The following is a 54,018-nucleotide window of genomic DNA, read 5'->3' as shown; positions in this document are numbered from 1 at the left end:
GCCGTAGCCAGCAGCGATGCGGAAGCGCGCGCCCTGGACGAACTGCAAAACGGATTCGGCGACGGCCCCTGCCTCACCGCGCTGCGCAGCAAGACGTGGCTGCTGGTTCCGGACCTGGGCGTCGAACAACGCTGGCCCGCCTACACCAAGGTTGCCAGGGCCCAGGGGGTAGCCTCGATCCTTGCCATGCCGCTGGATCTTGCCGGTGAGGCAGAAGCTGTCCTGAACCTCTACGCCGGCCGAAGCCACGGCTTTTCAACGGATGACATCGCCACCGTGGAAGCGTTCACAAACCAGGCTGCCAGTGCAATTCGGCTGGTCCTCCGGATCACCCAACTCAGCGAGGTGCGCAGCGACCTCTCCTCCGCCCTAAGGTCCAGGACTGTCATTGACATGGCTGTGGGAGCGATCATGGCCGAGAACCGGTGCACCAGGGACACCGCATTCGGCATCCTCACCAAGGCTTCGAGCACCCGCAACGTCAAGCTCCGCGAAGTGGCGGCGTCCGTGATCGCCTCCATCTCCGGCGAGAAGGAGATCGACACCTACTTCGACGAGTAGGGTCCGATGGGCCGTGGAGCAAAGGTCCGTCCGGGAAGGACGTGATCAGACTCACGCGCAACATTCTTGAGGCAGCCCAGTCCTGCTGGGCACTATGGAAGGGATCGGCAGGCAACGCCTCCCCAGCGGAGCACGGGACTGCCGATGGCCGGTGTGCTTGGTCACATCGGGCTTGATCCGGTTGCCAACCCCTTAGGCAACCTGCACCATTGAAGTACGGGAACGCGCTTTCCCATGCAGTACCGCCTCATAGACGAGGCCACGGCCCGGTCAAAGAAGATTCCAGGCCGCCAACCGCAAGAAATGGAAGTTGAATAATGACGTTCGATGCCACTGACTCCGTGACCCTGAAAATCTGGGACCGCTCCGCCCTGCACCACACCCTTGACTCCGCCGTCAGCGAGCTGTCCGCGCGGCACAACACCACTACCTGCCGTGTCGCCGTTACCTGCAGCGGACCCAACACCTTCACCCTGAGCCTGCGCGGCGAAGGCAAGGCTCTGGCCTCCGCCTAGGGTGCCACCGCTGAAAGGCAAGCGGACGACGCCGGTACCTCCCGGCGTCGTCCGCTTCCGTTAAGCGGGGCGGGCTTCCTTGCCCCGCCCCGGCACGTGGCAAAGTAAAATGTGAGGAATCCAGGCAGAAGCGCCGTCCGAGCATCAAAGGTAACCATGAGGCAGCAACCACGTGCGCACGCCGAACCCGGCGCGCCGGGCACACCACAGACAGACCCAGGACACCAGGGCACCAGCCAGCAAGGCACCAATCCGCCGGGCACCGCGTCACTTTCACTGGTTCCCGCGGCCCTTGTCTCGGCGTCGGGCTTCCTGCTGTTCGCATGGCAGGACCGCCTGTCCGGGTTCCTGCTCCTGGCCGCCGCCCTGGTTGTGGCCGGATTCATCAGCCGCACGCTCCTGATCGACCTGGCGCTGATCGCCGTGGGCCTGACGGCCATGAGCCTGGTCCCCATCACCACGGACATCAGCACCGAGCACATGATGGTGATGGGAACCGCCATGATCCTCGCCGTCGGAATTCCCTATTCCGTCTCGAGGTTTGTCACCAGGGACCACGCCATCCGCTTCCCCATCCGGACGGGCCAGCCCTGGACGCGCGCGGAAAAGTGGTACCTTCCTGCCGTCCTGGTGATCGGATATGCGCTGATGCCGGTCTATATGATCCGGACGGGCGTGTACACCAACTGGCCGGCTGTGAGCGATCCGGACGGCATCGCCCGGCTGTTCCTCGGCACCAACGTGCTGGGCATCTGGGACGAACTCTTCTTTATCTGCACGGCGTTCACCCTGCTGCGGCGGCACCTCCCGGACTGGCAGGCCAACCTGTTGCAGGCGGTGCTGTTCACGTCCTTCCTCTGGGAGCTGGGCTTCCACTCCTGGGCACCGTTCTTCATCTTCCCCTTCGCCCTGTTGCAGGCCCGGCTCTTCACGGTGACCAAGTCGCTGTCCTATATCGTCAGCGTCCACCTCTTGTTCGATTTCGTGCTGTTCCTTGTCCTGATCCACTCCCACAACCGCGAGTGGATAGACATCTTCCTGTACTGAAATCCTCCAGCCTGAAAGCGAACCACCACCTTGGATACTCCGGCCCGCGGCAACACCCGTTTTGAGATTTCCTCCCTGCCGTTGCCGGTGATCCAGGCGCCCATGGCGGGCGGGCCGTCCACTCCGGAACTGGCCGCGGCCGTGAGCTCCCGGGGAGGAATGGGCTTCCTGGCCGCCGGCTATAAGACCGCGGCGGCGGTGAAGGCGGAGATCGAGGCAACGCGGAAGCTGACCGGCGCCCCCGTGGGCGTCAATGTCTTCGTCCCGCAACCCTCAATGATCAGCGCCCGCGCGCTGGAAGAGTACGCCCTGTCCCTGGCTCCCGATGCACGGCGTTTCGGCGTCACCCTGGGAGATCCGCGCCATGACGACGACGACTGGGACAACAAGATCGATGTCCTGATGGAGCAGGTCCCCGAGGCGGTCTCCTTCACCTTCGACCTGCCGGACCCCGCCGTCATCGCCGCCCTGCAGCAACGGGGCGTGTGCGTCATTGCGACGGTAACGTCGCGGCCCGAAGCCGTGCGCGCTCTGGAAGCAGGCGTTGATGCGCTGTGCGTCCAGGGACCGGAAGCCGGCGGCCACCGCGGCACCTTTGACACAGCGCCGCGCCCGGAGGGGGAATCCCTGCACGGCCTGCTTGAAGAGCTGGCGGACCTCGGTGTGCCGCTGATAGCTGCCGGCGGGATTGCCACCGGCGCCGATACCCGTCAAGCCCTCTCCCGCGGAGCTGCGGCGGTCCAGGCCGGCACGGCATTCCTCCGCGCGGACGAGGCCGGCACCAAGGCGGCCCACCGGCTTGCCATGTCCTCGGGACGCTTCACCACCACGGGGGTCACGCGGGCCTTCTCGGGACGGAACGCGCGGGGGCTCCTCAACGAATTCATGCGCCGCCATGACGGCGGGGCTCCCGATGGCTATCCGGAGGTCCACCACCTCACCACTCCCCTGCGTGCTGCAGCGGCCGCTGCAGGGGATGCGGACTGGCTGAACCTGTGGGCCGGAACCGGTTTTCAAAGGACGACGGCGGGCCCCGCCTCGGCCATCCTGGCTTCCCTTAAGCCGTAGCCCGCGGGAGTTTTAGGCTGGCCTATTCCTCGCCCGTGTCCTGCGCTTCCAGGAACCTGTCCATGGCTTCGCAGGCCCGTTTCCAGCGGGCGTTCAGGGCGTGCCGGCTCAACGGTTCGGACATTCCGTTGAGCACTTTCTCGATGGCATCAGATGCGGCGTCCCTGGCCCGGTCCTGCGCCGCCGGGGTGTAGTAGTTCATGCCGGTTATTCGTTACGCAAGCAGCAGCGGATGGCGGGCCCATCCGTCCACGCACGACGGCGGCCGGCCCCTTCACGGGACCGGCCGCCGTCGAACGCGTTGTGCTGCTAGAGGGTGGAGGTGTCGATCACGAAGCGGTAGCGGACGTCCGAGGCGAGGACGCGCTCGTAGGCCTCGTTGATCTTCTCGGCCGGGATGACCTCGATCTCGGCACCGATGCCGTGCTCGGCGCAGAAGTCCAGCATCTCCTGCGTTTCGCGGATGCCGCCGATCATGGAGCCGGCGAAGGACCGGCGGCCGCCGATCAGTGCGAACGCGTTGACGGGGAGCGGCTCAGCGGGGGCGCCAACGTTCACCAGTGCACCGTCGAGTTTCAGCAGCTGCAGGTAGGAGCTGATGTCGATCGAGGCGCTGACCGTGTTGATGATGAGATCGAACGTGCCGGCGAGGTCGCTGAAGGTGCTCTCGTCGCTGGTGGCGTAGTAGTGGTCGGCGCCCAGCTTCAGGCCGTCTTCCTGCTTCTTGAGCGACTGGGACAGCACGGTGACCTCGGCGCCCATGGCGTGGGCGATCTTGACGGCCATGTGGCCGAGTCCGCCCAGGCCGACGACGGCGACCTTCTTGCCGGGTCCGGCGCCCCAGTGGTGCAGCGGGGAGAAGGTGGTGATTCCGGCGCACAGCAGCGGAGCGGCGACGTCGAGCTCGAGTGCTTCGGGGATCCGCACCACGAAGTCTTCGGTCACCACAACGTGGGTGGAGTAGCCGCCCTGGGTGATGGTGCCGTCGCGGTCAACGGCACCGTAGGTGCCCACGTTGCCCTTGAGGCAGTACTGCTCTTCGCCCTTCAGGCAGTTCTCGCAGTCCTTGCAGGAGTTGACCATGCAGCCGACGCCGACGCGGTCGCCCACGGCGTGCCTGGTCACCTCGGAGCCCACCTGGGTGACGACGCCGGCGATCTCGTGGCCGGGAACCAGCGGGTACTGCTGCGGGCCCCAGTCGCCGCGGACCGTGTGGATGTCCGAGTGGCAGATGCCGGCGAACTTGATGTCGATCAGGACGTCGTGGGGTCCCACTTCGCGCCGTTCGATGGTGGTGGGAATGAGGTCCTCAGTGGAGGACGGGGATGCATAGGCCTTGACGGTAGTCATGGATCTCCTGGGGTTCTGTTGGGGGTTATTAAAATGCTACAGGGGCCGGTCGCCATCAAACCGGATACGGGGGCCCGTAGCGGTGGCCCTGCTGTAACTGGTTCTGGCAGTCCTACCCTTGCCGGCCCTCGTACTCAGCATCGGTGATGTGCTCAGCCCAGGCCGTGGTGGCTGCCGGGTCTTCATCGTTTTCGAGGATTGCCAGGTGTTCCATGAAGGTTCCGTTGGCTGAGGCATGCCAGTGCTCTTCGCCCGGCGGAGTGTAGAGGGTCTGGCCGGGGTGGACGTCGATGATGTTTCCGTCCCGGGTGCCGAAGCGTGCCACGCCGGAAGTCACATGCAGGTACTGTCCGCGGGCGTGCGAGTGCCACGCCGTGCGGGCTCCCGGCGCGAAGCGCACCTTGGCAGCAACGGCGCGCTGCTCCGGCCCGTGAGGGAGCACGATCATGTCAACCCAGACATCGCCGGAGAACTGTTCGGGCGGGTTCTTGAGGGTCTCGCGGACAGGTTCGAGGTTCATGGTGTTTCCTTCCAGGCTGGACGTGCCTCCATCAAACCGGCTGCCTGGAAACGTAGCGAGGGCCCTGCTGAACCGGGTTTTGGCAGACCCTCCTTTGGGCGCCGGGATTCGTCGTAACGTGTCCTGTATGGATAACCGAGCCGAAGTACGGCAGTTCCTCTCCACGCGCCGGGGGCGCATCACTCCGGAACAGGCGGGCATTGAACCGTACGGCGGGCGGCGGCGCGTGCCCGGACTGCGCCGGGAGGAAGTGGCCCGGCTCGCCGGAGTCAGCGTGGACTACTACACGCGGCTGGAACGCGGGAACCTCTCTGGCGTTTCGGAAAGCGTCCTGGACGCAATCGCCGGGGCGCTGGAGCTGGACCGCGCCGAACATGACCACCTTTACGACCTCGCCAGGACCGCCAACATGTCCGGCCGGAAACGTGCCGCCGCCCCCGCACCGTCAGGCGTGCGGCCCGAACTGCGGTACCTCCTGGACACCATCACCGGGGCACCGGCCTTCATCGGCAACAACCGAATGGACATCGTGGCCGCGAACACCCTCGGCTACGCCTTGTACTCGGACATGTATCGGGGGCCCGGCCGGCCCGCCAACCATTCACGGTTTATCTTCCTGGACCCCAGGGCGCACAACTTCTACACGGACTGGGAGCGGGCGGCGAGCACCAACGTGGCCATCCTGCGGCGCGAGGCAGGCCGGAATCCGCATGACAAGGGCATTGCGGAACTCATTGGCGAGCTGTCCATGCGCAGCGACGAGTTCCGCACCCGTTGGGCAGCCCATAACGTCCGCCGGCACTATGCCGGCACGAAGTTTTTCCAGCACCCCGTAGTGGGGCTGCTGGAGCTGAACTACCAGGTGCTGGGGCTGGAAGAGGATCCAGGGCACTCGCTCACGGTCTATCCAGCCACGCCCGGCAGCCCGTCCGAGGAGGCCCTGAAGCTCCTCGCCTCCTGGGCGGTGACGGAGAACATCGCGGATCTGGCCCAGGCGAACGCCCGAGGCTAGGCACCATACGGGCTAGGCGGGCGTGCCCTCTTGGGCCGGTTCCGCCGGTTCCAGCCCGGATTCGTAGCCAATGAGCCAGTGGAGGCCGTGCTGGTCGATAACCTGGCCGTCCGATGCGCCCCAGGGCTTGGGGCCGAGCGGGTCCACCACCCGTCCGTCCACGGCAAGCTTGTCGAACCACTCGTGGAGGACTTCCGGTTCGGCTGTCCCCAGCAGCGACAGCATGACCCCTTCAAGGCGGACGCTGTTCTGCCCTTCCGCCGCGTCCGATCCCGCCACGGCAACCACGCCCTTGAGCACTCCGTGGGCTATGGCGTCCGGCGGCCCGTCCTTGCGCCCGAAGTCCTCATAGCTGTGCAGGAAAAGCTCCCCGCCGAAGACCTCCGCGTAGAAACTCAAGGCTTCACGGGCTGTGCCGGGAAAGCTGACATAGATCTGGGGTGCCGTCATTCGCCCAGCATACAGACCGCGCGCGGAGCATCTGGAGAAGACTGCCGGCTGCAGGCCAGCCGGCTGGGTTGGCCCGCCGGTGGCGGTCAGCTGCCCTCGCGCCGCCAGCGGTAGGGAGTGGTGGTGGAGACCTTGACCAGTCCCGAGCGTTCCAGGATGGGCCGTGAGAATTCGGTCGAGTCGCTGTGGATGAGGGTCTTGCCCAAGCGGAGTGCCGACTGTGCCCGGCGCGCGGTCAGGGCCCGGTAGATCCCGCGGCCGCGCCATTCCGGGCGCGTGGCGCCGCCCCAGATCCCGGCGAAGGCGGTGCCTTCCACCGGTTCGAGGCGGCCGGCACTGACAATCCGGCCGTCCGCCTCGGCCACCCACAGCTCCATCCCGTCGTCGAGTGAGAGCCGGTGCAGCAGGGCATCGGCCATCGCGTCGGAGACCGGATCGCCAAAAACTGCATCCTGCATGGCGCTCATCGCCCGGACGTCCTGTTCATCCACCACCTGCCGCACCACCACCCCGTCGGGGACGGGTACGGGAACGCTGAGTGCCTGCGCGCTGCCGATCATGATGGATTCCGGCGGATCAGGAACAAAGCCGTGCTGCAGGAGCGCCCCCTGCAGCCCGGGAGCGTGGTCGTGGCCGCGTGTTTTCCATTCCACCCTGGTGACTCCGGAATCAGCCAGGAAGTGGTCCACCGCCTCACGGACCAGCCTGCTGATGGCGTCCTCGCCCGCATTCCCGAGGTCCCGGTACGTCACAAATCCGCGGCCGTCGCGGAATGTCCCGAGGTGCAACGGACCAAGCTTTGTCACCGAGGCGGCGCCGGGTGTCTCGGCATCCGTGCGCAACTGGTCATCGTAGGCAGCCAGGAACCGTGCGGATTCACTCATTCCGCGAGTTTACTGGTGGCCGCAGGGTTCGGGTGCTTGGCCGCATCGGACCCCTCCGGGGTTTCCTCCCCGGGCGGCTGAGGTTTGTAGACCCAGGCCACCAGGACCACTGAGATGATCATCAGCAGGAACCAGGCCACGAGTTTCTCCAACCCGACAGGCTCCCAGCCGTCCACCTGGCCGGGATACAGCCAGGCGCCGGACCAGGTGGCGATGTTCTCAGCCACCCAGATGAACAGCGCCACCAGCAGGAAGGCGACCAGCAGCGGCATCCTGTGATGCTTCCGGAAGACCCGGAAGTGCATCACGCACCGGCCAAAGACAACCACGACGGCGGCGAGCAGCACCCAGCGCGCGTCCCAGATGTAGTGGTGGCTGAAGAAGTTGGCGTAGATGGCCGCGGCCACGGCCGCCGTGATCCAGCGCCGCGGATAGTGGGCGAACTTCAGGTCGAACAGACGGTAGACGCGGACCATGTAGGAGCCAACGGCCGCGTACATAAAGCCGCTGAAGAGCGGAACAGCGCCGATCCGCAAGAAGCCCTCGGCCTCGTAGGACCAGGAGCCGGCGTCGGTCTTGAAAAGCTCCATGACCGTCCCCACCAGGTGGAACAGGATGATGACCCGCAACTCCTTCAGGGTCTCCAGCCTGAACGCGACCATGAGGATCTGGATTCCGACGGCGGCGATGGTCAGGAAGTCGTTCCTTGCCAGTCCGGCCCCATCCGGGTACCAGAGCCGCGCCGCCATAAGCACCGCGAGCAGGGCGGCACCAAAGATGCACGCCCAGGCCTGTTTCAGGCCGAACACCACGAATTCGGTGAGCTTGGGCCGGATGCGGCCGGCAGGTGCGCTGGCCAGGAAACGGCGCGCCCGTTCGTCAAGCCGCGCCTCCAGCGGCGTGGAGCTAAGCACTCAGGCGCCCTGCCCGGCGGGAGAAAGTGTCCAGCTCCGAGAGGCAGTAGTTCTTGAACCAGTGCCGGAGGCCCTGCGGCAGCTTGGGGTAGGCCACGGCGAGCGCTTTCATGGTGCGGTGGAACCGGCGCTCATGGCGTCCGCTCCACGGCAGGCCGAAGTCATTGCGCAGCTGGTCCGGGAGGAGGCCGGCCGTCAGGAACCTGGCGAACGGCATGATGGCGCGGTACCAGAGTGCGGCGTGCTGTGGGTACAGGAGACCCCGGCCCACCCGGATGGCGGCGTCGCTCGCCCGGAGGGCGGCCATGCGGCCGTCATAGTACCGGTAGAACGTTTCACGGTCCTTCGGCCACATGTCGGGCGGAAGCTGCAGGGCTGTCCCAAGCTTCGCGTAGTCCCGGTACATGGCATCGGCGGACTCGTCGTCGAGCGGGCCATAGATTTTCTCGATGATCACCAGGGCGGTGTCGTAAAGCGTCGCCGTTACCCACAGCTGCAGCTGAGGGTCGTAGGCGTTGTAGCCGGGCGTTTCGTGATCGCCATCCCGGCGCACGGGGACGTGGGCGCGGTTCACCCTGCGCCGGACCTCTTTGACCTGCTCGTCCGTCCCGTAGGTGACGGCATACACATAGGTCAGGGTGCCCTTGAGCCTGTTGATGGGGCGGTCCGTGAAGGTGCTGTGCTCCGCAACGCCGCGGCCCACGCCGGGGTCCGCGAGCTGCAGCAGAATGGCCCGTCCCGCTCCCGCGAGCAGGATGACCTCAGCGTTTAGGTCCGCAAGTTCCTGCGCCATTCCATCAGGGTACCGGAGGGTCCAAAGGATGGCGCCGGCCTGGGAAGCCTCCTTACCTGGCTAACCTGATCTGGAACGCGAGGGCCCCGGCGCTGAGGGCCACCTGCGCCAGAACCAGCCAGAGGTGCACTGTGCCCAGGTACAGCGCAAGCATCACGGGAACCATCACAAGGACTGTCAGGTCCGTACCGCGCAGAAGGGTGGACAGCTGGTCACGGGGAACCGGCCCGAACGGGGTTTCCACCGGTGGCCTGGACCAGTCCGCGGCAGGACGTGTGGCCGCGCGGAGGGTGCCGGCGCCCATCCCGGCGCCAGCTGCAACCCCCAGCGGGACAAGCAGCGGACCTGCAGCGCCCAACGCAGCGAGGATCCCGGTCAGTCCGCCCATCCACAACGCCGACGCAACGGCCGGCATCACAAGCCGGCTCAGCCGCACCAGCCACGGGGCCAGGGGTACCAGGGCGTCCAGTTCCGGGATAAGGGCGGTCCTCCGGATCACTCTCCCACTCCCCGCGGCCGTGGCGCAGCCTGCAATGACCATCACGGCGATCTGCAGCAGTGCAGGCAGTGCGGGGTGGATCAGGACCACACCGACGCAGGCGGCAAGCGACAGCAGCGGCCCGGCAAGCGGCGGCCGCAGCCGGAAGAAAGCCACCACATCCGCGCGGACCAAGGCGTGAAAGGCTCCGCGGACCGGCTTGGCGTGGAACCCCGCACCCCACCGGCGTTGCCTGGCACCCCGTGGTTCCACCGCAAGGGCACGGTGGAGCTCGTTGGCTTCGAGGAAGAACAGGGAGGCGTGCACATGCCCTGAGACCGCACCGCCGCGCGTCAGGTCGGCACCAGGAACCGTGCCGGCGCGGGGTGCAATGTAGGCGAGCAGGCCGATGGCAGCCGCGAGCGCGGCCAGCGGCGGCCAGATTGCAGGCGCCACGAACGGCAGGACCGATCCTGGCAGCAGGCATGCCAGGAGAAGGGCACAGCGTCCCGGCCGATGCTGTTGCGGCGTCAGCTGCAGAACGGCGGCGCCGGCGACGGCGATGATTGCCACCATTCCGAAGGTCGCCGCTGCCAGCAGGTGTCCGGCGGCCTGCCGGTCCAGGGCGGTGAGGACACTGAAGGGCAGGTAGGCGACGGCGGCGGCCAGCCCCGAGGCCAGGGTCCTGCGAACGAAAGCAGGCAGCACGAAGAGGCGCCGGTCCACAGGCAAGGGCAGCCACCATACGGCCTCGGCAGGGCTGGCCGTGACTGGCCCCAGTCTTCGCGCGAGTACGGCAAGGGAAACCAGGCCCGCGTAGGTCAGCAGGACCCAGAGAACCTCGGCAGGGAGGACCTGCCACCGGCCGTCCACTAGGCTGCGGTCCACCACGCCGCGTCCGGCAATTTGGTCCCGCAGCGCCAGGACGAAGGACACCGCGATGGCGGCAACGCATCCCAGGGCCAGGACAGTGGAGTACACATCGAGGAGGACGTCCCGCAGCGCTGAACGGGTCCGGTTGTACCGGCGCGCAGTCCCCCGGGTGAAGGCCACGATCTCCCGGGCGAGGCCCGGCCCCGGCGCGGAGCTGTGACCACGTAGCGCCGGATAGGCCGCCGTCTCAGGATCCCGCAATGGCTGACGCTCCCTGCATCGGGTCCACAAGTTCCACAAGATCGCCGACAACCAGGCATTGTGTGGCTGTCTGCACGAGCAGGCGTGGATCGTGCGTCACCAGGACCACAGCGGCGCCGGCTCCAGCGCTGCCACGGATCCGGCCGCCCAGGGCATCCCGCATGACGGGATCCAGGCGCTGCTCAGGTTCGTCCAGGATCAGCAGGGACGACGGCCGGATGAACCCCGACGCCAGGAGGAGCCGACGCCGCTGCCCTGACGACAGGGAGTCCGGCACGGCGTCCGCCCTGCCTTGGAGTCCAAAAAATTCCAACTCGGCGGCGACGGCCTTCTCAGGCGACGCCACCGAGTGCCCCCGCGCCACGAGCAGAAGGTGCTCGCGCACCGTAAGCGACGGGAAGAAAACATCCTCGTCAAAGACCGCAGCAACCTGCCGACGGAACGGCACGGCGTCGGGCATTACCGGAAGCCCGTGAACCAGCGCATCCCCTGCCAGCGGCAGTTGCCGCCCGGCCAGCGTCCGCACCACGGTGGACTTGCCGGCGCCGTTGACCCCAACTACCGCCAGGACCTCACCCGGTTCCACGGCAACCGTCACCCCGCCGCACACGGATGTATCCCCATAGCCCACCACTAATTCCCTGGCCTCCAGCACTGCCCCCACACCTGCCATTCCACCACCCTAAACCGGCGGGCAAGAGCCGGCCGCAATAGACAAGTTTACTTTACAGTCAAGTTCGCTTTACAGTGGAGGCATCGACTACCGAAGGCAACTGGGGGACTGACATGACGGAGAGTAACGGGAACACAAAGGGAAATGCGGTGCGGACCGCCTGGGGACGGGCCCGGTTTGGCGCCCGTGCAGTGCCGGCCATGGTGCCCGCCATCCCAGTGGGAATCGTCCTTGCCGCGCTGGTGGCGGCAGTTGCCGCCCTGGCTGGCTTTTCCCCCCAGCGGCCTTTGCTGGGTGCGGCCGTCGTGGCATCCCTCACCGCCCTGCCCCTGAGTGCACTCGCCTGGGCGTTCCTCGTTGACCGGGATTCCCTCAAGGGGGCGGCCGCCCGCCCGGAGGAATCCGTGGAGTCGCGCTGGTACGACGCTTCTGCAGCAGGCGCTTTCCATGACCTGCTGATCATTGCCGGCCTTGGAACAGCAGTGCTGTTCCTGACGCCCCTGGAAATCGACGGTTCAATAGCGCTGCTCGCTGTGACCGTCGCAGGAATGCTCTCCGTGGGTGTGCGGTACACCGTCAGCCGAAGCCGAGGTTAGCGGGTGGAGAACACCCTTCCGGAACTGCGCCGGGAGCATGGCTGGTCGCAGCAAAAGCTGGCCGATGCGCTGGGGGTCTCGCGGCAAACAGTCATCTCCATCGAAAAAGGCCGGTTTGACCCCTCGCTCCCCCTGGCCTTCCGCCTGGCAGCACTCTTTGGCTGCACCATTGAGGACATCTTCACGCCGGACAGCTAGCACGAGCAGCGCCCGGGAAAAATCGAGTACCCACCACTCGTGCCCTCCATCCCCGCTGCCCGTAGCGTCCTACGAAAGCCTGCGGGTATCACCGCGGGAATTCCGGCTGCGAGGGGGGTCATGGGCTGCATCGAGGCACCGACATGACCCAGCCCGACGGTAACGTCCCTCCCCTCCTGGACCCGGCAGTGCTGGAGCGGCTGCGTAACGAACTCGAGGATGATGAGGGCGTGTGGAAGGTCTTCGTGGAGGCCTTCATCGCGCAGATGCCGCAGCGGCTGCAAAAGGTGCGGCTCGCGCTGACCACCGGGGATTTGCCGGGGGCCATGGACGCGGTCCTGAGCCTCAAGACCGCGAGCCAGATGGTGGGGGCGGAGAGGCTCGCGGCCCTCGCCCTGGAGCTTGAAGCGTCACTGCGGGAGGAAGCCAGGACAGCAGACGCTGCCGTTGTCCTGCCCCGGCTGGCAGCCGAGCACCTGCGGCGGCTCAAGCAGTGCGCGCAGCGCACCATCTATGTCCTGCAGGACCACCTGCGGCACCGGCCCTGAACGAAGGCACCGAGTCCCCTGGACAAAGGCGGGGCAAGGAACAGCAAACGTACGACGGCGGCCCCGCCCGCCGTCGTACGTTTCCACATTGGGCCTAAAGACACCAGCAAGAAGTGCTGGGGACAGTGCATACTGGCGCCATGGCTGATGCAGCGCGAAAACCGGACCGGATCCTCCTCGTGCTGCTGGGGGTGGTCGGACTGCTGGTGGTAGTGGCCCTCGCAGTGGTTTTTTCCCGGGGGGACCCGGAACCCCTGGACGAGGCCAGCCCTGCAGGAGTTGTCCAGCGGTACAGCACGGCGGTCATTGACGGCGACCTCGAAACGGCCGAAACGTACCTCACGGAGTCTGCCCGCACCATCTGCCGCGGCTCGTACTACGGTGAGCCCCGGCCCGCCCGTGTGGTCCTGGTGTCCACATCGGAGCGGGACCAGTCGGCCACCGTGCGGGTCTCAATCGTCAATTCGTCCCAGGACGGGCCCTTCGGCCCCTCCGAGTACGAGTCGGAGGACATGTTCAGCCTGGTGAAATCGGATGGAGACTGGAAGATCAGCCAAGCGCCGTACCAGCTGATGGCGTGCACCGGAACCCTGGTCAAGCCATGAGCGCCCCGGCCGGAATGACAATTTCGACGGCGGGGCCTGCCCAGGTGACGCTGCGGCGGCTCATCCAGTACGCCCTGCTGTTTGCCCTGGTGGTGATTGCCGCCAGCGGCCTCAGCGGGCTGCTCGAGCGGCTGTTCACGTCCGGCGCTGTGCTGGCATCCACCGATGTCGCGGGGCTTGCCCGGTCCCTGGCCTTCACCCTGATCGGCGGACCGCTCGCCCTGCTTCTGTGGTGGTTTGTGTGGCGGAGGCTCGACGATGAGGCCGAGCGCACATCCGCAGGGTGGGGCCTTTACATCACCGCCATGTACGGCGTGTCCCTCATTATTTTCACCACCTCGCTGCTGGGGATGGCGGCCTCGCTCATAGGTCAGCGGGACGGTGACTGGGCACCGGCGCTTGCCAATGGCATTGCCTGGGCTGCCATCTGGGCGTGGCACCGGTGGATGTGGAAGCACCCCCGGAAGCCCACCGTCCACCTGGACGACGTGCGCGCCGTCGTCGGCTCTGTATTCGGCCTGCTGCTCGGCGCCGGTGCCGGCATCGCCGCGCTCAGCGGCCTGCTCGACGTCGCAATCCGGGGCTTTCCCCTGACAGTGACCGTTGAGCCCTGGTGGTACTCGGTGCTCCGTTCGCTGGTGTGGGCCGCGGGCGGAACCGTTGTCTGGTGGTGGCACTGGTTCAGGGAGGGCGGACGCCGCTTCCAGACCAGCCTGGTTGACAGCATCATGATCATCGTCGGCGTTTTCGCGGCCGGCATCACTGCCCTTGGCGGGGCCGGCGTGGTCCTGTTCGTGTTCCTGCGGCTGGCGTTCGACCGGAACGACCCCCTGAACGACCTGCTGGAGCCGCTGGCACCGGCTGTGGCCGCAACACTCGTGGGGGCGGTGGTGTGGCGCTACCACCGCACCGCCTCCATCCGCCGGTCCCCCGCCACCACGCGGGCAAGCCTCCTGGTGACGTCCGCCGTTGCCCTGGCGGCATCCGCTTCCGGGGTGGGCGTTGTGGTGAACGCGCTGCTGGCAGCCGCCGTGTCACCGCTGGCGGGAGGGGCCACGCGCACCCTGCTCCTTGGCGGCATCAGTTCCCTCCTGGTGGGCGGGCCGGTCTGGTGGCTGGCGTGGAAGCCCCGGAACCAGCCACAGGCCGCCGACGCCATCCCGCCCGGACGCCGCGTCTACCTCATAGCGTTCTTTGGCGTCAGCGCCGTGGTGGCACTCATTACGCTCCTGGTGATCGGCTACCGCGTCTTCGAGTTCCTGCTCGGGGACGTCACGGGCGGCAGCCTCCTTGACCGCATCCGTGCCCCGTTCGGGCTCCTGGTGGCAGCTGCCCTTGTGGCCGGGTACCACTTCGCCCTGTGGCGGCACGACCGCGGCCTCCTCGCGGCCGCCCAGCCGGCCAGGAAACGGACCATCGAACAGGTCACCCTGATCATCGGGCAGCACCCGGACCCCAGCGCCCTGGCGCAAGGCGTCGCCGAGGCCACGGGCGGTGCCAGGGTCACCGTCTGGCTGCGGGCGGACGACGGCGGCCAGGCCCTTCCGGCGCCGGGTACGGCTTCGCCGGGGGCAGCTTCACAAGCACAGGATGCAACGGTGAGCCAGGTGGCGGCCGCCCTGGACGGAGTCACGGCGCAGCACGTACTGGTGCTTGTGGGCCACGGCAGGCTGGAAGTCATACCCCTGCACAGCCCGCCAAAATAGCGGGAGTTTTTGTCCAGATATGCAGGCTTCAGCGGCACTTATCCCTGCATATCTGGACAAAAACTCTAGGCGGGCGGCGGCTTTAGCCGAAGCTCAGGAGCACTTTCCCTGACTCGGCCGAGTTGCGCGCCACGCTGAAGGCTTCCAGGGCCTCCCCCACTGGGTATTCGTGCGTGATAACGGGGTCGATCTGCAGTGAGCGGTCCGCCAGGGCGGCAATAACGTCGTCGATCTCGTCATTGAAGCGGAACGAACCCTTGAGCTCCAGCTCCCGGGTGATGGCCAGGGAGATCAGTACCGGCTGCGGGCCGGTGGGCAGCAGCCCCACCATCACCACGGTGCCGCCACGGGTTGCCCCCTGGATGGCGGAGGCGAGGCCGTGATGGTTGCCGGAGGATTCAATCACGACGTCGGCCTCCACGGCGGCGATCCCCTCGGCATCACCGGCGGCGAGTACCGAGTCCGCCCCCACGGCTTTCGCGATGTCCAGCGGCTTTTCATGCATGTCGACGGCGGTGATGCGGCTTGCGCCCGCCCGCTTCAGGACTGCGACGGCAAGGGCGCCGATGGGGCCGCTGCCGATCACCAGCGCGGTCTTGCCGGCAACATTCCCGGCCCTGGCCACAGCGTGCCACGCCACGGCGGCGGGTTCGATCAGGGCCGCGGTGCGCAAGCCGATGCCTGCCGGCAGCGTCCGGAGCATCCGGGTGGGGAGGTTTACGTAGCGGCTGAAGGCCCCGTCCTTGTGCGGGAACCGGGCAGCACTGCCCAGGTAGGTGCAGCCCGGCGAGAGATTGGGCCGGTCTGCCGGATACCGCGCGGCCCCCGGTCCGGGGGTTGCTGGGTGGACCGCAACTGGGGTGCCTGCTCCAGGTCCGGTACCGTCAGCAGCTGCGCGGACAACGGTCCCGGAAATTTCATGACCCAGCACCAAGGGCGCCTTCAGGATGGATTCGCCCGCGGCCCCGTGCAGCCAGTAGTGCAGGTCGGAGCCGCAGATCCCCCCGTAGTGCACTTCGATCACGGCCTCATCCGGGGCGGGAGCGGCGAGGGTGAGTTCGTCGATCCGCAGGTCTCCGGCCGCATGGGCCACCACGGCCGGGCCTGTGACGGGAAGGGCCGGGGAGGGAAGGTCTGTGTTGGTCAGCATCAGACCACCACCGTCATTCCGCCGTCGATAAAAATGGTCTGCCCGTTAACGAAGTCTGAACCGCTGGATGCCAGCCACACGGCAGGGCCGGCGAGATCCTGGACGGTTCCCCAACGGTTGGCCGGGGTCCGGCCCAGGATCCAGGAGTTGAACTGCTCGTCGTCCACCAGGTTCTGGGTCATTTCGGTGTGGATATACCCCGGCGCGATCCCGTTGATCTGCAGACCGGCGGTCGCCCACTCAGCAGTCATGGCACGGGTCAGGTTGCGCAGCCCGCCCTTCGCCGCGATGTAGGGCGCAATGGTGGGGCGGGCGAGGTCGGTTTGGACCGAGCAGATGTTGATGATCTTGCCGTGGCCGCGGGGAATCATAAAGCGTGCCGCCTCGCGGCCCACCAGGAAAGCACTGGTCAGGTCCGTGGAGATCACCCGTTCCCAGTCCTTCACATCCAGGTCCAGCATGGGCACCCGGTGCTGGATGCCCGCGTTGTTCACCAGGATCTCCAGCGGGCCCACGTGCTCTTCCACCCACGCGATGCCGCGCGCCGCCTCGGCGTCGCTCGTGACGTCGAAGGCGACGCTATGGATGCGCCCGGGCGCGAAGTCGGCAGCCATTGCTGCCGCGGCATCCTTGAGCCGCTCCCCGTTGATGCCGTTCAGCACAACTGTTGCCCCGGCGTCGGCCAATGCCCTGGCCAGCGCGTTGCCGATCCCCCGGCTGGAACCGGTGACCAGGGCTACCCGGCCCGTCAGGTCAAAAAGCGAACTCATGCGAAGGGACCTGCCTGTACCAGGTTGGCCGGGGCCTGGCCCGCGGCGAGCGCCTCGAGCTGCTTCCGCAGGAGTTTGAGGATCCGTGGCTGGAACGCTGAGGCGTTGCCGCCCACGTGGGGCGTAATCAGGGCGTTGGGCGTGGACCATAGCGGGTGGTCCTGTGGCAGCGGCTCGGGATCGACGACGTCGATGGCGCACTGCAGGCGGCCGGAGAGGACTTCCTTGGTCAGCGCAGCGGTGTCCACCACCGAGCCTCGGCCCACATTCACCACCAGGGCGCCGTCGGGCAGGGCAGCCAGGACCTCCTCGCCGATCAGCTGGTGCGTGTGATCATTCAAGGGCAGCACCGACACCAGGATGTCGTGCTTGGCGGCGAGCGCTGTCAGGTCCGAGGACGCGTGGACTTCGCCGTGCTCGTCCGTCCGGGCCGAGCTTCCCACCCGCGTGATGGTGACTTCGAACGGCTCAAGCCGGCGGGCGACCTCCTGCCCGATCCCGCCGACCCCCACCAGCAGCACCCGCCGGTCCGCCAGGGACTGGCGCCGCTCCGGCTTCCACAGCCCATACTGCTGGTCCCGGACGGCCTGGTCGATGCCGCGCAATTTGGCGAGAATGAGCCCGATGGCCAGTTCCGCCGTCGCCGCCGCATGGACTCCCGAGGCATTCGCGACGCCGGCCGCCGGGCCTGCAGCCTCAATGACTCCGTCGAACCCGGTGGACTGCGTCTGCACAAACTTCAGCCCGGGAACCTTGGCGAGGGACCCCAGGACAGCGCCGGCGTTGATGTACGGCAGGATGACGCCATCGATCCCAGCCAGCGTCCCGCCGTCAGGATCCGTCTCCAGGTCCCAGACCACTCCGCGCAGTCCTTCGGGCAGGGGTGAGAGATCGTCCAGGAGCTGCTGGTCGGGGAAGCTGACGGTGCGGACTGTTTGCATTGGGAAACCTATCAATCTGGTGCGGTTAGGACTGCGGCTAGCGCCGGTCGAACGTGAGGCCGCCGGGGACCTGGAACGTGGGCATAAGCTCCAGCATGCCAACATTCACGTGCCGGGGCGTTTCGATGGCGTAATCCATGGCGTTGACGATGTCATCGGTGGTAAGTGACTCGTAGCCCTCGTAGTACGTCTTCCACGCTTCCTCCATCGCCTCCGGGGTGCCGCCCATGTTCCGGCCGAAGATCTCAGTCTCCACGCGTCCGGGGCAGATTTCGGTGACCCGGATGCGCTTGCCCACGGTGTCGTTGCGGAGCTGGCGGGAGACCTGGTGCACCGCGGCCTTGGTGGCGTGGTAGACCGTGTGGCCGTAGAAGTTGTAGGTGCCTGCAATGGAGCTGACGTTGATGACGTGCCCCAGATCGCGCTCCACCATGCCCGGCAGGACCAGCCGGGTCAGCTGGAGCAGTCCGCGGAGGTTGACGTCCACGAGTTCGTCAATATCGCTTTCGCTGGAGTCCAGGATGTTGCCGGGCCGGGAGACACCGGCACAGTTGACGAGGACATCCACCTGGAGGTTTCCGACGGCGGCGGTCAGCGCTGCGGTGTCCGTCAGGTCAACCACGTGGGGCACCGCGCCGGTCTTGTCCGCGAGTTCCTTCAGGCGGTCCTCGTTCCGGGCCAGGGCGTGGACGGTGAGTCCGCGCTTGGCCAGGCGTTCGGCGATCGCGGCGCCCATGCCGGTGGAGGCACCGGTGACGAGGGCCGTTGAGTAATCGGAAAAGGACATGGAAGTCTCCTAGGAAGGTGCAGCGGCGTGCTGCGCAGGTGGTGGAAATTCGGTGAAATGAAGTGGAGAGTCAGGCGTCGCGAAGGGGCAGGTGCGCCCTGTCCTTGACCGTGCTGACGGCGGCCAGCGTGCCCAAGGCTGTGATGACCGCGTAGAAGGCTGGCATGTAGATGTTGCCGGTGGACGAGATCAGCCAGGTCATCAGCAGCGGCGCGGTGCCGCCAAAGAGTGCGGAGGAGATGTTGTAGCCCAGGCCGTATGCGGAGTACCGGACGCGGGTGGGGAAGAGCTCCACGATCAGGATGTGGATCACCGCGGTGTGCCCGGCGAAGACCACAGCCATGATGGAGGCGCCCAGGATGGCCAGTGCCATCTCGCCGGTGGCAATCAGCGCGTACGAAGGGATGCCCAGGACAGCCATGGCGATGGCGGAGCCGGCGATGACCTTCTTGCGGCCGATGCGGTCCGAGAGTGCGCCCATGAAGGGGATGGCGATGCAGATGACCACCAGGCTGCAGGCGGTGACCAGCAGCGCCTCGCCGATGGTGAAATTCAGCTGCTTGCCCTTGAGGAAGGTGGGCATGTAGGAGAACAGGACGTAGTAGCCGGAGCCGTTCATCAGCGGAATGAAGAGTGCCAGCAGCATGGCACGGCGGTGCTCGGCGGAGGCGAAGGCTTCCTTGAGCGGGTTGGCGGACAGCCCGCCCTCTTCCTTGAGCTTTTCGAAGTTGGGGGTGTCGCTGATGGCCTTGCGGATGTACCAGCCGATGATGCCCATGGGGATGGCCACCAGGAACGGGATACGCCACGCGAACGAGCCGAACCCGCCGCCGTCGATCGCTTCCTGCGTGAGCCAGGGGGACATGGAGTAGGCAACCAGGGTGCCGGTCAACAGTGCTGCGAAGGACGCGATCTGCGCGTAGGAGGTGATGACGCCGCGCTTGCCTTCGGGGGCGTGTTCAGCCAGGAACGTCATGGCACCGGCGGCTTCGCCGCCCACGGAGAAGCCCTGCAGCATGCGGAGCAGCACCAGCAGGATGGGGGCCGCGACGCCGATGGCGGCGTAAGGAGGCAGCAGGCCTATGCCTGCGGTGGCCACGCTGATGAGCAGGATGACGAAGACGAGCAGCTTTTGCCGCCCGATCCTGTCACCCAGGTACCCGCAGACGACGGCACCGAGCGGCCGCACGAAGAAGGAGACGGCGTAGCCGGCGAAGACGAAGAGCAGGGCGTTGTCCGGGTTCCCCGGCGCCAGGAAGACGAGGGCAAGCGTTCCGGCCATGAAGGCGAAGATGCCGTTGTCGTAGAGTTCCACGAAGATGCCGACGCAGCCGGCCGTGACGACCTTGCGGGTCTGCTTGCTGCTGAGCCGCTCTTGGTGCGGCTGGGCCGCATGCGTAGAGGTGGACATGGCTTTCCTTACTTAAGGGGATGGTAACAATGCTTTTCGGGGGAAGCGAGGGTCTTCAGCTTCCGGCGGCTGGTGCGAGCCGGGGCGGGCCCGGAGGTCCGGCCACGCCGAGGAGGGAGAACACGGTGCCCACCGTGGAGCGGAGGGTTTCCAGTTCCCTCAGCGCCGCGCGGTGTTTCGCTGTAGCTTCCGGGATTGAAGTTTTTTTGAACCGGATCTTGTGGCCCGGCCTGGCCTGGGCCAGGACATCGAGTGACCGGCTGGTGACCACCGCCAGGACAGGGTAGCCGGCGGTGACGCCGCGCCCCCGGTGCAGCACCAGGAGTTCCTCCCGGGAGGGCACCTCAATGGCTCCCACCGGAACGCCGCGGGAGAGCACCTCGGCGGTGGACTGGCGTTCCGGAAGCGCCCCGCCAAGCCGCAGCCCGATGTGGTTGCTCCGGCCACTGACGGTGTACTCGGTGCTGTAGAGCAGGTCCGCGGTATCCCCGAACTCTTCCACGTCGGGTCCATCGGTCACTTCCACCACTGCGGTGCTGTGGAACTCCGGCCGGGTCAGGCCCAGACGGAACAGTGGGAGGTCGAAGTACGGCTGCCGGATGGGCGGGACACTCTTGAATGTCCTAAGCTCAGTGCCTTCCGTGAGCCGCAGCCCGAATCCAACGACGGTGTCCGGCGCGCAGCTGCCCAGGAGGACCGGTGCGTGCACTGAGCCGTGGACCGCCACGTAGGCCCGGAGGCCGCCGTCGATCCGACGCAGTGCCACCGTCTCCCCCGCCCGCACGGACACCGGCTCCCACTGCTGGCACTCGCGCCCGCCCACCGTGAGGTGCAGTGGTGCGCCGGTGACGGCAATAAGGATGTCCCTCGTGGCCCTCATCCGGAAGTCCAGGGCTGTGATCTCCAGGAGCGGGGAGTTGTCCGCGTTCCCGGCGAGGATGTTCGCTGCACGGGCTGAAAACTGGTCCAGGGCGCCGTTGACGGGGAGCCCAAACCGTGGGCCGCGGAAGCGGCCAAGGTCCGTGACCACGGAGTTGCCGGGCTGCTGGATGACCAGGCTCATCGCGCTGCCTCCAGTTTTTGGCCGGCGTAGGTGGCGAAATCTTCCAGCTGGATCCGGTGGAACCGCAGCAGGTCGCCGGGAATGTAGGTAACCAGCGGCTCGGCCGTTGCGTCGAGGACGGTGAGCGGGGTCTGGCCGATGACGCACCAGCCGCCCGGCGCGGCAGCAGGGGCGATGACAGCCTGCCGGCCGGCCACCGAGACGGCACCTGCGGGGACGGACAGCCGGGGATCCTTCAGCCGCGGGACGGGGAAGGGGAAATCAGGCCCGTCCATCATGGGCGAACCGGCCGGAGCGCCCAGGCAGCGGATCACGTACGCCTTGGTGGTGTGCAGCCGGATGATCTCCTCCACCGGGAGCTGCTGCTGCTCAGCTACGCGCTCCAGGTCGGGTCCGAACTCGCCGCCGTAAACCACCGGGACGCTGAACTCGCGGGGTGCCCGGGTGCGGGCGCCGGTGAATTCGAGCTGGCGCAGGCCCAGCAGGACAAAGGCCCGGACCTGGCGGGCGGAGGTAACGCCGGGATCGAATTCCACGAGCAGGGAGTCGTATGTCGGCACCGCGCCATGCACGCCGTCGGCACCGGCAGCCTCCAACCACTCGGCGAGGGCGTGGACGGTGGCCCAGTTGGCCTCCCGGTCCGTTGACGAGGCGATGACTCGCAGGGCAGCGTCCCCGGATTCGAAGACCTCCACCGGAGGCAGCGCTGGTGTGGAAACGGCGGGCATGTCAGGCGGCTTCCACTTTGGCGGCCAGGACCTGGGCGAGCGGGGCGATGGTGACGCCGGCGCGCTCCAGTTCGCTGCGGACCTGGCGTGCCAGCTGGACCGCGCCCGGGGTGTCCCCGTGGAGCAGGACGGTGTCCGCGGTAATCGGCAGGTCGGTTCCGGCGACGGTTTGAATAACGCCTTCGCACACCATGCGGACAGTGCGGTCAACGATGGCCGAGGGGTCGTGGATAACGGCGCCCGGCTGGCCGCGCGGCACCAGGGTGCCGTCTGCCTGGTAGGCGCGGTCTGCGATGCCCACGATGCCCACGGGCAGCTGGCGGGCTTTTGCGGCGTCTGCGAGTTCGCCGTCCTGGGCCAGGACAATGAGGTCCGTGCTGACGCGAGCGGCGGCGTCGGCAACGGCCCGGGCGTAGTCCGGACGGGTGGCCACGAGGTTGCCGAGGCGCCCGTGCGGTGCGAGGTGTACGACGGCGGCGCCATGGTAGGCGGCGAAGGCGCCGAGGGCTCCGAGCTGGTACAGAACGTCGTTGCGGACTTCGTCAGCGGTGAGGTCCATGGCGCGCCGGCCGAAGCCGCGCAGGTCCGGGAAGCTGGGGTGCGCACCGATGCTGACGCCGCGGCGCACGCACTCGGCGACCGTGGCGTTCATGATGTCAGGGTCCCCGGCGTGGAAGCCGCAGGCGATGTTGGCGCTGGACACTACTTCCAGGAGGGCCGCGTCGTCGCCCATGGAGTACGTGCCAAAGCCTTCTCCAAGATCTGCAACGAGATCAACGATGGGTCCCATGAGAGCCCTCCTTGGGGGTGGTGGCGCGGCGCTGTCCAGGGAAAGCGGCAGCTGCCGGAAGCGGAAGTCTGTGGACCCGCCGGAGTCGGCCTGGGTCCCGGAGCCCGGATTACCGGGCTTGTAGAAAAAGTCTGACACCGGGACTTTGATCACACAAAGACGTAATCGGTGTCACGGGATAGGTGCCGGTTATGACCCGGCACTTATCTGGACGGCGTCCTGCCCGGCCCGCTTGTGCGGACCGGGCAGGACTGTTTCGTTGCGAGGGCAGAAGGGACGGCGAATCAGCGCAGGGCTTTGCGCAGTCCCATCACCCGCTCCACGACCACCACCACGGCGAGCGATATGAGGATGAGGATCACGGAGAGGGCGGCGACGGCGGCATCCGCGGAGTTTTCCACGTACCTCAGCACCTGCACGGGGAGCGTTGGCAGGCCTGATTCGGCCACGAACAGCGAGATCACGGCTTCATCGAAGGAGACGATGAAGGCGATGACGCCGCCTGCGATCACCCCTGGCTGGATGATCGGCAGTGTCACGCGCCGGAACACGGTCCAGGAGTCGGCCCCCAGGATGCGGGCGGCCGCCTCGCAGGAAGTGTCGGTGGTGGCCAGGCTCATCAGGGTGGTCCTGATGACGAACGGGATGGTGATGGCCACGTGTCCGATGATGATGCCGGCGTAGGTGTTGTTGAGTTCCAGCGGACCGAAGAGCAGCACCATGCCCAGAGCCAGGACGATGCTGGGGATCAGCAGCGGCGAGAGGAAGAACGACTGCACAGCGGCCTTGGCCTTGAACTCGAAGCGGTCCAGCGCCAGCGCGGCCGGCACCCCCAGGACCAGGACAATGAGCGTGACAATGACGGCCACGATCAGGCTGACCTTCATGCCCTCCATGAACGTGCTTTCCTGGGGCAGCATCTCGTACCACTTCAGGGTGAGCCCCTCCGGCGGGAAGGACAGGTACTGGTTGGATGCGAAGGACACTACAAAGACAATGAGCAGCGGTGCCAGCAGGAACAGGTACAGAAGGAACACCAGCGCGCCGAAGGCGGGTTTGGCGGGATTGAAGCGCGGCTTGAAGAGTTTCGCGGCGCTTACGTTGGCACTGCTCACGGTCAGCCTCCGATTTTCTTGGTGAGGCGCTGGTAGACGGCGATGATCAGGCCGAAGAGCACCAGCAGGATGACGGACAAGGCGGCGGCGAACGGCCAGTTGAGCAGGCCGGTGGTCTGGTCGTAGATCTCCGTGGCCAGGACCTGCACGCTGCCGCCGCCCAGGAGCCGCGGGGTGATGAAGGTGCTGATGGAGAGGACGAATACTAGAAGGAACGCTGTCAGGAGGCCAGGAAGGCACAGCGGGAGCGTGACCCGGGTGAAGATCTTGAACTTGCTGGCTCCCAGGGAACCTGCGGCTTCCTCAAGTTGGGGGCTGAGCCTGCCGAACCCGGAGATCATGGCCAGGATGGCGTAGGGCATGAAGATCTCCACCAGGCCGATGGTCACGCCGGTCATGTTGTTGGTGAGCTTCAGGGGTGTGTCGATCAGGCCCAGGCCGCCGAGCGAGGAGTTGATCAGCCCGTTGGTTCCCAGGATGACCATCCACCCGTAGGTGCGGACCACCGCGGAGGTGAGCAGCGGGGCGATGGCGATGGCAATGAGCAGGCCGCGCCATTTGCTGGTGCTCCGTGCGAGGAAGAGGGCTACCGGGTAGGACACGATGACGCAGAGGATGCCGACGGTGACGCCCATCTGGAAGGTATCCAGCGTGACCCGCCAATAATACGGATCGGTGAGGGGCTGGATGTAGGTGTCCAGGGTGAACGTCTCAACGATGACACCGTCCGGCGCGCCCTGGTTGAAGGACATCCGGACCATGTAGGCCAGCGGGAAGACGAAGCTGACCAGCAGGCCGAGCAGGCCCGGCAGCAGCAGCGCCAGGTAGGTGCGCCGGTTGCGCCGTTCAGTGGCTCGTTCGAGCTGCCCGTCATCCCGGGCCCTTGGCCGTTCCGGCGCGGCGGGGGCTTCCAGGACCGTCATGCCGCCAGCCTCTCCGGCTGGGCGGCTGCCGGGAGGAGGTAGGCGTCGCCGGCTGCCCAGGAGAGGTAGGCGGCGTCTCCGATGCGGGGCAGGTCACCGCTGCTGGTCAGCATCTGCGCGTTGAGCTGCTGGTCCCCGACGCGGACCGCGACGGCCAGAGCGTCACCGGTGTAGCTCACCCGTTCGACGGTGCCTGCGAGGGGTTCTTGCGCCGTCCCGGGATGCAGGGACACGTTGAGCCGGTGCGGGCGGATAACCAGCTCGTGGCTGCTGCCTGACAGGCCGGTGGACCCGATGGCGCCGAACTGGCCCAGGCCGTCCACCTCCACCTTGTAGTAGCTTTCGCCTGCCAGGTTCGCCCGTCCCGTCTCCGCGCCGACGCGGGCGGCCAGGAAGTTGGCCTGGCCAATGAAGTTGGCGACGAAGTGCGTGCGGGGCCGCTCGTACACCTCGGTGGGCGAGCCGAACTGTTCAATCAGGCCGCCGTTCATCACGGCGATCCGGTCTGCCATGTCCAGGGCCTCATCCTGGTCATGCGTGACGAAGAGCGTGGTTGCCCGGGTGCGCTGCTGAATGGATCGGATTTCGGTGCGCATGGTTTCGCGGAGCTTGGCGTCGAGGTTGGACAGCGGCTCGTCGAGCAGCAGCAGGGTAGGCTCCACCACCAGGGCGCGGGCCAGGGCGATGCGCTGCTGCTGGCCGCCGGAAAGCTCCTTGGTCTGGCGCTTGCCCAAGTGGCCAAGCTGGACCATGTCCAGGGCGGCCGCAACGCGCGCCTTCTGCTCAGCCTTGGAAACCTGGCGCATTTCCAGGCCGAACGCCACGTTCTGTTCCACATTCATGTGGGGGAATAGAGCGTAGGACTGGAACACCATGCCCATCCCGCGCTTGTTCACAGGCGTGTGGGTGATTTCCTTGCCGTCCACCACGATGGAGCCGGCGGTTGGATCCATAAGGCCGGCAACCATCCGGAGGGTGGTGGTCTTGCCGCAGCCGGACGGACCAAGGAGTGCCACCAGGTGCCCCTCCTCAACTTCCATGTTCAGGCGGTCGACGGCGGGGTCCAGATCTGCTGCGTATCTTTTGGTCAGATCAACGATCGACAGTTTGGGTTCAGTCACGGTTTCAGTTCTCCTGAAGGGGAAGTTGGGGAGGGGGCGCCGGCAGGCGCTAGTTGGTGATGATCTGGCGCTTCCAGGTGTCGGTCCACTTGTCGCGGGCCGAGGACAGGAATTCGACGTCCAGCGGGACGATGTTGAGGGAGCCGTCGGTGGGAACCACGCGGTCCTTCACATCGGCGGGCAGTTCAGCATTGGTGACGGAGGGTGCGTAGAACAGTGCCTTGGCGAAGGCCGTCTGTGCCTCTGCGGACAGTGCGTAGTCAACGAAGGTCTTGGCAGCCTCGGAGTGCGGGGCGTCCTTCACCAGGTTGATGGTGTTGATCTGGTAGACGGTGCCTTCCTTGGGGAAGGTGACGCCCATCTTCTTGTTGCTCTGGTCGCTGTAGAACTGGCCGCGGGCGTTCTGGCCAAGGCCAAGGACGGTCTGGCCGGTGATGACGTTCTGGTATTCGTCCGGGTTGGGTGCGAACGTCTGGACGCCCGGCGCCATTTCCTTGAGGCGGGTCACGGCGGAGTCAATGCCCTGGGTGTAGTCCTCGCCTTCCATCTTGGAGGTGATGGCAGTGAGGGACAGTCCCAGCAGCGACGGCGGGGCGTTGACGTTGATCTTGCCGGCGTAGGCCGGGTCCCAGAGCACCTTCCAGCTGTCCGGGGCCTCGGGGAACGTGGCAGTGTCGTAAACCAGTCCTACGGCGTCGAGCATGGCTACGGGGCCGTACCCTTCCTTGTCCCGGAACTTTTCCGGGACGTTGGCAAGGTTCGGGACGCTTTCCTCGTCTACCTTCTCGAAGAGGCCCTGCTTGTTGCCGGTGGTGGACACGGAGTTGTCCATGATGGCGACGTCGGTGGCGGGGTTGTTCTTCTGGCCCTGGAGGGCACTAAGCATCTCGGCGGAGGACCGCTTGGAGGCGTAGCTGATCTTGATGTCCGGGTACTTGGCCTGGAAGGGCTCGATCACTGCAGCGGTGTACTGGTCCTGCCAGACGCCTGAGTAGGCAATGAGGTTCACTTTCCCCGAGGTGGCGCTGCCGCCGCTGCCGCCGCTGCCGGCCGCCTCGCTGCCGCCCCCGCAGCCGGAAAGGACCAGAACCGCTGCGGAAAGGGCGGCCACGGCCGCCATTTTGTCTTTGATAGTTGCTCGCATTTGCTGTCTCTTTCTCAAGAAGAATCCGGGATGGTGACGGATTCTTGGATGCCCTGAAGCTATTGAGTGCATATTTCGGATATGTAAAAGAAAACGCCTATCCCGGTAAACACCGCTTTTATGCAGAATGCGTCTGACGTCATCGTTAAATCGCATGCCTGGCCGGGGTAGAATGTATTGCTGATGAAATAGCGTTCCGGATTCAACCTAGTGTCAGAGATGTGCATCACACAAAGACCAGTTGCATATCCCTCCATAGCATCCGGTTATGGTTCAGGACGCGGCGAAGAGAGAAGGCGCCATGGATACGCGGAAGCTTGCGTACTTCGTGCAGATTGTGGATTCAGGCAGCATCACCAAGGCCGCGGCAGCGCTGCACGTGGCCCAGCCCGCCCTGAGCCAGCAGGTTTCAGCCCTTGAGAATGACCTCAAGCAGCGCCTGCTGATCCGCAGCAAGCAGGGCGTCAAGCCAACCGCCGCCGGACACACGCTGTACCGCCATGCCCAATCCATCCTGCGGCTGGTGGACCAGGCCCGGCAGGACGTCGCGAAGTCCGGGGCAGCACCGTCCGGGCGCGTGTCCATTGCGATTGCGCCCTACAGCATGGCCTCAAGCCTGACGCCTCGGATCATCAGCGAGGTGGCCAGCAGGTACCCGGACATCGTCCTGCACGTGACGGAAATCTACGGCGGAGTGCTCAGTGAAGCCATCAAGAACGGCCGCCTGGACATGGCCCTCATCTACGAGCCCGGCCCCATTCGCGGCGTGCAGTTCACCACGATGATCGTGGAGGACCTGCACTTCGTGGTCAACGCAAACCGGGCCGGGGTGCAGCAGGCCGCCGGCAGTATCACCCTTGAGGAGGTGGCCCGCCACGGGCTGTTCCTGCCCGAGCAGATCCACACCCTGCGCCAGGCAGTGGAGGCCGGCTTCGCCAGCAAGGGCCTGAAGCTCCGGCTGGTGGGGGAAGTGGAATCCGTGCCTTCCCTTGCCAGACTGCTGCGGGCTGATCTTGGTGCCACCATCATGCCCAAGTCGGCTGCTGACGCCCTGTTTCACGAGGAAGACTTACAGGTGCTGCGCATTGTGGATCCGGCGTTGCAGTGCAAGATTGCGCTGTGCACCCCCGATCATGATCCGCTGTCCGAGGCGGCCTCCGCGGTCCTGCTCGTTGTAAAGGAAATGCTGCAGGAAATGCTCAGCAGCACATATTCGCGGTAGCCGGTCCATAGGTTCCACTTATCGCGTCACTCATCATTGGTCTTAGTATTCCCACTCCCCCGATCCTAGAATCTAAGAAAAGCCGGGCAATTACGGCGAATTAATTCTTATGCGGATCAATGGGAGCACGCCGTGAAAAAGATCAACACCTTGGGCAGGAAATCGGGTCAAAGCCTTGGCTTGATGGCCAAAACCGGATTCCACTGCCCGGCCAATGGTTTTTGGCGGCCCGAGGACCGCTCCGTTGAACCCGTGTTCGTGTTCGAAGGCAGCATCATGCCAGCCGGCGGCCGGGGGTCCACCGCGTGGTACCTGGAGGATGCGTCATTCGGTCCGCCGGAGTATCCGTTGCCCGCACAGTAGGCCGCACGCTGCTTCCGCTCCTGACCGGACTAGAGGTGCCGGAGATACCGCTGGGGCCCATCAAGGAACGAGCGCCAACTGTCCACCAGGTCCAGCTCTTCCCAGCTTTGGGGCCGCAATCCCCATGGCCCAACCTCCAGGATCCGGGCTCCCGGAAGAGCCGCCAGAAGTGGCGAGTGCGTGGACATGATGACCTGGGATTCCCCGGACGCCAGCAGATCCTTCAGGACACCGAGGAGGCTCAGGCAACCGCTGAAGGACAACGCGGACTCCGGCTCATCGAGTACCCAAAGACCCCGCCCACGGAATCTGTTGACGGCAAGCTCCAGGAAGGACTCCCCGTGGGACATGTCGTGGAAGCGGACGTCGTCGCGGCCCGAGGTGCTGGGATTTTTTTCCAGGTACGTAAAGAATCCGTGCATTGTTTCCGCCCGCAGGAAGTACCCGCGCCTGGTGGTGCCCGCATTCCTGACAAGCTGCAGGTGATCGGCCAACAAAGATTCACTGGCCCTGGTGCTGTGTCGCGCACCGGTTGAGCCGCCTTCGGGAGACAAGCCGTACGCCAGGGCTATTGCTTCCACGATCGTTGATTTCCCTGACCCGTTCTCACCCACCAGGACGGTGGCTGGTGTCAGGTCGAGCCCGTCGTCCAGTACCTGCGCTACCGGCGGCAGGACTGCCGGCCACACCTGGCGGTCAAGGATGTTGGAAGGGTCCTCTTCCAGCCGGCGGATCGGATATCTGTCGAGGGGCATGCGCCCATTCTCGCAGCCGGCGCAGCGGGGAAGCGCGAGCCGCAGGCCTCAAACCCGGGCCGGCAGCTCGCGCTTGCGCGCCGCTCACACCGGGTTCTAGGACTGTTCCACCAGCAGTCCCTTGGCCTTCAGGACATCCGTGAGATTGCAGAGGTCGATGGTGGTGCCACCGGCTTTGTACAGGCCAATGAGCTCACGCTCAGCGTCATCCCGTTCCTGCGAGAGGCGGATGACCTCCTCGATTTCGTCCTTGCGGACCACCACCACGCCATCGGCGTCGCCGCGCAGGACGTCCCCGGGATAGATGATCTCATCGCCAAAGACCACCGGGTGGTTGATGGGGCCGATGGTCTCCTTGACCGTGCCCTTGATGGACACGCTGCCGGAAAAGACGGGCAGCCCCAGTTCAATAAGGTCCTGGGTGTCGCGCACGCCGGAGTCCGTCACCAGGCCAGCCAGGCCCTTGGCCTTCATGGCGTTGCCCAGGACGTCGCCGAAGGTCCCGGCTTCCTCGTACTCCCCCGCGGAAGCCAAGATGACGTCCCCAGGCTGCGCATAGTGGATGGCCACCTGCAGCATCAGGTTGTCCCTGGGGGCACAGCGGACAGTGGTGGCGGGCCCGCAGAAGGACATGGCCCTGTCGATGGGCTTGATTCGGGAGCTCAGTGCGCCCTTGCGGCCCTGCGCTTCATGGATGGTTGCTGATGAGAACTTCGCGAGCCGGCTGACGGCGTCGGCACTGGGGCGGTCGATGGTGGTTTTGACGTGGATCACGGCGTTGTTTCCTTCGGTGGGTTGGATCAGGTGAGGGCCCGGACGGCCTTGTCGATGGCAGCGATGGATTCCTCGATGATGTCCAGGCTGGTGGCGTAGGAGATCCGGAAGTACGGTCCCAGGCCGTAGGCAGAGCCCTGGATCACAGCCACGGAGGCCGCATCCAGCAGGTACAGGGTGAAGTCCTGGTCGTTGTGGATGGCCTGCCCCTCGGGCGTCGTCCTGCCGATGACCCCCGCACAGTTCACGTACGTGTAGAAGGCGCCCTCCGGCGTCGTGCATGACAGGCCGTCAACGGCGTTCAGGGCAGTGACTGCGGTGTCGCGCCGCTTGCGGTAGGTCTCCACGCTGTCCCGGACGAAGTCCTGGCTCCCCGTGAGGGCAGCGGCAGCGGCGGCCTGGCTCACGGAGGACGGGCAGGAGGAGATCTGCGACTGCAGCTTGTTGATGGCGGCAATCAGCGGCGCCGGCCCGGCAGCGTAGCCCAGCCGCCAGCCGGTCATGGCGTAGGCCTTGGACACGCCATTGACGGCCAGGACCCGGTCCTTGAGTTCCGGGGCCACCTCCACCAGGCTGGCCAGCTTGCCCTCGCCAAAATAGATCTGGTCATAGATTTCGTCCGCGAGGACAGAGACGTGCGGGTGACCGGCAAGGACGTCGGCGAGCGCCCGCAGCTCGGCCCGGGAGTAGACGGCGCCGGTGGGGTTGGACGGTGCGTTCAGGATGACCCACTTGGTCCGCCCGGTGATGGCACCGGCCAGCGCCTCGGGTGTGAGCTTGAATCCGGAGTCCTCGCCGCAGGGAACCAGGACGGGCGTGCCGTCGTTGGCAAGCACCATGTCCGGGTAGGAAACCCAGTAGGGGGCAGGGACAATCACTTCGTCGCCGGCGTTGAGGGAGGCCATGAAAGCGGTGAAGATGACCTGCTTCGCGCCCCCGCCGATGGTGATTTCGGCAGGGGTGTAGTGCAGGCCGGTGCGCAGTTCGAGGGTTTGGAGGATGGCCTGCTGCAGTGCAGGTGTTCCGGTGACGGACGTGTACTTGGTTTCGCCGCGGGTGATGGCCTCCACGGCGGCCGCCTTGATGTGTTCCGGGGTGTCGAAGTCCGGCTCGCCGACTGTCAGGTCAAGGATGCGGCGTCCTTCCGCCTTCAGCTCACGCACCCGGGCCGCAGCGGCCACGCTGGCCGAGGACTTGATGCGGGAAACCCGCGAGGCAGGTACAAATTCAGACATGGTCTCTTCCTAGGGAGTCAGGAGCGAGCGGTACTCGTTTCCTTCGACACTAGGGAAATCCCGCTGCCATGGATAAGACCTAAAGTGCGTGGACGGATAAGCGTCCCTTATGGCTGGCCCACCCACAATTTCCGGTTATGGGTCCACTCACTATTGGTATTTCCGCCGTGGACGCCTGGCTGCCTAGCCTTCTAGGTACGCGCCCATTCAACGGGAAACCGAACCGAGGAGTGATCTTGAGCGTTAAGCACCAAGGCGAAGCCGGTTACTACCGCTACCGCGGAACAGCGAAACCTGACCAGGCCGCCCCGCAGGCAGAGGAGTTCCGCAGGCTGCTCAGGACGAACCGGCAGCGGATCGCCTTCAACGCCAGCAGCAGCCGCCCCCTGTCTGTGCGCCTGAACCAGCACATCGCCCAGGCCCTCCGCGACGGGATGAAGGTGACGCGCCTGGCCGAGGCAACCGGACTTTCCCGCTGGACCATCCGCACCATCGGCCTGTCCTTTGATGACCTGCTGCCCTCCGGGACGCACCCGGAGCAGCAGCTGGCTGTCATCGCAGGGCTGAAGTCCGAGCTCGCTGAACTGGAGGAAGCGAAAGCTGCCCTGGAGGAGCGGCGGCTTAGCCTCCTGGTGGCTGCGCGCCGCCCCGGCGTCATGGATGACTTCGAGCTCGCTGCACTCACAGCACTACAAAGTGGGGACATCCGCAAAATGACGTGGGGTCTTCAGCCCGGACTTCTCTAGACTGGCCAGTGGACGTTGAACCACGGACACAGAGCGAAGGAGCACAGCATGAGCGGAGTAGTTGTTGTAGGTGTGGACGGCAGCCCGTCGGCACGGAAGGCTGCGGAAGTGGCGCTGGGCCTTGCCAAGGCGCTGGGAGGTTCCCTCCACATCGTGACCGCGTTCGACGTGGACCGGTCCGAAACCTTCGGCGTCGGCTCGGATGAAGTGAAGGTCTGGAACTCCGAAGCCGCCGAAACGGTTGCAAAGTCACTTGGCGAGTCACGGCCTGGAGTGGAGATCAGCTACTTCGCCGCCCGCGGGAAGCCCGCTGACGCCCTCATCAAGGAAGCAATGCGCCTCGACGCCCGGCTGATCGTCGTCGGCAACCGGCGCATGCGCGGCATCGGCCGGCTCCTCGGCAGCGTAGCCAACAGCGTGGCGCACAACGCGCCCTGCGATGTCTACATCGCCAACACCTACGACGACTAATTCCCCCGCCGCCGCCCTCAGAGTTTTTGTCCAGATACGCAGGGTTGTAAGGCCTTATAGCCTGCATATCTGGACAAAAACTCCTGCAGCGGGGCAAAAGGAAAGCGGCGACGGCGGGACCTCCCGCCGTCGCCCCTTGCTTTATGCGCCTCTTGATCAAGATTTGCCAAGTTTATCCCGTCGGTAGATAAACCCTCTTCCGTTGCCGCCCCGGCCTGCCTACCGTTAGCTTCACAAGCACGCCAAGGGGGATTTATGGAACGCTCGGACGACGGTACGCAGACGGTCCGCGAGGATGTTCAGCAGCCCGATATTTCGGATCCGCTGGAGGGCCGGCAGCGTACAGTGGCTGAGTGGACCGGCGATCTCCTGCTCGGCATCCGGCAGCCCGGCCAGTTCAGGCTGGCCGACTGGCCGTAGGAATTTCCAGGACCAGCCACTGGGAAGTGCGGGCCACCTGGATCACCGGTATGACTCCCCGGCAACGGCTTCGGGAGCCATGCGCCCAACACGGCCAGCGCACTGATCCAGGTTGTTGCCTGCCGTTTCCGGCCCGCACGCCTCCGCGCCGGGAAACCTAGGTTGAGGCGTCCTTCTCGATTTCCTCGGCGAGGTCATCCACGGCCTCGGGGCGCAGCCTGATGCCGGCCTCGTCGAAGCGTTCCTCGAGCACGTGGCTTACGTCGTCATGGACGTGGCCCAGCCGGATCTCGTCACGGATCTCGTCCGCGATGCTCTCCGCCGTCTCCACGCCGTCAACCTCCTCCGCGCCATCGTCGCCAGAAGGGGCACCTGCGGTTTCAGCTCCGGTGTCAGTCATACTTCATCGTGGCCGGTTGCGCGGGAGCGGTCAACAGCCGTGCCTAGCCCTTGATCTCCACCTTGACGAAGTCCTCCCGGTGGAACATCCGGCGCTCATGCCAGCCGTCCAGGACCACCCAGATGATGGAGCCGTCCGGCGTGATCCCGTCCACCACGCCGCAGCCGATGGCCTGCCCGTCCCGCGAGAGGCGCACCGGCTGGCCCGCGGGCAGCGCGTTCCAGGACACCCGGCGCCAGCTGTGTGGTTCGCTCGGTTTCATCGCGCCTACCGCAGGACCACGGTCCGGTTGCCCAGCAGGAGGATCCTGCCCTCGCAGTGCCAGCGGACGGCGTTCCGGAGTGCCACGCATTCCGCGTCCCGGCCCACGGCCACCAGGTCATCGGCCGTGTACGTGTGGTCCACCTCGATGACCTGCTGGGAGATGATCGGTCCCTCATCCAGCTCGGCGTTGACGTAGTGCGCCGTTGCACCCACCGTCTTCACGCCGCGCTCGTACGCCTGATGGTAGGGCTTGGCACCCTTGAAACTCGGCAGGAACGAGTGGTGGATGTTGATGGTTTTGCCCGCGAGCCTGGCCGAGAGCTCGTCGCTGAGCACCTGCATGTACCGCGCCAGTACCACCAGTTCCACCTCGAACTCGTCCACGAGCTCCAGGAGCCGGGCTTCGGCGTCGGCCTTGGTGTCCTTGGTGACCGGCACGTGGAAGAACGGGATGCCGTGCCACTGGACCAGGCCCTCCTGCTCGTGGTGGTTGGACACGACCGCGACGATCTCCACCGGGATGTCCCCGGTGCGTGCGCGGAACAGCAGGTCGTTGAGGCAGTGGCCCATCTTGGACACCATCACCAGCACGCGGCGTTTCCGGCCGTGCGGCTCCAGCTGCCAGTTCATTTGCCACTTCTCCGCAACGGGTGTGAAGCCGCGGCGCAGGTCAGGGGTGCTCTGCCGGTCCTGCGCTGACGCGAAGTGCACGCGCATGAAGAAGTGCCCCTGCGCCTTGTCCCCGTACTGTTTGATGTCGATGATGTCGCAGCCCTGCTGCAGCAGGAATTCCGAAACCGCGTGCACAATCCCCGGGGACTCCACGCAATCAACCGTCAGGACGTGCTCGACGGCGGTAGCCGGCTCCTGCGCCAAGGCACCAGCGGCGGGGGTTGGCAGGGTCGTTTCCACGGTTGTACTCACTTTTTGGCTCCATCGAGGTCGTGGCCAATGGCCGAAGCTTCGGTATCCAGGTCCTGCGCCAGCTCGGACTTGAACGTGGCGTACCGGGCCAGGTGTGCGGGGCGGCGGCGCAGCACCAGCCAGGCGGCACCAAGGACGAGGAACCACACCGGCGTGACGAGCAGCGCCAGCAGGGTGTCCGGCTGTGTGGTCAGGGCCCAGAGGACGAAGGCGAAGAACGCGAACACCACCCACACCATGGGCACCCCGCCGGGCATCCGGTACTTGGACACCTCGTGCAGGTGGGAGCGCCGGCGCCGGAATGCCAGGTAGCTGGCCAGGATGATGGACCAGACAAACACGAAGCAGACGGCGGATACAGTGGTGACCATTTCGAACGCCTTGCCGATGTCCTGGCCCGCGTACATCAGGATGACGCCGGAAAGCAGCAGGACGCAGGAGAGGAACAGCGCGTTCTGCGGCACCTTGCGGGCGGACAGGTGGCGGAAGACCGACGGCGCGTCCCCCTCCTGTGCCAGGCCGTAGACCATGCGGGAGGTGGAGTAGATGCCGGAGTTGGCCGAGGACATGGCCGAGCTGAGCACCACCAGGTTCACCACGGTGGCGGCGGCGCCGAGGCCGGCCAGGGAGAACATGGCGATGAACGGGCTGTGGCCTGCCTGGAACTGGGTCCACGGGGTGACGGACATCAGGATGATCAGGGCGCCCACGTAGAAGAGCAGCACGCGGATGGGAATGGAGTTGATGGCGCGCGGCAGGTTCTTCTCCGGGTCCTTCGCCTCGGCGGCGGTGGTGCCCACCAGCTCAATGCCCACGAACGCGAACACGGCAATCTGGAAGCCGGCCACAAAACCCATGAACTCGTTCGGGAACATCCCGCCATGGCTCCACAAGTTCGTGAAGGTGGCAGGGCCGGCGTCGGACTGGAAGCCCGTGAAGATCATGAACATGCCCACGATGATCAGCGCCGCGATGGCAATGATCTTGATCAGCGCGAACCAGAACTCGGTCTCGCCGAAGGCCTTCACCGTCACCAGGTTCAGGAGCAGGAGGATAGCCACAGTGGCCAGGCCCGGGATCCACAGCGGCAGGCCCGGCCAGAGTTCCTTGGAATAGCCGGCAATAGCGATCACGTCGGCTATGCCGGTGATCACCCAGCAGAACCAGTAGGTCCAGCCGGTGAAGAAGCCCGCCCAGGGCCCCAGGAGGTCCGCCGCGAAGTCGCTGAAGGACTTGTAGTTCAGGTTGCTCAGCAGCAGTTCGCCCATGGCACGCATAACGAAGAACAGCATGAAGCCGATGATCATGTAGACGAAAACGACGGAGGGTCCGGCAGCGGAGATGGTTTTGCCCGAGCCCATGAACAGGCCGGTGCCGATGGCGCCGCCAATGGCGATCAGCTGGATGTGCCTGTTGGTGAGCTGCCGCTCGAGATGCGGCTCCTGGTGGTTTGTCACGGGCTTAGTTGTCACGTGCTGCTCCTCGAATCAAAGCTGTCTGGAGTGCGGAAGGGGAAGCCTGTTCGGGCCCGGCGGGCAGGGAATCCAGGCTGTTGAAGCTGTAGAGGTGGATGCCGGCGATGGTGCCGGGCGTGTTTTCGAGCCCGGCCACCATGGAGTCCGGGGAGTACCGGTCGCCGCTGAGGAGTTTGCGGGCCAGCGGGCCTTTGCGGCTGAGGAATTTCAGGGAACTTCCGACGCCGATCTGCGTGGCGAGTGCCACCAGCTTGGTCCGCGGGACGGACCCCGCGACGCCCGCCCAAAGGGGCAGGTGGACGCCTTCGCGGCGCAGGAGGGCGGCGTAGTCTTGGATTTTTTCGGCGGAGAAGCACATCTGCGTGACCATGTGTGAGGCGAGGTGCTGCTTGGCCAGCAGCCCGTCCAGCAGGTCCAGGGGGCTGACCAAGGGGTGGCCCTCCGGGTAGCCGGCCACGCCCACGCGCATCATTCCGCCGGTGTACTGGGCGATGTCTTCAAGGACCGGAAGCGCCGAGTCGTACGTGCCGGCGGGCTGCTTCCGGTCTCCCCCAATGACGAAGACTTCACGGATTCCGGCAGCATCGCAGCCGCGGATGATCTCGGTGAGCTCCGCGCGGCTGCGGATGCCCCGGGCGGCGAGGTGCGGGATCACCTGGTAGCCGGCGTCGCTCAGTTCCACGGCGGTGCGCATGGTCCGCTCGATGCCGTGGTGCGGCAGGCAGGTGACGCTGAGCGGCGTGGCCGCGGACACCCGGGCCCGAACCTGCTCAACGATTCCCTCGGAAGGGATGATTTCGATTCTGACGGGGAACATCATTGGTCCTGTCTTTGCTTCGGGTGTGGGGGCTTCAGCGCTGGCTGTTCCGCCTCAAGCAGTGTTGGCCAGCAGGGAGCTTGCTTCCTGGCGGGTGCTGCCGGAGGACTCGATGTGGGCGAGTTCGGCGGGGATTTCCCAGCCTTTCTTCCGCATCGCGGTGGCCCAGAGCCGGCCGGCGCGGTAGGAGGAACGGACCAGCGGCCCGGACATGACACCCAGGAAGCCGATCTCGGTGGCCTCGTCCTGGAGGTCCACGAATTCCTGGGGCTTGACCCAGCGGTCCACCGGCAGGTGCCGCTCGGACGGGCGCAGGTACTGGGTGATGGTGATCAGGTCGCAGCCGGCCTTATGCAGGTCCCGCAGGGCCTCGGAGATCTCCTCGCGTGTCTCGCCCATGCCCAGGATCAGGTTGGACTTGGTCACCATGCCCAGGTTCCGGCCCTGCGTGATCACATCCAGTGACCGCTCGTACCGGAACGCCGGCCGGATCCGCTTGAAGATCCGCGGCACGGTCTCAACGTTGTGCGCGAACACCTCGGGCTTCGAATCGCAGATCGCGGCGATGTGCTCGGGTTTGCCGGAGAAATCCGGGATCAGCAGTTCCACCCCGGTGCCGGGGTTCAGTTCGTGGATCTTCCGGACCGTCTCGGCGTACAGCCACACCCCCTCGTCCTCGAGGTCGTCGCGGGCCACACCGGTGACGGTGGCGTAGCGCAGCTGCATCGCCTGCACCGAGCGGGCCACCTTGGTGGGCTCGAACCTGTCCACCGGGGAGGGCTTGCCGGTATCGATCTGGCAAAAATCACAGCGCCGGGTGCACTCGGACCCGCCAATCAGGAACGTGGCTTCCTTGTCCTCCCAGCACTCGAAGATATTGGGGCAGCCGGCTTCCTCACACACCGTGTGCAGGCCTTCCTTCTTCACCAGGTTCTTGAGCTGGACGAACTCCGGGCCCATCTGGACCTTCGCCTTGATCCACTCCGGCTTACGCTCCACCGGAACAGCAGAATTACGCTGTTCAACGCGCAAAAGCTTCCGGCCTTCAGGTGCCAATGTCATGTCTGTACTTCCTTTAGCATTCGACGACGTTGACGGCGAGGCCGCCCATGGCCGTTTCCTTGTATTTGGAGCTCATGTCCTTGCCGGTCTCACGCATGGTCACGATGACTTCGTCGAGGGAGACCCGGTGCGAGCCGTCGCCCCAGAGCGCCATCTTCGCGGCGTTGATCGCCTTCGCCGCCGCGATCGCGTTCCGCTCGATGCACGGGACCTGCACCAGCCCGCCGATCGGGTCACACGTCAGGCCCAGGTTGTGCTCCATCGCGATCTCCGCGGCGTTCTCCACCTGTTGGGGTGTCCCGCCCATCACCTCAGCCAGGCCCGCAGCGGCCATCGACGACGCCGACCCGACCTCGCCCTGGCAGCCCACCTCAGCCCCCGAGATCGACGCCTGCTCCTTATAGAGCACCCCGACGGCGGCGGCGGCGAGCAGGAAACGCACCACAACGTCGTCGCGGTCCTGCTGGGAGGCGTTCTCCATCCCCGGGGCGAAATGCAGCGCGTAATACAGTACCGCCGGGATGATCCCTGCCGCCCCGTTGGTCGGCGCCGTGACCACCCGGCCGCCGGAGGCGTTCTCCTCATTCACGGCCAGGGCGATCAAGTTAACCCACTCCTGCCAATACTTCGGGTCATGGAACTCGGTGTCCGCGCCTTCACCGTCCTGGTCTTCGCCGGCGGGCCGGGCGCTTTCCTTCCGCAACCGGTCATACCAGTCAGGCGCCCGCCGTCGGACCTTCAACCCGCCCGGCAGCACCCCCTCACGCTTCAGGGACGTCGCCACACACCCCTCCATCACCGAGTAAATATGCAGCAACCCCTCCCGGATCTCCTCCGGAGTGCGGCTGTCCTCCTCGTTGACCCGCATCACGTCACTGATCCCCAAACCGGTCTCCCGGCAGTGCGCCAGCAGCTCCGCGGCGGTCCGGAACGGCAGCGGCAGTTCCTTCTTGGAGTCCTCCAACTCCTGCAGCGCCGCGTCCTCCTCACCCTCACGGACAATGAACCCGCCACCCACCGAGAAAAACGTCGCCGTGTGCAAGACCGTGCCGCCGGCGTCCGAGACCGTAAACGTCATCCCGTTGGTGTGCCTGGGCAGGACGGTTAACGGCCGCAGCACCATGTCCTTCACCCCATACGGCAACGCCACCGCCCCGGCCAGCTGCAGCATCCCGGTCTCCGCGATCGCCGCCAGCCGCTCCTCCACCTCATCGGGCAGGATCAGCTCCGGATGGAACCCTTCCAGCCCCAACAAAATGGCCGTCATCGTCCCGTGCCCGTGACCCGTCGCAGCGAGTGACCCGTACAGGTCCACCCGCAACGCCGCCACCTCCGCCAGCAAGCCGGAACCCTTCAGCTCCTCCGCAAACACAGCAGCAGCCCGCATCGGCCCCACAGTATGAGAAGACGAAGGACCGATCCCAATGCTAAAGAGGTCAAAGACTCCAACAGCCATGCGCGTGCTTCCTTACTGATCGAAAAGACAGGAGTTTTTGTCCAGATACGCAGACTTAAACGCCCCCGAACCCGGCATATCTGGACAAAAACTCCAGAGATTAGGCGAGGTTTGCGACGCCCGGGTACAGGGGGTGGGCCTTCGCCAACTCCTCGACGCGGTGCCGCAGCCCGGAAAGGTCTGTGCCGGCGTCGGCCGTCAATGCCTCGGCGATGATGTCCGCGACCTCGCGGAAGGCAGCCTCACCGAACCCGCGGGTGGCCAGGGCGGGGGTGCCGATGCGCAGGCCGGAGGTGACCATGGGCGGGCGCGGATCGAAGGGTACGGCGTTGCGGTTGACGGTGATGTCGATTTCCGCGAGCCGGTCCTCGGCCTGCTGGCCGTCCAGCTCACAGTTGCGCAGGTCCACCAGCACCAGGTGCACGTCGGTGCCGCCGGAGACCACGCTGATCCCCTTGGCGGTGACGTCCGGCTGGACCAGCTGTTCGGCCAGGATCCTGGCACCGGCCAGTACGCGTTCCTGGCGCTCCTTGAACTCGGCGGACGCCGCGATCTTGAACGCCACGGCCTTGCCCGCAATGACATGCTCCAGCGGGCCGCCCTGTTGGCCCGGGAATACGGCCGAGTTGATCTTCTTGGCGATGTCGGCGTCGTTCGTCAGGATGATGCCGCCGCGCGGACCGGCGAGGGTCTTGTGCGTGGTGGACGTGGTGACGTGGGCGTGCGGGACCGGTGACGGGTGCAGCCCGGCGGCAACCAGTCCGGCGAAGTGTGCCATGTCCACCATGAGGTAGGCGCCCACGGAGTCGGCGATCCGGCGGAACTCGGCGAAGTCCAGCTGGCGGGCGTAGGCGGACCAGCCTGCCACAATCAGCGCCGGCTTGGTTTCCTGTGCCAGGCGCTCCACCTCGGCCATGTCCACGGTGTGCGTGTCCTCGCGGACACCGTAAGGCACCACGTTGTAGAGCTTGCCGGAGAAGTTGATCTTCATCCCGTGCGTAAGGTGTCCGCCGTGGGCAAGGTTCAGGCCCATGATGGTGTCGCCCGGCTTGATCAGCGCGTGCATCACCGAGGCGTTGGCCTGTGCGCCGGAGTGCGGCTGCACGTTGGCGAACTCGGCGCCGAAGAGCGCCTTGATCCGGTCGATGGCGAGTTGCTCCACGACATCCACGTGCTCGCAGCCGCCGTAGTAGCGCTTGCCCGGGTAGCCCTCGGCGTACTTATTGGTGAGCACCGAGCCCTGCGCCTGCATCACGGCCACGGCGGTGTGGTTCTCGGAGGCGATCATCTCTAGGCCGTCGCGCTGGCGGGTCAGCTCGTCGTCGATCTTTGCGGCGATCTCCGGGTCCAGGGCGGAGAGGTCCGCGTCCAGGGACGGGGAGGCCACCTGCTCGAAGGCGGTGGTTGCGGTCATGCCCGCGGCGCTCACAGCTCGCCGCCGTTGGCGGAAGCGTATTCCTCGGCAGACATCAGGGGGCCTTCTTCGGTGACGGCCACCTTGAAGAGCCAGCCGGCGCCGTAGGGATCGTTGTTGATCAGGGCGGGGTCGGAAACCACTTCATCGTTGATCTCCACAACTTCGCCCGTGACGGGGGCGTAAAGATCGGAGACGGACTTGGTGGATTCGACCTCGCCGCAGGTCTCCCCCGCGGTCACCGTGGAGCCGACCTCGGGCAGGTCTACGTACACGATGTCGCCCAGGGCTTCGGCGGCCACGGCGGAGATGCCGATGTTGGCAGGTCCGGATCCGTCAGCAGCAACCCATTCGTGCTCGGCGGAGTACTTCAGTTCAGCAACAACTTTTGCCATGGTGTGTTTCCTTAAGTTTGTGTGTGAAAAGTGAGAGAGCGTCCGGTCAAACCGCACATCAAGTGAGAGAGCGTCCGGAGAAAACCCGCGTTAAGTGATAGAGCGTCCGGATAAAACCGACATCTAGTGAGAGAGCGTCGGAGGCGGCAACAGTGGCGATGGGGCTGGCATCCGGCAGCGTGCGTCAAAGCGACGAAGGAGCAGCACGCAGAGGATGTCAGCCCCAGCGTCACCCGGGAGCTACTTCTGGCGCTTGTAGAACGGGAGGGCTACTACTTCGAAGGGCTCGGGCTTGCCGCGGAGATCGATGTCCAGGGCGGTGCCGGGTTCGGCGTGTTCGACGTCGACATAGGCCAGGGCGATCGGGTAGCCAAGGGTGGGTGAAGGCTGGCCGGAGGTCACCTCGCCCACGACGACGCCGTCCTTCAGGACCGGGTAGTGGCTGCGGCCGGCGCGGCGACCCAGGCCCTTGAGTCCCACCAGCCTGCGGCCGGAAGTGGAGCCGGCACCCAATTCCTTGAGCTCGGCCAGCACGGCCTTGCCAACAAAGTCGGACTCCTTCTTGAGCGAGACAACCGGGCCCAGTCCTGCGGCGTACGGGTTGCCCTCGCGGGAGAGTTCGTTGCCGTACAGCGGCATGCCGGCCTCCAGGCGCAGCGAGTCGCGGCAGGCCAGTCCGGCGGGGATGAGCCCGTGGCCAGCGCCGGCCTCCAGCAGCGCGTCCCACAAACCGGCAGCGTCCTCGTTGGGGATGTAGATCTCGAAGCCGTCCTCGCCCGTGTAGCCGGTGCGTGCCAGCAGCAGGTCCTGGACAGTGCCGTTGACGGTAATCCCTACCTCAACCGCCGCGTAATACTTCAGCTCCGTCACCAGCGAGTGCTGCTCCGCGGGAACCAGGGTCAGCAGGATGGCCTCGGCATTGGGTCCCTGGACCGCGATCAGTGAGGTCTGCGCGGAGACGTCGTCAACAACAACGTCGAAGCTGGCAGCCCGCTCGGCGAGTGCGGCGGCAACCACTGCAGCGTTGCCGGCGTTGGGGACCACCAGGTACTTGTCTTCGCTCCGGCGGTAGGAGATGAGGTCATCGATGATGCCGCCGTCTTCCTGGCAGATCAGGGAGTACTTGGCCTTGCCAACTGCGACGGCGGACAGCTTGCCTGCCAGGGCGTAGTCCAGGAAGGCTGCGGCGTCCGGGCCGGTGACCCAGACTTCGCCCATGTGGGAGAGGTCGAACAGGCCGGCGGCGTTCCGCACGGCATGGTGCTCGGCCAGCTCAGAGCTGTACTTCAGGGGCATCTGCCAGCCACCGAAGTCGGTGAACGAGGCGCCGGCAATTTTGTGCTGCTCGTAGAGCGCTGTGTAGTTCTCAGTCATCGGAAAGTCCTTAGTTCTCAAAGGCGGTGTTGTCCTCGAACGCGTCGAGAGGCGGGCAGGAGCAGACCAGGTTGCGGTCCCCCGCGGCGCCGTCGATCCGGCCCACCGGCGGGAAGTATTTGTCCTGCCGAAGGGAGGACACGGGGAAGGCTGCCTGCTCACGCGGGTACGTCCGGTCCCAGTCGGAAGAGACGACGGCGGCGGCTGTGTGGGGTGCGTTGCGCAGCGGGGACTTCTCCACAGTGAAGTCGCCGGCGGCAACCTGGTCGATTTCCTTGCGGATAGTGACCATGGCTTCGATGAAGCGGTCGATTTCCGCGAGGTCCTCGGACTCGGTGGGCTCCACCATCAGCGTGCCGGCTACCGGGAAGGACAGGGTGGGGGCGTGGAAGCCGAAGTCGATGAGGCGCTTGGCCACGTCTTCAGCGGTGACGCCGGTGCGGGCGGTCAGCTCGCGCAGGTCCAGGATGCACTCGTGCGCCACCAGGCCGGTCTCACCGGTGTAGAGGACCGGGAAGTGCTCGTCCAGGCGTGCAGCCACGTAGTTCGCCGCCAGCAAGGCGGACTTGGTGGCCTCGGTGAGGCCCTCGCCGCCCATCAGCTTCACGTAGGCCCAGGAAATGGGGAGCACGCCGGCGGAGCCGAAACGGGAAGCGGAAATCGCAACGCCGTGCCCGGCTTCATGGGCCGCCTTGTTGGCGTCGCCCGGCATGAACGGAGCCAGGTGCGCCCTGGCAGCAACGGGTCCGACGCCGGGTCCCCCACCGCCGTGCGGGATGCAGAAGGTCTTGTGCAGGTTCAGGTGCGAGACATCGCCGCCGAACTTGCCAGGCTGCGCCAAGCCCACCAGTGCATTGAGGTTCGCGCCGTCAACGTACACCTGCCCCCCGGCGGCGTGGATCGCGTCGCAGACCTCGCGGACGTCGGCGTCGTACACACCGTGCGTGGACGGGTAGGTGATCATGATGGCCGAGAGGACATCCTTGTGGGCCTCGATCTTGGCTGCGAGGTCGGCGTGATCGATGGTGCCGTCTGCGGCGGTAGCCACCACAACAACCTTCATGCCGGCCAGGACTGCGGACGCAGCGTTGGTGCCGTGCGCCGAGGCGGGGATCAGGCAGACGTTGCGCTGCTGGTCGCCGCGGGAGTGGTGGTAGCCGCGGATCGCCAGCAGGCCGGCCAGTTCGCCCTGGGAGCCGGCGTTCGGCTGGATGGACACCTGGTCGTACCCGGTGATCTCGGCCAGGTCGGCCTCCAGGCCGGAAATCAGTTCGCGCCAGCCGGCGGTCTGGGAGTCCGGGGCGAATGGGTGGATGGATGCGAATTCCGGCCAGGAGATGGCTTCCATCTCAGCCGTGGCGTTCAGCTTCATGGTGCAGGAACCCAGCGGGATCATGGTGCGGTCCAGCGCCAGGTCGCGGTCGGAGAGGCGGCGGATATAGCGCAGGAGCTGGGTTTCGGAGCGGTGGGTGTTGAACACCGGGTGCTGCAGGTATGTGGAGGTGCGCAGCACCGGCTCCGGCAGCTCAAAGCCCTCACCGGACACAACCGGGCCGGCGCCAAAGGCCACCGCCACCGCGGAGAGGACCTCCGGCGTCGTGGTTTCATCAACGGACACGCCAACCGTGTCCGCGTCGATGAGGCGCAGGTTGATGCCGCGGGCCTCGGCGGCGGTAATCACCTTGGCGGCCTTGCCGGGGACGCGGACGGTGATGGTGTCGAAGAAGGTGTCGCTGACCAGTTCGCGGCCGGCACGCTTCAGCGTCGCGGCCAGGGAGCGGGCGTTGTTGTGGACGGTTTCGGCGATCGCCTTCAGGCCGTCGGGGCCGTGGTAGACGGCGTAGAAGGACGAGACGATAGCCAGCAGGGCCTGCGCGGTGCAGATGTTGGACGTGGCCTTTTCGCGGCGGATGTGCTGCTCGCGGGTCTGCAGGGCCAGGCGGTAGGCGGGGACGCCGGCGTTGTCCTTGGACACACCCACGATGCGGCCCGGCAAGGTGCGCTCCATGCCGTCGCGGACGGCCATGTAGGCGGCGTGCGGCCCCCCAAAGAACAACGGCACGCCAAAGCGCTGGGTGGAGCCGACGGCGATGTCCGCGCCCTGCTCGCCCGGCGGGGTGATGAGGGTGAGGGCCAGGAGGTCGGCGGCGACGGTGACCAGTGCGCCGCGTTCCTTGGCCCCGGCGATGACGGCTGACTGGTCCCAGACCTGGCCGGAGACGCCGGGCTGCTGCAGGACTACGCCGTTGATGTCGCCCTCGGGCAGCCCGGCGGTGAGGTCGGCGATTTCCACCTCGAAACCGAGGGCCTCGGCGCGGCCCAGGACAATGGCGATGGTCTGCGGGAGGAGGTCGGCGTCGAGGACGGTCTTGCCGTCCTTCGCGGTCTTGGACTTGTTCGCGCGGCGCATCAAAAGCACGGCTTCGGCGACGGCGGTGGCTTCATCCAGCAGGGACGCGTTGGCCACCGGGAGTGCGGTGAGGTCCTGGACCATGGTCTGGAAGTTGAGCAGCGCCTCGAGCCGGCCCTGGGAAATCTCGGGCTGGTACGGGGTGTAGGCGGTGTACCAGGCGGGGGCTTCGAGGATGTTGCGGCGGATCACCGGCGGGGTCACGGTGTCGTAGTAGCCCTGGCCGATCATCTGCACGGCCATCTTGTTCTTGCCGGCCAGCTTGCGCAGTTCGGTGAGGACCTGGACTTCGCTGAGGGCGCTCTCAAGGGTGAGCGGCTTGTCCTGGCGGATGGAATCCGGGACCGCGCTGTCAACGAGGCCATCGAGGGTGTCGTAACCGACGGCCTTGAGCATGGTGTCGATATCGGACTGGCGGCGCGCGCCGATATGGCGGTCCGCGAAGGTGGTGGGGGACGACTGAACCGTCATGAGGGGAACTCCATAATTCAGGTGGCGTAGGGTGCCACTTTGATTCGGGTTCCTCCCCGCTCTGTATTGGACCTGAGAGTTTTGCATTGCCCTGCTGTTCAGCGGGGCGCCACTTGCACCGTCGGTGAGCCCGGTTGCCCGGACTGCTTTCCAGAGTTGCCTTGCCGCGGCGGTACGTGGGCCTGAGAGATTCCTGGGGAGGATTTGCTCCTACGGCGCCTGCAGAACGTACCGGCAGGACTCTCCCGCCGCAGATCATAAGCGTGTGCCACTGGTGGGTGACACGACTCACACCATACCAAGATCCGTGGCGGGATCCAAACTTCGGGCCCCCTAAGGCGACCTACGACGCCGGGACGCGCCGCCGTCGCCATCCCTTTGTCACTGTTCCCGGCCGCTGGCTTTCCGGCCGATGTTGTACCCGGCCCAGAAGGCGAGCAGCAGCAGGCCCACGACGGCGATTGCCAGGCCAGCTTGCGTTCCCGGGCTGAGGAAGGCCATGCCTGAGCCGGAGAAGGGCTGGTTGCTCAGCGGCGCGTAGGCGAACCAGCCAATGTAGGTGTTCCTGTTGAGCCAGGCCACCGCGCACCCCGCAAGCAGGATGGCGAACCCGGCCAGGGGCAGGACGGCACCCGGCATCCGGGCCGGTTTCCGCGGCCCACGTTCTTCAGAGCTGTCTTCTTCAGGCGTGCTGTCTTCTTCAGGCGTGCTGTTGTCCCCCATGCAGGCGAGTCTAGCCGGGCTTCCAAGGACGGGATTAGGCTGGGCGCATGTTGACCCTCGGCAGCACCGTCCTCGGCGTCAATGACGTTGCCCGCGCCACCGCTTTCTGGCACGCAGCCCTGGGCTACGTCCCGCGTGAACCCGGTGACGAGACCTGGATCATCCTGGTTCCGGCGTCGGGCCCGGGCGCGCAACTGGCACTGATGTTGAGCGAAACGCCTGCCCAGGACCACCCGCGCATCCACCTGGATTTGTATGCGGACAACCAGGAGGCAGAGGTGGAACGGCTGATCTCGCTCGGGGCCTCCCGCGTCGCCTGGGACCTCTACCCGGAAGACCCGGATTTCGTTGTGCTCGCAGACCCCGACGGTAACCGTTTCTGCGTTGTCGCCCATAACCCGCAGTAGCCCTGGTCTGCAGGTTCGGCCGGGGCCGGACGCTAGGCCGGGTGCCGCGGCGCTCCCAAGGATGCCGGACGACGGCGGAACCTCCCGCCGTCGTCCGCTTCCGTCCGGGAACAAGCCGGCCGGGCGCGGCGTTGGGATACCTACGACAGTTCCGCCGCCACGCGGCACCCAACAGAACGGAACCCCATGGTCAGGGCTATCTGGAACGGAAAAGTCATCGCCGAATCAACGGACACGGTGGTGGTGGAGGGCAACCACTACTTTCCCCGCGACGCCGTCAACGCCGGCTACCTGAGGGACAGCGACCTTTACTCGGTGTGCCCGTGGAAGGGCCGGGCCAGCTACCACACGCTGGAAGTTGACGGGAAGCTCAACGTGGACGCCGCCTGGTTCTACCCTGAGCCCAAGCCCCGTGCCAAGCAGATCGAGGACCGGATCGCCTTCTGGCGCGGAGTGACGATCGAGGGCTGACTGGAACTCCCCCGGGCGGTAACGTGGCGATCACGCTGATAACCGTTCAAGGAGGAATCCGGCATGGAAGTCATCACCATCGAAACGCCGCAGCTGGGCGACCGCACCTACCTCGTGCATGACGGCGCGGTGGGCGTGGTCATCGATCCCCAGCGGGACACGGACAGGGTGGAAAAGGCCGTCTCGGATGCCGGCGTGAGGATCACCCACGTGGCCGAGACGCACATCCACAACGACTACGTCACCGGCGGGCTGCAGCTGGCCCAGGACCACAACGCCGCCTACCTGGTCAACGCCGCGGACGATGTCCCGTACACCCGCCAGCCGATCTCCGACGGGGAAACGGTGCAGGTGGGGCGGATGGTCCTCAAGGCTGTGGCCACGCCGGGGCACACCCACCACCACCTCTCCTACATCGTGACCGACGGCGGGCGCCAGGCGGTGTTCTCGGGCGGCAGCCTGTTGTACGGCTCGGTGGGCCGCACGGACCTGGTCAGCGAGGAAGACACCGTGCCGCTGACCCACCACCAGTACAGGTCGGTCCGGCGGCTGGTGGATGAGGCGGCTGGGGACGCCGGGCTGTACCCGACCCACGGCTTCGGTTCCTTCTGCTCCTCGGGCCCGGCGAGCGGCGCGGAGTCCTCCACCATCGGCGAGCAGCTGAACGACAACCATGCCCTGACGGACCCCGACGAGGACCACTTTGTCCGCGAGCTGATCCACAACCTCACCGCCTATCCGTCCTACTACGCCCACATGGCCCCCATCAACATGGCGGGCCCCACCGCACCGGACCTGGACCTGCCCGACTCGCTGGACCAGGACGAGCTGGCATCCCGGCTGGAGCGGGGAGAGTGGGTGGTGGACCTGCGGAACCGCGTGGCCTTTGCCAGCGACCACCTGAACGGCAGCCTCAGCTTCGAGTACGGCGACGGCACCCAGTTCACCGCCTTCCTGGGCTGGGTCCTGCCCTGGGACGAACAGCTGACGCTGGTGGGTGAACGCCAGGAAGTGGAGAACGCCATCCGGGACCTGTCCCGTATCGGCATCGATAACCCCGACGCGGCCATCGGCGCCGGACCCGGGGACGTTGCGCCGCAGGTGGAAACCTCCTCCTATGACAGCGTCGGCTGGCAGGAAGTGCTGCAGAAGCCCAAGGAGGATCCCATCCTCGATGTCCGCCGCACGGACGAGTTCGAGGATTCCCACATCCAGGATGCGGTGAACATCCCGCTCCACGAGCTGCTCCGGCGCATGGACGAGGTACCCGCTGGCCGGCTGTGGGTGCACTGCGGCTCCGGCTACCGCTCCGCCGTGGCCGCAAGCCTCCTGCAGCGCACCGGCCGCGACGTGGTCCACATTGACGCGAGCTTCGGCGACGTGGAGAAGGCCGGCCTCACGCTGGCCTGAACCGGCAGTGGTGAGCGGACGACGGCGGGACCTCCCGCCGTCGTCCGCCTGCTTTGCCCCGCCTAGAGGTTCGCGGCTTCTTCCTCCGCCAGCCTGATCATGCGGAGTTCATCCTCCACCGCCCGGGACGGCCAGTAGTCCTTGGCCAGTTCGCTGGCCCGGATCCTGTCCGCCTCCGGCAAGAGCTTGCCGAGCAGCCCGGCCGCCTGCATCAGGGCGATCAGCGCTATGGTCCGCGACTCGGGCGCCGCGGTTGCGGGCTTCGCGGCATGTGGCGTTGCACCTTCAGCCGGCCCGTCCTCCAATCCCGTCTCAGCTGCGCCCGCCTCGGCCGTTCCGGTCCCAGGCTCTCCGGTTTCCGGCGGCTGGAGGCCGGACGGGGCAGCACTGAGTGCCGTCCGGATCTTTTCAAGCAGCGCGGCCTCCGGGGCATGGTCCTTTTCCGGATACCGCACGGCCCGGAACCGGCCCAGGTGCTTCTCGCCGACGTGCTCCACGATGCCCGCCGCCGCCATCTGCTCGTAGATGCGCTGCGTCTGGGCGCGGCCTTCCAGCATGGAGACCCACCGCCGGGGGCTGTGCGGCCGTGACTTGCCGCGAATGAGCTCCAGCTCGTGCTGGAGCTCCGTTTCAGGGGTGGCGCCGGTGGCCCGGATGTGCTTGCCCTCCAGCCCGATGGCGCCGAGGAGGTCCAGCTCGGCCAAGATTGCCCCGGCCACCGTGGTCCGAAGGGCGAACACCGGAACCTCGGGTTTGCCGTCCTTGTCATTGGTGGCCAGAAGGAGGAAAGCCTGGGGAAGGCTTAGTTCAACCGCTTGGGGTGTTTCCGCGTTCATGGCACTATGCTGCTCCCGTAATGCGGCGCCCGCTACGGCCGAAGTACCTGTTTTGCGGCGGATCTTCGGGCTTAAGCTGGTACCACAAACGTCCCTTCCAGCGCCGCGGAGGCCGCCGTGGAGACCGAAACTGCCGGCGTGGTTGGCCACGACGTCACCACCATCACCTGTGTGTGCGGCAACACCGTCAGCAAGGACGGACTGATCCAGGCCAACGCGCAGGGCGTCCCCGTGTACTCGGGTGAAGCCCCTGCCCCGCCGGAGCTTGCGGCATGGCCCGCGGACGAGGACCTCTATACCCTGTGCCCCTCCTGCGGCCGCGTCTACCGTGACGCCGTCATCGAGGAAACAGGAACGGCACCTGTTGCGTTCCGGGTCGACGTCAAGGCCGCCCCCATCGCCGAGGCCATCAGCGTCCATTGGAGCCTCAGCACCTAAAGCGCCCCGGCACTTGAGCACCTCAGCACCTCAGCACCCCAGCCAAGCCGCTCCAAGGTGGAAGCGGACGACGGCGGCCGCCTCCCGCCGTCGTCCGCTTGCGTGTCGCACCCGGAGGGGCTGCCCGCCCCGCCGCGATGCTGGCACACTGGGCCAATGAACGAGGCACTCTCCCCCTCCCGCCGGCCCGGCATCCGGGCAGCGATGTTTGTGGATTTCGACAACGTGTTCACCGGCCTGCAGGCCCTGGACCCCCTGGCCGCCAAGCGGTTTGCCGAGGACCCCAAGCACTGGGCGGACGCCTTGTCAGCCGGAGGATCCGGGGAGGGCGCCCGCCGCTTCCTGATCCGCAACTGCTACCTGAACCCGATGGTGTACTCGAAGTACCGGACCTACTGGACTCGCGCCGGCTTCCGTGTGATCGACTGCCCGTCCCTGACCCAGCGGGGCAAGAGCAGCACGGACATCAACCTGGTGCTTGACGCGATGGATGCCCTGTCCGGCAGCGGCGGGATCGAGGAGTTCTTCATCGCCTCGGCTGATGCCGACTTCACGTCCCTGATCCAGCGGTTCCGGGCTGCCGACCGGATGACCACCGTGATCGCGGCCGGAGCCGTGGCCTTCGCCTACCGGGAAATGGCGGACCATGTGGTGGAGTCGCACGACTTCGTGGCGATCCTCCACGGCACCACCGCCGAGCCCCTCCATGCGGGGGCGGCAGTCAAGCAGCCGCAGGCCCCTGCCGTGGCCAAGCCGAAAACCAAGGCCGGCTCCCCCGCCATCCGCGAGGTGCTGGACTTCGTCCGGTCCGCGCCTGGGCCTGTGGTGGGTGCAATGGTGGCACACCGGGCGCTCACGGCCGACCCATCGCTGAAGACGGACTGGGGCGGGTTCGGAAAGTTCGGGACGTGGGTCTCGCAGATCGGCAAGGACGTGGAATATTCGGCAGCGCAGGGCGGCTGGGTCTGGGACGCGAAGCGGTTTTCCACCGAAGATCTTCCCCTGCCTGCGGACCTCCAGCCGCGCATCGAGGAGCAAGTCACCCGGGTGACGGACGTGCCGGCACTGTCCACTGCCCAGTTCCGGCAGATTTTCCAGTCCATGGCGGCGCGGCTCCGGGAACATCCGCCCCTCAACCGCACCGAACTGTCCCGGCAGGTGCGTGACGACTGCGTCAGCGCGGGCCAGCCGGTCTCCCGGAATGCGGTGAGCTTTGTGCTGCAGGGCCTCGCCTACGCCAACTTCCAGCTCAGCGACAAGTCGACGGCGGCCGAGCTGGCGGCAGCCTGGACGGCGAACGTGGAGGAACTCTGCAGGGTGGCGCTGCTGGAGTTCGACGCCGGCGAGAAGCTTGCGGTGCGGCGCTGGGCAAGCGGCGGGCTGCTGGAGAACGGACAGGCTTAGGCGGACGACGGCGGGACGCGCCTCTGAATCTGGCCGCCGCTTGCGGGCGGGCCGGCTCCGGGACGTTTGGCTCTGGACCCGTCCCCGGCCGGTTGCAAGACTGGCTTGCATGAAGTTCCTTGACGCCCCGCCCCGGTTCCTGTTCTTCACGGGCAAAGGCGGTGTGGGCAAGACTTCGGTGGCGTGCGCGTCGGCGCTCTCCCTGTCGCGGGCCGGCCGGAAGGTGCTGCTGGTCAGCACGGACCCCGCGTCCAATATCGGGCAGGTCTTCGGCCTCACTGTTGGAAACACCGTCACCGCAATTCCGGAGGTGCCAGGCCTCGCTGCCCTGGAAATCGACCCGGAGCAGGCCGCCGAGGCTTACCGGGAGCGGATCCTCACCCCAGTCCGCGGAGTCCTGCCGGAAACGGAACTGGCCGGCGTCGCCGAGAGCCTTTCCGGTTCCTGCACGACGGAGGTGGCCTCCTTCGACGAGTTCACCAGCCTGCTCGGAGACGATGCTTCCTATGCGGAGTATGACCACATCATCTTTGACACCGCCCCGACCGGCCACACCATCCGCCTGCTGCAGCTGCCCGGCTCGTGGACGGATTTCCTTGCCACCGGCGCAGGGGAACCGTCCTGCCTGGGTCCGCTGTCCGGGCTGGACAAGCACAAGGAGGTGTATGTCAGGGCGGTCCAGGCCCTAGCTGATCCGCTGCGTACCCGGCTTGTCCTGGTGACCCGGGCCCAGCCGTCATCCCTTAAGGAGGTTGAGCGGACCTACCTTGAGCTGAACCAGATCGGCATCAGCGGCGGTTACCTGGTGGTTAATGGTGTGCTGCCCGAGGCAGCCGGCGGGGAGGAGCTTGCGAAGGCCCTGCGTGCCCGGGAGGCTGCGGCCATGGCGGCCGTCCCCGGGGCGGTTGCCGGGCTCCCCCGCGACGTGCTCGAGCTCAAGCCCGGCAACATGGTGGGGATTCCGGCGCTCGAATCCCTGTTTGCTCCCTCGCTGCTGGCGGACGCTGCCGAGGGACCGCCGTCGTTCCTTGACGTCGAGGACGCCCCGCTTGCCGCACTGGTGGACGGCATTGAGGCCGACGGACACGGGCTGGTGATGTGCATGGGCAAGGGCGGCGTGGGAAAGACGACGGTGGCTGCGGCGATTGCGGTTGCCCTGGCCAGGCGGGGGCACGCCGTCCACCTCACCACCACCGATCCGGCGGCGCACCTGTCCGAGACGCTGCACGGGTCCGTCGCGGGGCTGACGGTGTCCCGCATTGACCCGGCGGCGGCCATCCAGGAATACCGGGCCCACGTGATGGACACCAAGGGCCGGAGCATGGACGACGAAGGCCGGGCGGCGCTGGCGGAAGACTTGATGTCGCCCTGCACGGACGAGGTTGCGGTGTTCCGGCAGTTCTCCCGGGTTGTGCAGGAGTCCCGGCGGCACTTCGTGGTGATGGACACCGCACCCACCGGGCATACTCTCCTGCTGCTGGATGCCACGGGCTCCTACCACCGGGAGATCTCCCGGCAGGTGGGGGACTCGATGGGATTCGTGACTCCGCTGATGCGCCTCCAGGATCCGGTGGGGACGAAGGTCATCCTGGTGACGCTGGCCGAGACCACGCCAGTGCTGGAGGCGGAGGAACTCGAGGTTGACCTGGAGCGGGCCGGGATCCATCCGTGGGCCTGGGTCATCAACAACTCCATCGCCGCCGCCCGCCCGCGCTCGCCGTTCCTTCGTGCCCGCGCGGCCCAAGAAACGGACCAGATTACGAAAGTGCGGGCCATGGCGGAGCGGGTTGCCCTGATCCCCCTGCTGCCGGAAGAGCCCATCGGAGAGGCGAAACTGACGGCGCTGATGGCTTTCACCACCCAGCGCGTTTAGCGGGAAGGTGGGACGGACGACGGCGGGACCTCCCGCCGTCGTCCGCTTGGCTGTCTTCTTGTTAGGCCGGTCACGCACTGTTGGATGGCTACGCAGCCAGCGGCATGTCGAACAGCTGCTCAGCGAGGCTGATGAGGTGACGGGGCGCGTCCGTCTCTTCGCCCGGGTCCACATAGCCCAGCAACAGGGCCGTTCCGTGGATGGTGTCGTCCAGCTCAACGCCGGCTTCCCGGATAAGCACTTCCGCCCGCAGGTTGGGGAAGGACCGGCTTCCGTCATTGTTCAGGTAGGCGCGCCAGCCGCGGCCGGCGATGTACCCGATTTCTCCGGCGGCCACCCGCTGGAGTGCTGTGGCGTCCAGGTCAAGGGGTTTGAGGTGCACCGGGTGGGACAGCCGGGCCGGAACCACCAGGGCGTTGCAGGAAATGTTCATGGTGTGTCCTTGGAACTGAGCACGAGGATATGCAACTGGGAATGGAGCGCGGGCAGCCGGGCGGACTAGGAGTTCCGTTCCCGGCTGCCCGCGGGCTTGTCAGCGCTGGTTCTTGCGCGGCTTTGCGAAATTCAGTTCGCTGTTCTCGTTTTTTGCCCTTTTATCGGCCCGCTTTTCGAGAATTGTCTTGCCCGCTTTTTTTATGGCGCCGCTTTTCGGGGATTTTCCGGACATCGGAATCACGCCTTTCTATGCTTTGCGTTACCCAGTACCATACCTACTTTTATTTTTTAAGCCAGTCCTGGAAAGTACCGTCATTTCGGCCTAGAGAGGGCAAGCTCGGCTGACTGGGTCGTCCAGCCTCGGATGCCTGCAGAAATTCAATTTTTCCGAATCAGGCTTTTACTGCAGTCCCTTTCATCGCAGCGAAAGGCGAATCAAAAAAGCGTCATCACATTGCAACCATGCATCTTCCCACCTCCGGATAAGGCCCCCAAACGGAGCGCCCGGGGCATCCCATGGCGGCCCCGGGAAACAGCCATTATGCTGAGCGGACCTGTCTCAGAGGATGGGCTTGGGG

Annotated in this window: 60 protein-coding genes and 1 riboswitch (1 of these 61 cut by a window edge); of the genes, 21 read left to right on the top strand and 39 right to left on the bottom strand. The window is 66.1% G+C overall.

The window, feature by feature from the left end; genetic code table 11:
* The 4 genes from ACIQF4_RS08635 to ACIQF4_RS08620 form a co-directional block, all read left to right on the top strand.
* Positions 1-561, top strand: partial view of an ANTAR domain-containing response regulator gene (locus tag ACIQF4_RS08635; RefSeq protein WP_400515127.1) — the 3' portion only. The gene continues 216 nt to the left of window position 1, outside the view; the window shows 561 of its 777 coding nt (coding positions 217-777); its start codon lies beyond the left edge, outside the window; the stop codon is at positions 559-561.
* A 317-nt stretch (positions 562-878) separates the two neighbouring features.
* Complete coding sequence (locus tag ACIQF4_RS08630) at positions 879-1,076, top strand: hypothetical protein (RefSeq protein WP_066279129.1); 198 nt, start codon at positions 879-881, stop codon at positions 1,074-1,076.
* Positions 1,077-1,352: 276 nt separating this feature from the next.
* The gene (locus ACIQF4_RS08625) at positions 1,353-2,123 is read left to right on the top strand and encodes a type II CAAX prenyl endopeptidase Rce1 family protein (protein WP_400515186.1); all 771 of its coding nucleotides are present in this window, start codon (positions 1,353-1,355) and stop codon (positions 2,121-2,123) included.
* A gap of 30 nt (positions 2,124-2,153) precedes the next feature.
* Positions 2,154-3,191 (top strand): nitronate monooxygenase, encoded by a 1,038-nt coding sequence (locus tag ACIQF4_RS08620; RefSeq protein ID WP_400515129.1) that lies wholly within the window; start codon positions 2,154-2,156, stop codon positions 3,189-3,191.
* 22 nt (positions 3,192-3,213) lie between these two features.
* Here the strand turns inward: ACIQF4_RS08620 and ACIQF4_RS08615 are convergent, their stop codons facing one another.
* The 3 genes from ACIQF4_RS08615 to ACIQF4_RS08605 form a co-directional block, all read right to left on the bottom strand.
* The gene (locus ACIQF4_RS08615; protein ID WP_188731601.1) at positions 3,214-3,393 is read right to left on the bottom strand and encodes a hypothetical protein; all 180 of its coding nucleotides are present in this window, start codon (positions 3,391-3,393) and stop codon (positions 3,214-3,216) included.
* Positions 3,394-3,500: 107 nt separating this feature from the next.
* On the bottom strand, positions 3,501-4,541 hold the full coding sequence (locus tag ACIQF4_RS08610) for an NAD(P)-dependent alcohol dehydrogenase (RefSeq protein ID WP_350005623.1): 1,041 nt from the start codon (positions 4,539-4,541) through the stop codon (positions 3,501-3,503).
* 112 nt (positions 4,542-4,653) lie between these two features.
* Positions 4,654-5,061 (bottom strand): cupin domain-containing protein, encoded by a 408-nt coding sequence (locus tag ACIQF4_RS08605; RefSeq protein WP_400515132.1) that lies wholly within the window; start codon positions 5,059-5,061, stop codon positions 4,654-4,656.
* 127 nt (positions 5,062-5,188) lie between these two features.
* On the opposite strand from ACIQF4_RS08605, the gene ACIQF4_RS08600 reads away from it, so the two are divergent.
* On the top strand, positions 5,189-6,073 hold the full coding sequence (locus ACIQF4_RS08600; RefSeq protein WP_400515134.1) for a helix-turn-helix transcriptional regulator: 885 nt from the start codon (positions 5,189-5,191) through the stop codon (positions 6,071-6,073).
* 12 nt (positions 6,074-6,085) lie between these two features.
* On the opposite strand, the gene ACIQF4_RS08595 is transcribed toward ACIQF4_RS08600, so the two are convergent.
* From ACIQF4_RS08595 to ACIQF4_RS08570, 6 genes are all read right to left on the bottom strand, one after another.
* Positions 6,086-6,523, bottom strand: coding sequence for a VOC family protein (locus tag ACIQF4_RS08595; RefSeq protein WP_400515136.1), 438 nt, complete (start codon positions 6,521-6,523; stop codon positions 6,086-6,088).
* A gap of 86 nt (positions 6,524-6,609) precedes the next feature.
* Positions 6,610-7,407 carry a GNAT family N-acetyltransferase gene (locus ACIQF4_RS08590; RefSeq protein ID WP_400515138.1) on the bottom strand — a complete coding sequence of 266 codons (798 nt, stop codon included), beginning with the start codon at positions 7,405-7,407 and terminating at the stop codon, positions 6,610-6,612.
* Positions 7,404-8,321: a DUF817 domain-containing protein gene (locus tag ACIQF4_RS08585; protein ID WP_400515139.1), complete on the bottom strand. Its 918-nt coding sequence runs from the start codon at positions 8,319-8,321 to the stop codon at positions 7,404-7,406. Before ACIQF4_RS08585 ends, ACIQF4_RS08590 begins: the two co-directional genes overlap by 4 nt.
* A complete protein-coding gene (locus ACIQF4_RS08580) occupies positions 8,314-9,114 on the bottom strand; it encodes an oxygenase MpaB family protein (RefSeq protein ID WP_400515141.1) in 801 nt (266 codons plus the stop codon). Before ACIQF4_RS08580 ends, ACIQF4_RS08585 begins: the two co-directional genes overlap by 8 nt.
* A gap of 52 nt (positions 9,115-9,166) precedes the next feature.
* Positions 9,167-10,726: a DUF6297 family protein gene (locus ACIQF4_RS08575; RefSeq protein ID WP_400515143.1), complete on the bottom strand. Its 1,560-nt coding sequence runs from the start codon at positions 10,724-10,726 to the stop codon at positions 9,167-9,169.
* On the bottom strand, positions 10,713-11,390 hold the full coding sequence (locus ACIQF4_RS08570) for an ATP-binding cassette domain-containing protein (protein WP_400515189.1): 678 nt from the start codon (positions 11,388-11,390) through the stop codon (positions 10,713-10,715). Before ACIQF4_RS08570 ends, ACIQF4_RS08575 begins: the two co-directional genes overlap by 14 nt.
* Positions 11,391-11,512: 122 nt before the next feature.
* Between ACIQF4_RS08570 and ACIQF4_RS08565 the strand changes: the two genes are divergently transcribed.
* The 5 genes from ACIQF4_RS08565 (at position 11,513) to ACIQF4_RS08545 (ending at position 15,052) form a co-directional block, all read left to right on the top strand.
* Positions 11,513-11,995, top strand: coding sequence for a hypothetical protein (locus ACIQF4_RS08565; protein ID WP_400515146.1), 483 nt, complete (start codon positions 11,513-11,515; stop codon positions 11,993-11,995).
* 3 nt (positions 11,996-11,998) lie between these two features.
* On the top strand, positions 11,999-12,193 hold the full coding sequence (locus tag ACIQF4_RS08560; RefSeq protein WP_400515147.1) for a helix-turn-helix transcriptional regulator: 195 nt from the start codon (positions 11,999-12,001) through the stop codon (positions 12,191-12,193).
* A 143-nt stretch (positions 12,194-12,336) separates the two neighbouring features.
* A complete protein-coding gene (locus tag ACIQF4_RS08555) occupies positions 12,337-12,741 on the top strand; it encodes an Hpt domain-containing protein (RefSeq protein WP_400515148.1) in 405 nt (134 codons plus the stop codon).
* Positions 12,742-12,881: 140 nt separating this feature from the next.
* Positions 12,882-13,346 (top strand): hypothetical protein, encoded by a 465-nt coding sequence (locus tag ACIQF4_RS08550; protein WP_400515150.1) that lies wholly within the window; start codon positions 12,882-12,884, stop codon positions 13,344-13,346.
* Entirely contained in the window at positions 13,343-15,052 is a 1,710-nt protein-coding gene (locus tag ACIQF4_RS08545) for a DUF5671 domain-containing protein (protein ID WP_400515152.1), read from the top strand. The genes ACIQF4_RS08550 and ACIQF4_RS08545 overlap by 4 nt, the downstream gene beginning before the upstream one ends.
* An 82-nt stretch (positions 15,053-15,134) precedes the next feature.
* Here ACIQF4_RS08545 and ACIQF4_RS08540 read toward each other — a convergent pair whose 3' ends face one another.
* The 12 genes from ACIQF4_RS08540 to ACIQF4_RS08485 form a co-directional block, all read right to left on the bottom strand.
* Entirely contained in the window at positions 15,135-16,202 is a 1,068-nt protein-coding gene (locus ACIQF4_RS08540) for an L-idonate 5-dehydrogenase (protein WP_400515154.1), read from the bottom strand.
* Entirely contained in the window at positions 16,202-16,972 is a 771-nt protein-coding gene (locus ACIQF4_RS08535; RefSeq protein ID WP_400515156.1) for an SDR family oxidoreductase, read from the bottom strand. The genes ACIQF4_RS08540 and ACIQF4_RS08535 overlap by 1 nt, the downstream gene beginning before the upstream one ends.
* Positions 16,969-17,913: a 2-hydroxyacid dehydrogenase gene (locus tag ACIQF4_RS08530; RefSeq protein ID WP_400515158.1), complete on the bottom strand. Its 945-nt coding sequence runs from the start codon at positions 17,911-17,913 to the stop codon at positions 16,969-16,971. The genes ACIQF4_RS08535 and ACIQF4_RS08530 overlap by 4 nt, the downstream gene beginning before the upstream one ends.
* A gap of 37 nt (positions 17,914-17,950) precedes the next feature.
* A complete protein-coding gene (locus ACIQF4_RS08525; protein ID WP_231457143.1) occupies positions 17,951-18,700 on the bottom strand; it encodes an SDR family oxidoreductase in 750 nt (249 codons plus the stop codon).
* Positions 18,701-18,770: 70 nt separating this feature from the next.
* Positions 18,771-20,111: an MFS transporter gene (locus ACIQF4_RS08520; protein WP_231457142.1), complete on the bottom strand. Its 1,341-nt coding sequence runs from the start codon at positions 20,109-20,111 to the stop codon at positions 18,771-18,773.
* 55 nt (positions 20,112-20,166) lie between these two features.
* Entirely contained in the window at positions 20,167-21,174 is a 1,008-nt protein-coding gene (locus ACIQF4_RS08515; protein WP_400515160.1) for a biotin-dependent carboxyltransferase family protein, read from the bottom strand.
* Positions 21,171-21,902: an allophanate hydrolase subunit 1 gene (locus ACIQF4_RS08510; RefSeq protein ID WP_400515162.1), complete on the bottom strand. Its 732-nt coding sequence runs from the start codon at positions 21,900-21,902 to the stop codon at positions 21,171-21,173. The genes ACIQF4_RS08515 and ACIQF4_RS08510 overlap by 4 nt, the downstream gene beginning before the upstream one ends.
* Before the next feature lies 1 nt (position 21,903).
* Complete coding sequence (locus tag ACIQF4_RS08505) at positions 21,904-22,692, bottom strand: LamB/YcsF family protein (protein ID WP_400515164.1); 789 nt, start codon at positions 22,690-22,692, stop codon at positions 21,904-21,906.
* 284 nt (positions 22,693-22,976) lie between these two features.
* On the bottom strand, positions 22,977-23,807 hold the full coding sequence (locus tag ACIQF4_RS08500) for an ABC transporter permease (protein WP_400515166.1): 831 nt from the start codon (positions 23,805-23,807) through the stop codon (positions 22,977-22,979).
* Positions 23,808-23,809: 2 nt separating this feature from the next.
* On the bottom strand, positions 23,810-24,730 hold the full coding sequence (locus tag ACIQF4_RS08495) for an ABC transporter permease (protein ID WP_400515167.1): 921 nt from the start codon (positions 24,728-24,730) through the stop codon (positions 23,810-23,812).
* Positions 24,727-25,851 (bottom strand): ABC transporter ATP-binding protein, encoded by a 1,125-nt coding sequence (locus ACIQF4_RS08490; RefSeq protein WP_400515169.1) that lies wholly within the window; start codon positions 25,849-25,851, stop codon positions 24,727-24,729. The genes ACIQF4_RS08495 and ACIQF4_RS08490 overlap by 4 nt, the downstream gene beginning before the upstream one ends.
* Positions 25,852-25,900: 49 nt before the next feature.
* On the bottom strand, positions 25,901-26,995 hold the full coding sequence (locus tag ACIQF4_RS08485) for an ABC transporter substrate-binding protein (RefSeq protein WP_400515170.1): 1,095 nt from the start codon (positions 26,993-26,995) through the stop codon (positions 25,901-25,903).
* Between the two features lie 301 nt (positions 26,996-27,296).
* Between ACIQF4_RS08485 and ACIQF4_RS08480 the strand changes: the two genes are divergently transcribed.
* Positions 27,297-28,217 (top strand): LysR substrate-binding domain-containing protein, encoded by a 921-nt coding sequence (locus ACIQF4_RS08480; RefSeq protein ID WP_400515172.1) that lies wholly within the window; start codon positions 27,297-27,299, stop codon positions 28,215-28,217.
* 183 nt (positions 28,218-28,400) lie between these two features.
* Positions 28,401-28,580 carry a hypothetical protein gene (locus ACIQF4_RS08475; protein ID WP_400515174.1) on the top strand — a complete coding sequence of 60 codons (180 nt, stop codon included), beginning with the start codon at positions 28,401-28,403 and terminating at the stop codon, positions 28,578-28,580.
* Between the two features lie 29 nt (positions 28,581-28,609).
* Here the strand turns inward: ACIQF4_RS08475 and ACIQF4_RS08470 are convergent, their stop codons facing one another.
* From ACIQF4_RS08470 to ACIQF4_RS08460, 3 genes are all read right to left on the bottom strand, one after another.
* A complete protein-coding gene (locus tag ACIQF4_RS08470; RefSeq protein WP_400579945.1) occupies positions 28,610-29,335 on the bottom strand; it encodes an AAA family ATPase in 726 nt (241 codons plus the stop codon).
* 96 nt (positions 29,336-29,431) lie between these two features.
* A complete protein-coding gene (locus ACIQF4_RS08465; RefSeq protein ID WP_400517722.1) occupies positions 29,432-30,109 on the bottom strand; it encodes a 4-carboxy-4-hydroxy-2-oxoadipate aldolase/oxaloacetate decarboxylase in 678 nt (225 codons plus the stop codon).
* A 26-nt stretch (positions 30,110-30,135) separates the two neighbouring features.
* Entirely contained in the window at positions 30,136-31,344 is a 1,209-nt protein-coding gene (locus ACIQF4_RS08460) for an aspartate transaminase (RefSeq protein ID WP_400517724.1), read from the bottom strand.
* A 236-nt stretch (positions 31,345-31,580) separates the two neighbouring features.
* Here ACIQF4_RS08460 and ACIQF4_RS08455 point away from each other — a divergent pair, with 236 nt between their 5' ends.
* From ACIQF4_RS08455 to ACIQF4_RS08445, 3 genes are all read left to right on the top strand, one after another.
* Positions 31,581-32,090 carry a hypothetical protein gene (locus tag ACIQF4_RS08455; protein ID WP_400517725.1) on the top strand — a complete coding sequence of 170 codons (510 nt, stop codon included), beginning with the start codon at positions 31,581-31,583 and terminating at the stop codon, positions 32,088-32,090.
* 48 nt (positions 32,091-32,138) lie between these two features.
* The gene (locus ACIQF4_RS08450) at positions 32,139-32,561 is read left to right on the top strand and encodes a universal stress protein (protein ID WP_231457129.1); all 423 of its coding nucleotides are present in this window, start codon (positions 32,139-32,141) and stop codon (positions 32,559-32,561) included.
* A 255-nt stretch (positions 32,562-32,816) separates the two neighbouring features.
* A complete protein-coding gene (locus tag ACIQF4_RS08445; protein ID WP_400517727.1) occupies positions 32,817-32,981 on the top strand; it encodes a hypothetical protein in 165 nt (54 codons plus the stop codon).
* Positions 32,982-33,138: 157 nt separating this feature from the next.
* On the opposite strand, the gene ACIQF4_RS08440 is transcribed toward ACIQF4_RS08445, so the two are convergent.
* From ACIQF4_RS08440 to ACIQF4_RS08385, 12 genes are all read right to left on the bottom strand, one after another.
* Positions 33,139-33,381 carry a hypothetical protein gene (locus ACIQF4_RS08440; RefSeq protein ID WP_400517728.1) on the bottom strand — a complete coding sequence of 81 codons (243 nt, stop codon included), beginning with the start codon at positions 33,379-33,381 and terminating at the stop codon, positions 33,139-33,141.
* A gap of 43 nt (positions 33,382-33,424) precedes the next feature.
* Complete coding sequence (locus tag ACIQF4_RS08435; protein ID WP_400517730.1) at positions 33,425-33,643, bottom strand: hypothetical protein; 219 nt, start codon at positions 33,641-33,643, stop codon at positions 33,425-33,427.
* 5 nt (positions 33,644-33,648) lie between these two features.
* Positions 33,649-34,545, bottom strand: a complete 897-nt coding sequence (gene purU / locus ACIQF4_RS08430; protein ID WP_400517755.1) for a formyltetrahydrofolate deformylase — start codon at positions 34,543-34,545, stop codon at positions 33,649-33,651.
* 20 nt (positions 34,546-34,565) lie between these two features.
* Positions 34,566-36,041, bottom strand: coding sequence for a D-serine/D-alanine/glycine transporter (gene cycA / locus ACIQF4_RS08425; protein WP_400517732.1), 1,476 nt, complete (start codon positions 36,039-36,041; stop codon positions 34,566-34,568).
* The gene (locus ACIQF4_RS08420) at positions 36,031-36,864 is read right to left on the bottom strand and encodes a methylenetetrahydrofolate reductase (RefSeq protein ID WP_400517733.1); all 834 of its coding nucleotides are present in this window, start codon (positions 36,862-36,864) and stop codon (positions 36,031-36,033) included. The genes cycA and ACIQF4_RS08420 overlap by 11 nt, the downstream gene beginning before the upstream one ends.
* A 51-nt stretch (positions 36,865-36,915) precedes the next feature.
* Positions 36,916-37,923: a lipoyl synthase gene (gene lipA / locus ACIQF4_RS08415; RefSeq protein ID WP_400517734.1), complete on the bottom strand. Its 1,008-nt coding sequence runs from the start codon at positions 37,921-37,923 to the stop codon at positions 36,916-36,918.
* 13 nt (positions 37,924-37,936) lie between these two features.
* Positions 37,937-39,379, bottom strand: a complete 1,443-nt coding sequence (locus ACIQF4_RS08410) for an L-serine ammonia-lyase (RefSeq protein ID WP_400517735.1) — start codon at positions 39,377-39,379, stop codon at positions 37,937-37,939.
* Between the two features lie 100 nt (positions 39,380-39,479).
* Positions 39,480-40,793 (bottom strand): serine hydroxymethyltransferase, encoded by a 1,314-nt coding sequence (glyA, locus tag ACIQF4_RS08405; protein WP_400517736.1) that lies wholly within the window; start codon positions 40,791-40,793, stop codon positions 39,480-39,482.
* Between the two features lie 11 nt (positions 40,794-40,804).
* A complete protein-coding gene (gene gcvH, locus ACIQF4_RS08400) occupies positions 40,805-41,188 on the bottom strand; it encodes a glycine cleavage system protein GcvH (protein WP_013602416.1) in 384 nt (127 codons plus the stop codon).
* 240 nt (positions 41,189-41,428) lie between these two features.
* The gene (gcvT, locus tag ACIQF4_RS08395) at positions 41,429-42,562 is read right to left on the bottom strand and encodes a glycine cleavage system aminomethyltransferase GcvT (RefSeq protein WP_400517739.1); all 1,134 of its coding nucleotides are present in this window, start codon (positions 42,560-42,562) and stop codon (positions 41,429-41,431) included.
* Positions 42,563-42,572: 10 nt separating this feature from the next.
* Positions 42,573-45,443, bottom strand: a complete 2,871-nt coding sequence (gcvP, locus tag ACIQF4_RS08390) for an aminomethyl-transferring glycine dehydrogenase (protein WP_400517740.1) — start codon at positions 45,441-45,443, stop codon at positions 42,573-42,575.
* Between the two features lie 160 nt (positions 45,444-45,603).
* Positions 45,604-45,701, bottom strand: a riboswitch (glycine riboswitch).
* 123 nt (positions 45,702-45,824) lie between these two features.
* Positions 45,825-46,166 carry a hypothetical protein gene (locus ACIQF4_RS08385; RefSeq protein ID WP_400517741.1) on the bottom strand — a complete coding sequence of 114 codons (342 nt, stop codon included), beginning with the start codon at positions 46,164-46,166 and terminating at the stop codon, positions 45,825-45,827.
* A gap of 47 nt (positions 46,167-46,213) precedes the next feature.
* On the opposite strand from ACIQF4_RS08385, the gene ACIQF4_RS08380 reads away from it, so the two are divergent.
* The 3 genes from ACIQF4_RS08380 (at position 46,214) to ACIQF4_RS08370 (ending at position 48,454) form a co-directional block, all read left to right on the top strand.
* Positions 46,214-46,573 (top strand): VOC family protein, encoded by a 360-nt coding sequence (locus tag ACIQF4_RS08380; protein ID WP_400517742.1) that lies wholly within the window; start codon positions 46,214-46,216, stop codon positions 46,571-46,573.
* Between the two features lie 186 nt (positions 46,574-46,759).
* The gene (locus ACIQF4_RS08375; RefSeq protein WP_400517743.1) at positions 46,760-47,044 is read left to right on the top strand and encodes a DUF427 domain-containing protein; all 285 of its coding nucleotides are present in this window, start codon (positions 46,760-46,762) and stop codon (positions 47,042-47,044) included.
* Positions 47,045-47,107: 63 nt separating this feature from the next.
* Positions 47,108-48,454, top strand: a complete 1,347-nt coding sequence (locus ACIQF4_RS08370) for a rhodanese-like domain-containing protein (RefSeq protein ID WP_400517745.1) — start codon at positions 47,108-47,110, stop codon at positions 48,452-48,454.
* Between the two features lie 62 nt (positions 48,455-48,516).
* On the opposite strand, the gene ACIQF4_RS08365 is transcribed toward ACIQF4_RS08370, so the two are convergent.
* Positions 48,517-49,290 (bottom strand): GPP34 family phosphoprotein, encoded by a 774-nt coding sequence (locus tag ACIQF4_RS08365; protein WP_400517746.1) that lies wholly within the window; start codon positions 49,288-49,290, stop codon positions 48,517-48,519.
* A gap of 117 nt (positions 49,291-49,407) precedes the next feature.
* Here ACIQF4_RS08365 and ACIQF4_RS08360 point away from each other — a divergent pair, with 117 nt between their 5' ends.
* The 3 genes from ACIQF4_RS08360 (at position 49,408) to arsA (ending at position 53,005) form a co-directional block, all read left to right on the top strand.
* A complete protein-coding gene (locus tag ACIQF4_RS08360; RefSeq protein WP_400517747.1) occupies positions 49,408-49,728 on the top strand; it encodes a hypothetical protein in 321 nt (106 codons plus the stop codon).
* A gap of 156 nt (positions 49,729-49,884) precedes the next feature.
* Positions 49,885-51,132: an NYN domain-containing protein gene (locus ACIQF4_RS08355; protein WP_400517748.1), complete on the top strand. Its 1,248-nt coding sequence runs from the start codon at positions 49,885-49,887 to the stop codon at positions 51,130-51,132.
* Between the two features lie 109 nt (positions 51,133-51,241).
* Complete coding sequence (gene arsA / locus ACIQF4_RS08350) at positions 51,242-53,005, top strand: arsenical pump-driving ATPase (RefSeq protein ID WP_400517749.1); 1,764 nt, start codon at positions 51,242-51,244, stop codon at positions 53,003-53,005.
* 88 nt (positions 53,006-53,093) lie between these two features.
* On the opposite strand, the gene ACIQF4_RS08345 is transcribed toward arsA, so the two are convergent.
* Together ACIQF4_RS08345 and ACIQF4_RS08340 are read right to left on the bottom strand one after the other, a co-directional pair.
* Entirely contained in the window at positions 53,094-53,438 is a 345-nt protein-coding gene (locus ACIQF4_RS08345) for a hypothetical protein (protein ID WP_400517750.1), read from the bottom strand.
* Positions 53,439-53,537: 99 nt separating this feature from the next.
* Positions 53,538-53,672 carry a hypothetical protein gene (locus tag ACIQF4_RS08340; protein WP_350005026.1) on the bottom strand — a complete coding sequence of 45 codons (135 nt, stop codon included), beginning with the start codon at positions 53,670-53,672 and terminating at the stop codon, positions 53,538-53,540.
* Positions 53,673-54,018 lie beyond the last annotated feature (346 nt).

This window comes from Pseudarthrobacter sp. NPDC092202, from assembly GCF_044755505.1.
GTDB lineage: Bacteria > Actinomycetota > Actinomycetes > Actinomycetales > Micrococcaceae > Arthrobacter.
This window is presented reverse-complemented; position numbering and strand designations above follow the sequence as displayed.

Excerpts from the sequence above, each read along its gene's own strand:
- ACIQF4_RS08345 (WP_400517750.1), bottom strand. The coding sequence starts at position 53,438 with ATGAACATTTCCTGCAACGCCCTGGTGGTTCCGGCCCGGCTGTCCCAC.
- ACIQF4_RS08410 (WP_400517735.1), bottom strand. The coding sequence starts at position 39,379 with ATGGCTGTTGGAGTCTTTGACCTCTTTAGCATTGGGATCGGTCCTTCG.
- ACIQF4_RS08475 (WP_400515174.1), top strand. The coding sequence starts at position 28,401 with ATGGCCAAAACCGGATTCCACTGCCCGGCCAATGGTTTTTGGCGGCCC.
- ACIQF4_RS08540 (WP_400515154.1), bottom strand. The coding sequence starts at position 16,202 with ATGCTGACCAACACAGACCTTCCCTCCCCGGCCCTTCCCGTCACAGGC.
- ACIQF4_RS08385 (WP_400517741.1), bottom strand. The coding sequence starts at position 46,166 with ATGGGGGACAACAGCACGCCTGAAGAAGACAGCACGCCTGAAGAAGAC.
- ACIQF4_RS08470 (WP_400579945.1), bottom strand. The coding sequence starts at position 29,335 with ATGCCCCTCGACAGATATCCGATCCGCCGGCTGGAAGAGGACCCTTCC.
- ACIQF4_RS08615 (WP_188731601.1), bottom strand. The coding sequence starts at position 3,393 with ATGAACTACTACACCCCGGCGGCGCAGGACCGGGCCAGGGACGCCGCA.
- ACIQF4_RS08610 (WP_350005623.1), bottom strand. The coding sequence starts at position 4,541 with ATGACTACCGTCAAGGCCTATGCATCCCCGTCCTCCACTGAGGACCTC.
- ACIQF4_RS08460 (WP_400517724.1), bottom strand. The coding sequence starts at position 31,344 with ATGTCTGAATTTGTACCTGCCTCGCGGGTTTCCCGCATCAAGTCCTCG.
- ACIQF4_RS08375 (WP_400517743.1), top strand. The coding sequence starts at position 46,760 with ATGGTCAGGGCTATCTGGAACGGAAAAGTCATCGCCGAATCAACGGAC.
- ACIQF4_RS08380 (WP_400517742.1), top strand. The coding sequence starts at position 46,214 with ATGTTGACCCTCGGCAGCACCGTCCTCGGCGTCAATGACGTTGCCCGC.
- ACIQF4_RS08600 (WP_400515134.1), top strand. The coding sequence starts at position 5,189 with ATGGATAACCGAGCCGAAGTACGGCAGTTCCTCTCCACGCGCCGGGGG.
- ACIQF4_RS08485 (WP_400515170.1), bottom strand. The coding sequence starts at position 26,995 with ATGCGAGCAACTATCAAAGACAAAATGGCGGCCGTGGCCGCCCTTTCC.
- glyA (WP_400517736.1), bottom strand. The coding sequence starts at position 40,793 with ATGACCGCAACCACCGCCTTCGAGCAGGTGGCCTCCCCGTCCCTGGAC.
- ACIQF4_RS08505 (WP_400515164.1), bottom strand. The coding sequence starts at position 22,692 with ATGGGACCCATCGTTGATCTCGTTGCAGATCTTGGAGAAGGCTTTGGC.
- ACIQF4_RS08340 (WP_350005026.1), bottom strand. The coding sequence starts at position 53,672 with ATGTCCGGAAAATCCCCGAAAAGCGGCGCCATAAAAAAAGCGGGCAAG.
- ACIQF4_RS08495 (WP_400515167.1), bottom strand. The coding sequence starts at position 24,730 with ATGACGGTCCTGGAAGCCCCCGCCGCGCCGGAACGGCCAAGGGCCCGG.
- ACIQF4_RS08450 (WP_231457129.1), top strand. The coding sequence starts at position 32,139 with ATGAGCGGAGTAGTTGTTGTAGGTGTGGACGGCAGCCCGTCGGCACGG.
- ACIQF4_RS08520 (WP_231457142.1), bottom strand. The coding sequence starts at position 20,111 with ATGTCCACCTCTACGCATGCGGCCCAGCCGCACCAAGAGCGGCTCAGC.
- ACIQF4_RS08630 (WP_066279129.1), top strand. The coding sequence starts at position 879 with ATGACGTTCGATGCCACTGACTCCGTGACCCTGAAAATCTGGGACCGC.
- ACIQF4_RS08580 (WP_400515141.1), bottom strand. The coding sequence starts at position 9,114 with ATGGCGCAGGAACTTGCGGACCTAAACGCTGAGGTCATCCTGCTCGCG.
- ACIQF4_RS08435 (WP_400517730.1), bottom strand. The coding sequence starts at position 33,643 with ATGAAACCGAGCGAACCACACAGCTGGCGCCGGGTGTCCTGGAACGCG.
- ACIQF4_RS08510 (WP_400515162.1), bottom strand. The coding sequence starts at position 21,902 with ATGCCCGCCGTTTCCACACCAGCGCTGCCTCCGGTGGAGGTCTTCGAA.
- gcvT (WP_400517739.1), bottom strand. The coding sequence starts at position 42,562 with ATGACTGAGAACTACACAGCGCTCTACGAGCAGCACAAAATTGCCGGC.
- ACIQF4_RS08515 (WP_400515160.1), bottom strand. The coding sequence starts at position 21,174 with ATGAGCCTGGTCATCCAGCAGCCCGGCAACTCCGTGGTCACGGACCTT.
- ACIQF4_RS08525 (WP_231457143.1), bottom strand. The coding sequence starts at position 18,700 with ATGTCCTTTTCCGATTACTCAACGGCCCTCGTCACCGGTGCCTCCACC.
- ACIQF4_RS08420 (WP_400517733.1), bottom strand. The coding sequence starts at position 36,864 with ATGATGTTCCCCGTCAGAATCGAAATCATCCCTTCCGAGGGAATCGTT.
- ACIQF4_RS08530 (WP_400515158.1), bottom strand. The coding sequence starts at position 17,913 with ATGCAAACAGTCCGCACCGTCAGCTTCCCCGACCAGCAGCTCCTGGAC.
- gcvH (WP_013602416.1), bottom strand. The coding sequence starts at position 41,188 with ATGGCAAAAGTTGTTGCTGAACTGAAGTACTCCGCCGAGCACGAATGG.
- ACIQF4_RS08480 (WP_400515172.1), top strand. The coding sequence starts at position 27,297 with ATGGATACGCGGAAGCTTGCGTACTTCGTGCAGATTGTGGATTCAGGC.
- lipA (WP_400517734.1), bottom strand. The coding sequence starts at position 37,923 with ATGACATTGGCACCTGAAGGCCGGAAGCTTTTGCGCGTTGAACAGCGT.
- ACIQF4_RS08355 (WP_400517748.1), top strand. The coding sequence starts at position 49,885 with ATGAACGAGGCACTCTCCCCCTCCCGCCGGCCCGGCATCCGGGCAGCG.
- ACIQF4_RS08555 (WP_400515148.1), top strand. The coding sequence starts at position 12,337 with ATGACCCAGCCCGACGGTAACGTCCCTCCCCTCCTGGACCCGGCAGTG.
- ACIQF4_RS08535 (WP_400515156.1), bottom strand. The coding sequence starts at position 16,972 with ATGAGTTCGCTTTTTGACCTGACGGGCCGGGTAGCCCTGGTCACCGGT.
- ACIQF4_RS08545 (WP_400515152.1), top strand. The coding sequence starts at position 13,343 with ATGAGCGCCCCGGCCGGAATGACAATTTCGACGGCGGGGCCTGCCCAG.
- ACIQF4_RS08365 (WP_400517746.1), bottom strand. The coding sequence starts at position 49,290 with ATGAACGCGGAAACACCCCAAGCGGTTGAACTAAGCCTTCCCCAGGCT.
- ACIQF4_RS08370 (WP_400517745.1), top strand. The coding sequence starts at position 47,108 with ATGGAAGTCATCACCATCGAAACGCCGCAGCTGGGCGACCGCACCTAC.
- ACIQF4_RS08440 (WP_400517728.1), bottom strand. The coding sequence starts at position 33,381 with ATGACTGACACCGGAGCTGAAACCGCAGGTGCCCCTTCTGGCGACGAT.
- ACIQF4_RS08590 (WP_400515138.1), bottom strand. The coding sequence starts at position 7,407 with ATGAGTGAATCCGCACGGTTCCTGGCTGCCTACGATGACCAGTTGCGC.
- ACIQF4_RS08595 (WP_400515136.1), bottom strand. The coding sequence starts at position 6,523 with ATGACGGCACCCCAGATCTATGTCAGCTTTCCCGGCACAGCCCGTGAA.
- gcvP (WP_400517740.1), bottom strand. The coding sequence starts at position 45,443 with ATGACGGTTCAGTCGTCCCCCACCACCTTCGCGGACCGCCATATCGGC.
- ACIQF4_RS08605 (WP_400515132.1), bottom strand. The coding sequence starts at position 5,061 with ATGAACCTCGAACCTGTCCGCGAGACCCTCAAGAACCCGCCCGAACAG.
- ACIQF4_RS08565 (WP_400515146.1), top strand. The coding sequence starts at position 11,513 with ATGACGGAGAGTAACGGGAACACAAAGGGAAATGCGGTGCGGACCGCC.
- ACIQF4_RS08550 (WP_400515150.1), top strand. The coding sequence starts at position 12,882 with ATGGCTGATGCAGCGCGAAAACCGGACCGGATCCTCCTCGTGCTGCTG.
- arsA (WP_400517749.1), top strand. The coding sequence starts at position 51,242 with ATGAAGTTCCTTGACGCCCCGCCCCGGTTCCTGTTCTTCACGGGCAAA.
- ACIQF4_RS08445 (WP_400517727.1), top strand. The coding sequence starts at position 32,817 with ATGGAACGCTCGGACGACGGTACGCAGACGGTCCGCGAGGATGTTCAG.